54 protein-coding genes and 1 pseudogene (1 of these 55 only partly in view) are annotated in these 55,980 nt (G+C 68.8%); 27 read left to right on the plus strand and 28 right to left on the minus strand.

All coding sequences use genetic code 11. The features are described 5' to 3' along the window. Positions 1-69: 69 nt before the first annotated feature. Positions 70-627 carry an orotate phosphoribosyltransferase gene (gene pyrE / locus HWX58_RS13095; protein ID WP_175988452.1) on the minus strand — a complete coding sequence of 186 codons (558 nt, stop codon included), beginning with the start codon at positions 625-627 and terminating at the stop codon, positions 70-72. A gap of 60 nt (positions 628-687) precedes the next feature. On the opposite strand from pyrE, the gene HWX58_RS13100 reads away from it, so the two are divergent. The 10 genes and pseudogenes from HWX58_RS13100 (at position 688) to HWX58_RS13140 (ending at position 8,969) form a co-directional block, all read left to right on the plus strand. Continuing rightward, positions 688-1,224, plus strand: a complete 537-nt coding sequence (locus HWX58_RS13100; RefSeq protein ID WP_175988454.1) for a YbhB/YbcL family Raf kinase inhibitor-like protein — start codon at positions 688-690, stop codon at positions 1,222-1,224. Between the two features lie 47 nt (positions 1,225-1,271). Beyond that, positions 1,272-2,117, plus strand: a complete 846-nt coding sequence (locus HWX58_RS13105) for an exodeoxyribonuclease III (protein ID WP_175988456.1) — start codon at positions 1,272-1,274, stop codon at positions 2,115-2,117. Positions 2,118-2,207: 90 nt separating this feature from the next. Then, positions 2,208-3,467 carry a sensor histidine kinase gene (locus HWX58_RS15200; RefSeq protein WP_250646248.1) on the plus strand — a complete coding sequence of 420 codons (1,260 nt, stop codon included), beginning with the start codon at positions 2,208-2,210 and terminating at the stop codon, positions 3,465-3,467. After that, positions 3,464-4,136: pseudogene (locus HWX58_RS15205) on the plus strand (response regulator). Before HWX58_RS15200 ends, HWX58_RS15205 begins: the two are co-directional and overlap by 4 nt. 79 nt (positions 4,137-4,215) lie before the next feature. Then, entirely contained in the window at positions 4,216-4,464 is a 249-nt protein-coding gene (locus tag HWX58_RS13115; RefSeq protein WP_175988458.1) for an AbrB/MazE/SpoVT family DNA-binding domain-containing protein, read from the plus strand. 1 nt (position 4,465) lies between these two features. Beyond that, the gene (locus tag HWX58_RS13120; protein WP_175988460.1) at positions 4,466-4,876 is read left to right on the plus strand and encodes a type II toxin-antitoxin system VapC family toxin; all 411 of its coding nucleotides are present in this window, start codon (positions 4,466-4,468) and stop codon (positions 4,874-4,876) included. A 151-nt stretch (positions 4,877-5,027) separates the two neighbouring features. Then, positions 5,028-6,200 carry a benzoate/H(+) symporter BenE family transporter gene (locus HWX58_RS13125; protein WP_175988462.1) on the plus strand — a complete coding sequence of 391 codons (1,173 nt, stop codon included), beginning with the start codon at positions 5,028-5,030 and terminating at the stop codon, positions 6,198-6,200. A 77-nt stretch (positions 6,201-6,277) separates the two neighbouring features. Beyond that, positions 6,278-7,171 carry an ABC transporter ATP-binding protein gene (locus tag HWX58_RS13130; protein ID WP_175988464.1) on the plus strand — a complete coding sequence of 298 codons (894 nt, stop codon included), beginning with the start codon at positions 6,278-6,280 and terminating at the stop codon, positions 7,169-7,171. Then, positions 7,168-8,262, plus strand: coding sequence for an ABC transporter permease (locus HWX58_RS13135; protein ID WP_175988466.1), 1,095 nt, complete (start codon positions 7,168-7,170; stop codon positions 8,260-8,262). Before HWX58_RS13130 ends, HWX58_RS13135 begins: the two co-directional genes overlap by 4 nt. Positions 8,263-8,381: 119 nt before the next feature. Continuing rightward, the gene (locus HWX58_RS13140; RefSeq protein WP_175988468.1) at positions 8,382-8,969 is read left to right on the plus strand and encodes a nitroreductase family protein; all 588 of its coding nucleotides are present in this window, start codon (positions 8,382-8,384) and stop codon (positions 8,967-8,969) included. 110 nt (positions 8,970-9,079) lie between these two features. Here the strand turns inward: HWX58_RS13140 and HWX58_RS13145 are convergent, their stop codons facing one another. Continuing rightward, positions 9,080-9,688: a TetR/AcrR family transcriptional regulator gene (locus HWX58_RS13145; RefSeq protein ID WP_175988560.1), complete on the minus strand. Its 609-nt coding sequence runs from the start codon at positions 9,686-9,688 to the stop codon at positions 9,080-9,082. 119 nt (positions 9,689-9,807) lie between these two features. Between HWX58_RS13145 and HWX58_RS13150 the strand changes: the two genes are divergently transcribed. From HWX58_RS13150 to paaZ, 3 genes are read left to right on the plus strand one after another with little or no spacing between them, the layout of a single operon-like run. Next, complete coding sequence (locus HWX58_RS13150) at positions 9,808-10,566, plus strand: enoyl-CoA hydratase/isomerase family protein (protein WP_175988470.1); 759 nt, start codon at positions 9,808-9,810, stop codon at positions 10,564-10,566. Continuing rightward, positions 10,563-11,402 (plus strand): 3-hydroxyacyl-CoA dehydrogenase family protein, encoded by an 840-nt coding sequence (locus tag HWX58_RS13155; protein WP_284690610.1) that lies wholly within the window; start codon positions 10,563-10,565, stop codon positions 11,400-11,402. Before HWX58_RS13150 ends, HWX58_RS13155 begins: the two co-directional genes overlap by 4 nt. Then, positions 11,387-13,429: a phenylacetic acid degradation bifunctional protein PaaZ gene (gene paaZ, locus HWX58_RS13160; protein WP_175988472.1), complete on the plus strand. Its 2,043-nt coding sequence runs from the start codon at positions 11,387-11,389 to the stop codon at positions 13,427-13,429. Before HWX58_RS13155 ends, paaZ begins: the two co-directional genes overlap by 16 nt. A gap of 288 nt (positions 13,430-13,717) precedes the next feature. On the opposite strand, the gene HWX58_RS13165 is transcribed toward paaZ, so the two are convergent. The 3 genes from HWX58_RS13165 to HWX58_RS13175 all read right to left on the minus strand — a co-directional run bounded on the left by HWX58_RS13165 (position 13,718) and on the right by HWX58_RS13175 (position 16,262). After that, the gene (locus HWX58_RS13165) at positions 13,718-14,125 is read right to left on the minus strand and encodes a GntR family transcriptional regulator (protein WP_175988474.1); all 408 of its coding nucleotides are present in this window, start codon (positions 14,123-14,125) and stop codon (positions 13,718-13,720) included. After that, positions 14,125-15,153 carry a hypothetical protein gene (locus HWX58_RS13170; RefSeq protein WP_175988476.1) on the minus strand — a complete coding sequence of 343 codons (1,029 nt, stop codon included), beginning with the start codon at positions 15,151-15,153 and terminating at the stop codon, positions 14,125-14,127. The genes HWX58_RS13165 and HWX58_RS13170 overlap by 1 nt, the downstream gene beginning before the upstream one ends. Positions 15,154-15,458: 305 nt before the next feature. Beyond that, on the minus strand, positions 15,459-16,262 hold the full coding sequence (locus tag HWX58_RS13175) for a MerR family transcriptional regulator (protein ID WP_175988478.1): 804 nt from the start codon (positions 16,260-16,262) through the stop codon (positions 15,459-15,461). A gap of 714 nt (positions 16,263-16,976) precedes the next feature. Between HWX58_RS13175 and HWX58_RS13180 the strand changes: the two genes are divergently transcribed. The 7 genes from HWX58_RS13180 (at position 16,977) to HWX58_RS13210 (ending at position 23,016) form a co-directional block, all read left to right on the plus strand. After that, positions 16,977-18,437 carry an HNH endonuclease signature motif containing protein gene (locus HWX58_RS13180; RefSeq protein WP_175988480.1) on the plus strand — a complete coding sequence of 487 codons (1,461 nt, stop codon included), beginning with the start codon at positions 16,977-16,979 and terminating at the stop codon, positions 18,435-18,437. Between the two features lie 72 nt (positions 18,438-18,509). Beyond that, positions 18,510-19,496: a 1,2-phenylacetyl-CoA epoxidase subunit PaaA gene (gene paaA, locus HWX58_RS13185; RefSeq protein WP_250646249.1), complete on the plus strand. Its 987-nt coding sequence runs from the start codon at positions 18,510-18,512 to the stop codon at positions 19,494-19,496. Next, positions 19,493-19,780 carry a 1,2-phenylacetyl-CoA epoxidase subunit PaaB gene (gene paaB, locus HWX58_RS13190; RefSeq protein ID WP_147038381.1) on the plus strand — a complete coding sequence of 96 codons (288 nt, stop codon included), beginning with the start codon at positions 19,493-19,495 and terminating at the stop codon, positions 19,778-19,780. Before paaA ends, paaB begins: the two co-directional genes overlap by 4 nt. Then, on the plus strand, positions 19,780-20,619 hold the full coding sequence (gene paaC, locus HWX58_RS13195) for a 1,2-phenylacetyl-CoA epoxidase subunit PaaC (RefSeq protein ID WP_175988481.1): 840 nt from the start codon (positions 19,780-19,782) through the stop codon (positions 20,617-20,619). Before paaB ends, paaC begins: the two co-directional genes overlap by 1 nt. After that, entirely contained in the window at positions 20,613-21,110 is a 498-nt protein-coding gene (gene paaD, locus HWX58_RS13200) for a 1,2-phenylacetyl-CoA epoxidase subunit PaaD (protein ID WP_175988483.1), read from the plus strand. The genes paaC and paaD overlap by 7 nt, the downstream gene beginning before the upstream one ends. Beyond that, complete coding sequence (gene paaE, locus HWX58_RS13205) at positions 21,107-22,225, plus strand: 1,2-phenylacetyl-CoA epoxidase subunit PaaE (protein ID WP_175988485.1); 1,119 nt, start codon at positions 21,107-21,109, stop codon at positions 22,223-22,225. The genes paaD and paaE overlap by 4 nt, the downstream gene beginning before the upstream one ends. Before the next feature lie 20 nt (positions 22,226-22,245). Further along, positions 22,246-23,016, plus strand: a complete 771-nt coding sequence (locus tag HWX58_RS13210; RefSeq protein WP_175988566.1) for an enoyl-CoA hydratase/isomerase family protein — start codon at positions 22,246-22,248, stop codon at positions 23,014-23,016. On the opposite strand, the gene HWX58_RS13215 is transcribed toward HWX58_RS13210, so the two are convergent. From HWX58_RS13215 to coaBC, 5 genes are all read right to left on the minus strand, one after another. Continuing rightward, positions 23,003-23,488: a hypothetical protein gene (locus HWX58_RS13215; protein WP_175988487.1), complete on the minus strand. Its 486-nt coding sequence runs from the start codon at positions 23,486-23,488 to the stop codon at positions 23,003-23,005. The genes HWX58_RS13210 and HWX58_RS13215 overlap by 14 nt on opposite strands. Positions 23,489-23,536: 48 nt before the next feature. Then, entirely contained in the window at positions 23,537-24,949 is a 1,413-nt protein-coding gene (gene pntB / locus HWX58_RS13220) for a Re/Si-specific NAD(P)(+) transhydrogenase subunit beta (RefSeq protein WP_284690611.1), read from the minus strand. Then, positions 24,946-26,496: a Re/Si-specific NAD(P)(+) transhydrogenase subunit alpha gene (locus HWX58_RS13225; protein ID WP_175988489.1), complete on the minus strand. Its 1,551-nt coding sequence runs from the start codon at positions 26,494-26,496 to the stop codon at positions 24,946-24,948. The genes pntB and HWX58_RS13225 overlap by 4 nt, the downstream gene beginning before the upstream one ends. Before the next feature lie 246 nt (positions 26,497-26,742). Next, complete coding sequence (locus tag HWX58_RS13230) at positions 26,743-28,890, minus strand: ATP-dependent Clp protease ATP-binding subunit (RefSeq protein ID WP_175988491.1); 2,148 nt, start codon at positions 28,888-28,890, stop codon at positions 26,743-26,745. 23 nt (positions 28,891-28,913) lie between these two features. Further along, positions 28,914-30,182, minus strand: a complete 1,269-nt coding sequence (gene coaBC, locus HWX58_RS13235) for a bifunctional phosphopantothenoylcysteine decarboxylase/phosphopantothenate--cysteine ligase CoaBC (protein ID WP_508619504.1) — start codon at positions 30,180-30,182, stop codon at positions 28,914-28,916. A 55-nt stretch (positions 30,183-30,237) separates the two neighbouring features. On the opposite strand from coaBC, the gene HWX58_RS13240 reads away from it, so the two are divergent. After that, positions 30,238-30,930 (plus strand): NRDE family protein, encoded by a 693-nt coding sequence (locus HWX58_RS13240; protein ID WP_175988495.1) that lies wholly within the window; start codon positions 30,238-30,240, stop codon positions 30,928-30,930. 81 nt (positions 30,931-31,011) lie between these two features. Continuing rightward, positions 31,012-31,515: a hypothetical protein gene (locus HWX58_RS13245; RefSeq protein WP_175988497.1), complete on the plus strand. Its 504-nt coding sequence runs from the start codon at positions 31,012-31,014 to the stop codon at positions 31,513-31,515. Between the two features lie 60 nt (positions 31,516-31,575). On the opposite strand, the gene HWX58_RS13250 is transcribed toward HWX58_RS13245, so the two are convergent. Genes HWX58_RS13250 through HWX58_RS13260 form a run of 3 tightly spaced genes read right to left on the minus strand, consistent with a single transcriptional unit; the run spans position 31,576 to position 35,100 of the window. Then, positions 31,576-32,718, minus strand: a complete 1,143-nt coding sequence (locus tag HWX58_RS13250) for an AI-2E family transporter (protein ID WP_175988499.1) — start codon at positions 32,716-32,718, stop codon at positions 31,576-31,578. Further along, positions 32,715-33,914, minus strand: coding sequence for a glycosyltransferase family 4 protein (locus tag HWX58_RS13255; RefSeq protein ID WP_175988500.1), 1,200 nt, complete (start codon positions 33,912-33,914; stop codon positions 32,715-32,717). The genes HWX58_RS13250 and HWX58_RS13255 overlap by 4 nt, the downstream gene beginning before the upstream one ends. A 4-nt stretch (positions 33,915-33,918) precedes the next feature. Then, positions 33,919-35,100, minus strand: a complete 1,182-nt coding sequence (locus tag HWX58_RS13260) for a glycosyltransferase (RefSeq protein ID WP_175988502.1) — start codon at positions 35,098-35,100, stop codon at positions 33,919-33,921. Between the two features lie 124 nt (positions 35,101-35,224). Between HWX58_RS13260 and HWX58_RS13265 the strand changes: the two genes are divergently transcribed. Together HWX58_RS13265 and HWX58_RS13270 are read left to right on the plus strand one after the other, a co-directional pair. Beyond that, positions 35,225-35,812 (plus strand): hypothetical protein, encoded by a 588-nt coding sequence (locus HWX58_RS13265; protein WP_175988504.1) that lies wholly within the window; start codon positions 35,225-35,227, stop codon positions 35,810-35,812. Positions 35,813-35,937: 125 nt separating this feature from the next. After that, entirely contained in the window at positions 35,938-36,636 is a 699-nt protein-coding gene (locus HWX58_RS13270; protein WP_250646251.1) for a Pr6Pr family membrane protein, read from the plus strand. Here the strand turns inward: HWX58_RS13270 and HWX58_RS13275 are convergent. Continuing rightward, complete coding sequence (locus HWX58_RS13275) at positions 36,596-37,972, minus strand: flavin monoamine oxidase family protein (protein WP_250646255.1); 1,377 nt, start codon at positions 37,970-37,972, stop codon at positions 36,596-36,598. The genes HWX58_RS13270 and HWX58_RS13275 overlap by 41 nt on opposite strands. A gap of 49 nt (positions 37,973-38,021) precedes the next feature. Next, positions 38,022-38,597 (minus strand): dihydrofolate reductase family protein, encoded by a 576-nt coding sequence (locus HWX58_RS13280; protein ID WP_368356426.1) that lies wholly within the window; start codon positions 38,595-38,597, stop codon positions 38,022-38,024. 69 nt (positions 38,598-38,666) lie between these two features. Here HWX58_RS13280 and HWX58_RS13285 point away from each other — a divergent pair, with 69 nt between their 5' ends. Then, a complete protein-coding gene (locus tag HWX58_RS13285) occupies positions 38,667-39,236 on the plus strand; it encodes a TetR/AcrR family transcriptional regulator (RefSeq protein WP_175988509.1) in 570 nt (189 codons plus the stop codon). 15 nt (positions 39,237-39,251) lie between these two features. Here the strand turns inward: HWX58_RS13285 and HWX58_RS13290 are convergent, their stop codons facing one another. The 7 genes from HWX58_RS13290 to HWX58_RS13320 form a co-directional block, all read right to left on the minus strand. Next, entirely contained in the window at positions 39,252-40,121 is an 870-nt protein-coding gene (locus HWX58_RS13290; protein ID WP_175988511.1) for a dihydrodipicolinate synthase family protein, read from the minus strand. A 30-nt stretch (positions 40,122-40,151) separates the two neighbouring features. Beyond that, positions 40,152-40,886 (minus strand): SDR family oxidoreductase, encoded by a 735-nt coding sequence (locus tag HWX58_RS13295; protein WP_175988513.1) that lies wholly within the window; start codon positions 40,884-40,886, stop codon positions 40,152-40,154. Continuing rightward, positions 40,883-42,592, minus strand: a complete 1,710-nt coding sequence (locus HWX58_RS13300; protein WP_175988515.1) for a dihydroxyacetone kinase family protein — start codon at positions 42,590-42,592, stop codon at positions 40,883-40,885. The genes HWX58_RS13295 and HWX58_RS13300 overlap by 4 nt, the downstream gene beginning before the upstream one ends. A gap of 5 nt (positions 42,593-42,597) precedes the next feature. Continuing rightward, positions 42,598-43,452, minus strand: coding sequence for a carbohydrate ABC transporter permease (locus tag HWX58_RS13305; RefSeq protein ID WP_175988517.1), 855 nt, complete (start codon positions 43,450-43,452; stop codon positions 42,598-42,600). After that, complete coding sequence (locus tag HWX58_RS13310; RefSeq protein ID WP_175988518.1) at positions 43,449-44,384, minus strand: carbohydrate ABC transporter permease; 936 nt, start codon at positions 44,382-44,384, stop codon at positions 43,449-43,451. Before HWX58_RS13310 ends, HWX58_RS13305 begins: the two co-directional genes overlap by 4 nt. A 63-nt stretch (positions 44,385-44,447) precedes the next feature. Beyond that, the gene (locus HWX58_RS13315) at positions 44,448-45,752 is read right to left on the minus strand and encodes an ABC transporter substrate-binding protein (protein WP_175988520.1); all 1,305 of its coding nucleotides are present in this window, start codon (positions 45,750-45,752) and stop codon (positions 44,448-44,450) included. Between the two features lie 32 nt (positions 45,753-45,784). After that, positions 45,785-46,768, minus strand: coding sequence for a phosphoglycerate dehydrogenase (locus tag HWX58_RS13320; protein ID WP_175988522.1), 984 nt, complete (start codon positions 46,766-46,768; stop codon positions 45,785-45,787). Between the two features lie 135 nt (positions 46,769-46,903). Here HWX58_RS13320 and HWX58_RS13325 point away from each other — a divergent pair, with 135 nt between their 5' ends. After that, the gene (locus HWX58_RS13325; RefSeq protein ID WP_175988524.1) at positions 46,904-48,019 is read left to right on the plus strand and encodes a zinc-binding dehydrogenase; all 1,116 of its coding nucleotides are present in this window, start codon (positions 46,904-46,906) and stop codon (positions 48,017-48,019) included. Here HWX58_RS13325 and HWX58_RS13330 read toward each other — a convergent pair. The 4 genes from HWX58_RS13330 to HWX58_RS13345 form a co-directional block, all read right to left on the minus strand. After that, complete coding sequence (locus HWX58_RS13330) at positions 47,952-48,614, minus strand: GntR family transcriptional regulator (RefSeq protein ID WP_175988527.1); 663 nt, start codon at positions 48,612-48,614, stop codon at positions 47,952-47,954. The two genes, HWX58_RS13325 and HWX58_RS13330, sit on opposite strands and share 68 nt — an antisense overlap. A gap of 107 nt (positions 48,615-48,721) precedes the next feature. Further along, positions 48,722-50,353, minus strand: a complete 1,632-nt coding sequence (locus HWX58_RS13335; RefSeq protein WP_175988529.1) for a fucose isomerase — start codon at positions 50,351-50,353, stop codon at positions 48,722-48,724. A gap of 16 nt (positions 50,354-50,369) precedes the next feature. Next, positions 50,370-51,869 (minus strand): FGGY-family carbohydrate kinase, encoded by a 1,500-nt coding sequence (locus HWX58_RS13340; RefSeq protein WP_175988531.1) that lies wholly within the window; start codon positions 51,867-51,869, stop codon positions 50,370-50,372. Between the two features lie 148 nt (positions 51,870-52,017). Next, on the minus strand, positions 52,018-53,031 hold the full coding sequence (locus tag HWX58_RS13345) for a LacI family DNA-binding transcriptional regulator (protein ID WP_250646252.1): 1,014 nt from the start codon (positions 53,029-53,031) through the stop codon (positions 52,018-52,020). 50 nt (positions 53,032-53,081) lie between these two features. Here HWX58_RS13345 and HWX58_RS13350 point away from each other — a divergent pair, with 50 nt between their 5' ends. Next, positions 53,082-54,110 (plus strand): lactonase family protein, encoded by a 1,029-nt coding sequence (locus HWX58_RS13350; RefSeq protein ID WP_175988532.1) that lies wholly within the window; start codon positions 53,082-53,084, stop codon positions 54,108-54,110. 125 nt (positions 54,111-54,235) lie between these two features. Here HWX58_RS13350 and HWX58_RS13355 read toward each other — a convergent pair whose 3' ends face one another. Further along, a complete protein-coding gene (locus HWX58_RS13355) occupies positions 54,236-55,105 on the minus strand; it encodes a dihydrodipicolinate synthase family protein (RefSeq protein ID WP_175988534.1) in 870 nt (289 codons plus the stop codon). After that, on the minus strand, positions 55,102-55,980 hold the 3' portion of the coding sequence (locus tag HWX58_RS13360; protein WP_175988536.1) for a tripartite tricarboxylate transporter permease. Its footprint extends 768 nt past the window's final position; the window shows 879 of its 1,647 coding nt (coding positions 769-1,647); the start codon falls outside the window, past its right edge — the gene reads right to left on this strand; its stop codon occupies positions 55,102-55,104. The genes HWX58_RS13355 and HWX58_RS13360 overlap by 4 nt, the downstream gene beginning before the upstream one ends.

Raw genomic sequence — 55,980 nt, forward strand, 5'->3', positions numbered from 1 at the left:
CAGAGGTGCCGAGAGCGCCTTCAAGCTTCGTGCCGCCGACGTCGATCGCGAGCGCGACCTGCTTCTCGGTCACTGCGGGTCGAGTCCGAGGTCATCGAGGTCGAAGGCGGCCAGCCACTGCAGCCCCTCGGCCTCGATCGCCGCCTGGGCACCGGTCTTGCGATCGACGATGACTGCGACGGCGACCACCTCGGCTCCCTCGCGGCGCAGGGCCTCGACGGCCTTGAGCGCGGACTGCCCGGTCGTCGACGTGTCCTCGAGCACGATGACGCGCTTGCCTGCGACATCCGCGCCCTCGATCTGGCGGCCGCGGCCGTGGTCCTTGGGCTCCTTGCGCACGACGAAGGCGTCGAGGGGGCGGTCGGTCTGCACCGACGCGTGCATGACGGAGTTCGCGATCGGGTCGGCACCGAGGGTGAGACCGCCGACGGCGACGACGTCGAGGTCGCCGATGAGGTCGAGCATGATCCGGCCGATCGCGGGAGCTGCGCGATGGTCGAGGGTGAGCTTGCGCATGTCGACGTAGTACGTCGCCTTCTTGCCGCTCGAGAGGGTGAAGTCGCCGTGGAACACCGCCTCATCCTTGATCAGAGCGAGCAGGGATTGGCGGTCGGCTTCGAGAGTCACGGCATCCAGTGTATGGCGGTGACGCTATCGTGGCGATGGACCCACAACGGGAGGAGATCCATGTTCTCGTACGACCCCTATGCCGAACTGGCCACGCTCCGCGACTTCGCGCCCCTCGAGCTGACCAGCCCCGACTTCGAGGCCGGCGGCCCCTTGCCGTTGTTCGCCTGGTCGGCCGGTCGCGGCGGCGAAGACCGCTCGCCCGGCCTGCAGTGGTCGCAGGCGCCGGAGGGCACCAAGAGCTTCGCCGTGTCGTGCTTCGACCCGGATGCTCCGACCGGATCCGGGTTCTGGCACTGGGCCGCGTTCGATCTGCCGGCCGACACGACCGTGCTGCCCAGCGGCACCGGTGCCGTCGCCGCATTGCCCGCCGGGGCGAAGGTCCTGCCGAACGAGGCCCGCCTGAAGCAGTACATCGGAGCGGCACCGCCGGAGGGCACCGGCGTCCACCGCTACTTCTTCGTCGTCGACGCCCTCGACGTCGACAAGCTCGACCTGGACGGCGATGAGACGCCGGCGACGCTCGGGTTCAACCGCCACTTCCACACGCTCGCGCGCGGCGTGCTGATGGGGACGGCGGATCCCGCGGAGCGCTGAGGCTGGGTGGGCGTCGAACGTCCGACCCCGCCCGTAGGCTGGATGCCATGCGTCTGGCCACCTGGAACATCAACTCGATTCGCACCCGCGTCTCGCGCGCCGTCGACTTCGCCGTCCGCGAAGACATCGACGTGCTCGCACTGCAGGAGATCAAGTGCAAGCCGGAGCAGTTCCCCTATGAGCCGTTCGAGGCGGCCGGGTACCACGTCGAGGCGCACGGTCTGAACCAGTGGAACGGCGTCGCGATCGCCAGCCGCCTGCCGATCACCGATGTCGAAACTTCGTTCGCGGGGATGCCGGGCTTCGCGAAGGGCCACGAGGGCCCGGATGCTCCGCTCGAGGCGCGCGCGCTGGGCGCGACGATCGACGGCATGAAGGTGTGGAGCCTGTACGTGCCCAACGGCCGCTCACTCGACGACCCGCACTACGCGTACAAGCTGCACTGGCTCGACGAGCTGCGCAAGGCAACGGCCGCCGAGTTGCAGGCGAAGCCCGATCTGCCGCTCGCGCTCGTCGGAGACTTCAACATCATCCCCTTCCCGGAGGACAACGGCGACCCCGACATCGTCGAGGGCGTCTCGACGCACGTCTCACCGCAGGAGCGGGAGGCGTTCTTCGCACTGAAGGATGCCGGCGTCACCGATGTCGTCCGCCCCCTCCTGCCCGAGGGATTCACGTACTGGGACTACCAGCGCCTGAAGTTCCCGCGCAACGAGGGCATCCGCATCGACTTCATCCTGGGTTCGCGTGCGCTGGCGGACGCCGTGACCGGAGCATCCATCCATCGCAACGAGCGCAAGGGCGAGCAGCCCAGCGACCACGTCCCGGTGGTCGTCGACCTCGCCTTCGGCGCTGCCGAGGACGACGACGACATGCCGATGATCTTCGCCTGACGCTCAGCTGCCATCGTGCCGGTGCGCACGGGCCGCAGAATCCCTCGCAGGGCGGATGCCGCGGCATCCCCTCCCCCGTACCGTTGAGACATGTCCGCATCATCCCGCGCACTGACGCCGCGCCAGCGTCAGGCCGACGCACTGCTGGCCGTCGTCGTGTTCGTCGCCGGTGTCATCAGCGCAGCCCTGTCGGCGATCTCCGAGATCTACGGCGACGACCAGGCTCCGCTGTGGCAGGCCCTGATCTACCTCGCGGTGGTGTCCGCACCACTGGCATTCCGGCGCGTGTGGCCGGCACCCGTCGCGATCCTCGTCTCCGTGGCGTACTTCGTCTCGGTCACCCTCCATCTGCCAGAGATCTACGCCGGCAACATCGCCGTGTTCATCGCCCTGTACACAGTGGGGGCATGGATGGCGAACCGCCGCGCCGCGATGATCGTGCGCCTCGCGATCATCGTCGGGATGTTCGCGTGGCTCCTGATCACGATGTACCGCGACGCGATCGACACCGCCCGCGAGGAGGACGTGATCGCCGGCGCCATGTCGCCCTACCTCGCGTTCATGCTTCTGAACCTGCTGATCAACGTGCTGTACTTCGCCGGCGCGTACTTCTTCGGCGAGCACGCCTGGCGCTCCGCCATGCAGCGTCAGGCGCTCGAACAACGCACGGCCGACCTGGAGCGCGAGCGGGAGGTGACCGCCGCGCAGGCCGTCGCGCTCGAGCGGGTGCGAATCGCACGCGAGCTGCACGACGTCGTCGCTCACCACGTGTCGGTGATGGGCGTGCAGGCGGGCGCCGCGCGCATGGTCATCGATCAGGACCCGCAGAAGTCGAAGGAGCTGCTCGGCGGCATCGAGACCTCGGCGCGCGAGGCGATCGGCGAGCTGCGGCACCTGCTCGAGACGCTGCGCTCGTCGGATACCGAAGCAGACGACGCCCCGTCGACGGTCGGACTCTCGGACCTGCCCGAGCTCGCCGCGGCATCCTCCGCCGCCGGGCTACCGACCGCGTTCACCACGGTCGGCGAGGAGCGCCCCGTGCCGTCGGTCGTGCAGGTGAGCCTGTACCGGATCGCGCAGGAGTCGCTCACGAACGCGCGCCGCCACGCCGGCCCCGCCGCCACCGCGGATGTGCGCCTGCGTTACACCGAGCGCGAGGTCGAGCTCGAGATCGTCAACACCGGTCGCCGGGTGCTCACACCGCGACCAGGGTTGGGGCAGCTCGGCATGCGCGAGCGCGCCCTCGCCTCCGGCGGCGTGATCGAGTCGGCGCCGCGCGAGCGGGGCGGCTGGCGGGTGCGTGTGCAGGTGCCGCTCACCGCACCGGCTCTGACGGGAGCGATCTCGTGAGCGACCCGATCCGCGTGCTGCTCGTCGACGATCACGCGATGCTGCGGGCCGGGTTCCGGACCATCCTCGACAGCCAGCCGGACATCACGGTGGTCGGCGAGGCCGCGACAGGCGCCGAGGCGGTGGCGCAGGCATCCGCCCTCAGACCTGACGTCGTCAGCATGGATGTGCAGATGCCCGACATGGACGGCATCGAAGCCACCCGCCGCATCGTCGCCGATCCTGAGGTGCACGCGTCGATCGCGATCGTGACGACGTTCGATCGGGACGACTACCTGTTCAGCGCGCTGGACGCCGGCGCAAGCGGTTTCCTGTTGAAGAACAGCAGTCCGGAGGACCTCGTCTCAGCCGTCCGCGTGCTGGCGGCGGGCGACGGGATGCTGGCGCCGGAAGTGACGCGTCGTGTCGTTCAACGCTACGCCTCGTCGCCACGCGAGGGTCAGGCGACGCCGGCATCCGCGCCTGTCGAGCTCGCCGAGCCGTTCACCGATCGTGAGGCCGAGGTGCTCGCGCTCATGGCCGAGGCGATGAGCAACGCCGAGATCGCCGCACGGCTGTTCATCGGCGAGGCGACCGTGAAGACGCACGTCTCGCGCATCCTGCACAAGCTCGGCGCGCGCGAACCGGGTGCAGGCGGTGGTGCTGGCCCTGCGGGGTGGGCTGGCGTAGCCACTTCCTTTCGGATGACTCCCCGGTAAGATCGATTCCGAAACGCAAGGAATCGGAGAAGGCCGTGTCCACTGCAACGATGACGAGCAAGGGGCAGATCACCGTGCCCAAGGACGTGCGAGAAGACCTGGGGCTCGTCCCCGGATCGAAGGTGATGTTCGTGAAGCTGCCGAACGGGCAGTACAACGTGGTACCGCGCACCGGGAAGATCCAGGATCTCTTCGGCATGCTTCACCAGCCCGGCGTGCCGGCCATGACGATCGAAGAGATCAATGACGCGATTGCCGAGGGGGGCGCGGAGAGCGGCATGCGCGGGATGGAGGGCTGAGGTGTTCCCATACGGATCACTGACCGGCATCGATACGAACGTGATCCTGCGGGCGGTGCTGCAGGATCACGATGAGCAGACGCCACTTGCCCAGCAGGCGCTCTCGAGCCTCACCAAGGACTCCCCGGGTTTCATCACGTTCGTCACGTTGGCCGAGGTGTACTGGGTGCTCGCGCGCGGGCGCCGATTCGACAAGCCGGCTTGTCTCGGGGTCATCCGACGTCTGATCGAGAGCGACACCCTCGAGTTCGACGACGGCGAGGGCGTCGTGCGAGCGCTTCACCTCGCCGAGGAGGGCGCGGACTTCGCGGACGCCCTGATCCAGGTCACGATGGAGCAGTTCGGCGCGACCGAGACGGTGACGTTCGACCGCACGGCATCCGAACGTCTGGGCTGGCGACTGCTGGAATGAATGACCCGCGAAGAGAGCTCTGGCGGGTCGTTGAGCGAGCGGAGCGAGACGAAGCGGGGTGAGCGAGCAGCCGGAGGCGACGAGTCGAACCTGTCCCCGGCACTATTCCTCTGGATACGAAGTCCCTGAACCGGCCCGATACGCTCGGCCTATGAGCGAGATGCCCGCACCGGTGTCCCGGCCGATCATGGCCGGGGTCGTCACGGCGCTCGTCGGGTTCACCAGTTCGTTCGCCGTGGTGCTCACCGGGCTCTCCGCGGTCGGCGCATCGCCGGGCGAAGCCGCCAGCGGTCTGCTCGCCCTGAGCATCACGATGGGCCTGTCGTGCATCGCGCTCGCATGGCGGTATCGGATGCCGATCACAGTCGCCTGGTCGACGCCGGGAGCCGCGCTGCTCGCAGCGACGGGTGTCGTCGATGGCGGGTGGCCGGCGGCCATCGGGGCATTCCTGCTGGTAGCCGCCCTCACGATTCTCGCGGGACTATGGCCCGGCTTCGGCCGCCTGATCGCACAGATTCCGGCATCCATAGCCCAGGCGATGCTCGCGGGCGTGCTCCTGCCGCTGTGTCTCGCGCCGATCCTGGGCATCGCGGAGAACCCGTGGGGAGTGCTGCCGGTGCTGCTCACCTGGCTGGTCGTCGCTCGGTTCGCCCCGCGGTGGGCGGTGCCGCTGGCGTTCGTCGCCGCGGCGATCGTCGTGGGAGTCGACACGGTCCGCAGCGGCGCCGCGGTGGACGCCGGTCTGCTCGTGCCGCGCCTGGAGCTGACTGCGCCGACCTTCACGATCGGGGCTGTCGTGGGGATCGCCCTGCCGCTGTTCGTGGTCACGATGGCGTCGCAGAACGTGCCGGGCGTCGCGATCATGCGCAGCTTCGGATACGAGGTGCCGTGGCGGCCGGCGATGTTCGTGACCGGCATCGGCACGGCTCTGGGCGCCCCGGCGGGCGGCCACGGCATCAACCTCGCCGCGATCAGTGCGGCGCTCGCCGCAGCTCCCGACGCCGACCCCGATCCGAAGCGCCGCTGGGTGGCCGGGGTGTCGACGGGTGTCTCGTACCTCGTACTGGGCCCGTGCGCTGCGGCGTTCGCGGCGCTGGTCGCACTCGCGCCCGCCGCCGTGATCCCCGCCGTCGCCGGAGTGGCGCTGTTCGCCGCGCTCGGCTCCGCGGTGCACCAGGCCGTCGCCGACCCGAGCGAGCGGATGCCGGCGATCGTCGCCTTCCTCATCGCGGCATCCGGAGTGTCCTTCGCCGGCATCAGCGCAGCGTTCTGGGCCCTCGTCGCCGGACTCGCCGTGCGCGCGGTGCTGACCTTCCGACGCTGAGTCCGCCCCTGGGGTGACCTGCGATATCCGCCGCAGGGGGGATGCCGCCACGGCGGTCCGGTCCCTAGCGTGGAGGCATGACAGGAACCCTCCAGCTGCAGGGCGTCACGAAGAGCTACGGCTCACGGCGCGTGCTCGACGACATCTCCTTCCCCGTACGCGCCGGCCAGCTCACCGGCTTCGTCGGCGGCAACGGCGCCGGCAAGACGACGACGATGCGGATCATCCTCGGCCTGCTCGTCGCGGACGGCGGCAGCGTCACCCTCGGCGGCTCGGAGCTCACCGGCGACATCCGCCGCCAGTTCGGCTACATGCCCGAGGAGCGCGGCCTGTACCCGAAGATGAAGGTGCTCGAGCAGATCGTGTACTTCGCGCGGCTGCACGGACTCTCCAAGGCGGATGCCACCGCCAAGGCGACCGCCCTGCTCGGCGAGCTCGGGCTCGAGGAGCGGCTGAACGACAACATCGAGACGTTGTCGCTGGGCAACCAGCAGCGCGCCCAGATCGCGGCATCCCTCGTCCACGAACCGGAGGTGCTCATCCTCGACGAGCCGTTCTCGGGTCTGGACCCGATCGCCGTCGAGACCGTCGCGGGGGTGCTGCAGGAGCGCGCGTCGCGCGGGGTGTCGGTGCTGTTCTCGTCGCACCAGCTCGACGTCGTCGAGCGGCTGTGCGACGACCTCGTCATCATCGCCGGCGGCACGATCCGTGCGGCCGGCGCCCGCGACGAGCTGCGCGAGCAGTTCGCAGCTCCCCGATGGGAGCTCAGCGGCACGGGCGACGTCGGCTGGCTGCGCGATGAGCCCGGCGTCAGCGTCGTCGACTTCGAGGGCGGCAGCGCCGTGTTCGACGCCGAGCACCCCGCGATCGCGCAGCGCGTTCTGCGCCGGGCCATGCAGGACGGCGACGTCAGCCGGTTCGGCCCGCAGCATCCCACCCTCGCCCAGATCTTCAAGGAGGTCATCCAGTGAACGCGTCTCCTGCCGCCGTCTCCAGCGCCCAGGGCATCTGGCTCGTCGCCGAGCGCGAGCTGAGCACGAAGCTGCGCAGCAAGGCCTATCTCATCTCCACCGGCATTCTGCTGCTGATCGTCCTGGCGGGCGTGATCTGGGCGGGCGTCTCGTCGGCCAATCCGTCGTCGACGCCGGTCGCGGCCACGGCCGGGGCGGCATCCGCCCTGGAGGATCTCGGCGGGTACGACGTGACCGAGGTCGGCGATCGGGATGCCGCGGCGGCCCTCGTCGAGTCCGGCGAGGTCGATGCGGCCGTCGTCGACGACGCGTCGTCTGCGACCGGGATCGTCATCATCGCCGACGAGGAGGCTCCGCAGGAACTTCTGATGGCGCTGTCGGTGACGCCCGAGGTCGAACTGCTCAGCCCCGATGCCGCTCCCGGCCCGCTGCGCTATCTGCTCGGCATCGCCTTCGGGCTGGTGTTCATGATGGCCGCGATGATGTTCGGGACTCCGATCGCGACGAGCGTCGTGGAGGAGAAGCAGACCCGCGTCATCGAGATCCTGCTCTCGAGCATCCCCGCACGGGTGCTGCTGGCCGGAAAGGTGATCGGCAACACGATCCTCGCGATCTCGCAGATCCTGCTGCTCGTAGCGGTCGGAACGGTCGGGCTCATCGTCACCGGGCAGACCGAGATCCTCGCCGGCCTCGGCGGCCCGGTCGTCTGGTTCGCCGTGTTCTTCCTGTTCGGGTTCATCCTGCTCGCGGCGATGTTCGCGGCGGCGGGGTCGATGGTGTCGCGCCAGGAGGACGTCGGCGCCACGATGACCCCGGTGATGTATCTGACGATGATCCCGTACTTCCTCGTGATCTTCTTCGGCGACAATCCGGTCGTGATGACGGTGCTCTCGTACGTGCCGTTCTCGGCGCCGGTCGGGATGCCGATCCGCCTGTTCTTCAACGAGGCCGAGTGGTGGGAGCCGCTGCTGTCGCTGGTGATCATGCTCGTCGCGTGCGTCGTCGTCATCGCGCTCGGCGCCAAGATCTATGAGAACTCGCTGCTGAAGATGGGGGCGCGGGTGAAGTTCCGCGAGGCGCTGCGCGGCTGAGGGATGCGAGGACGATCATGTCGCCGCATGACAGGGAAATATGTGCCCGCATAGATGCGTTCTAGACTGCTGAACGCGGACGACGGGGTCGGCACAGGCTTCGACCCCGAAAGGCACCCATGAGCACGTCCACTCTCGAGCGCACCGCATCCACCTCCGTCCCCGTCCTCGACGTCCTCGCCGCGCGGTGGAGTCCGCGCGCGTTCGACCCGTCGTCGCCGATCGACGAGGACAAGCTGATGGCCGCTCTCGAGGCGGCACGGTGGGCGCCGTCGGCCAGCAACACGCAGCCGTGGCGGTTCGTCGTCGCTCGACGCGGCACCGATCTGCACGCCGCGATCGAGGGTGCTCTCATGGGCTTCAACCGCGAGTGGGCGGGCGCTGCGCAGGTGCTGATCGCCGCTTTCGCCGAGGAAGCGGATGCCGACGGCAACCCGCACCCGTGGGCGCAGTACGACCTGGGCCAGGCCGTCGCACACCTCTCGGTGCAGGCGCACGCCGATGGTCTGTTCGTGCATCAGATGGGCGGTGTCGAGCGCGATGCGCTGCAGGCCCTGCCCGGTGTCGAGGACCGCTTCACCCCGGTCTCGGTGATCGCCCTCGGCGAGCTCGGCGATGCCACGGCACTGTCGGAGAAGCTTCAGCAGCGTGAGGCTGCGCCTCGCGTCCGCCGTCCGCTGGCCGAGACGGTCATCGCCTCGGCGTAAGGCTCGCATCCCGGTCCGAGATCAGGAGAACACCCCCGCATCAGGACGATTCTGCAGATTCCTCCTGATCTCGGACGCAGGTCCTGATTCCGGGAGGGCGGATCGGCTCCTTACCGGGCCCTCAACCCGTCCAACGCCACCGCGAGCACGTCGCTTGCCAACTCCGCGCCACCCTCGCCGCCGCTCGGCCGGTACCACTCGACGATCGAGTTGACCATGCCGAACAGCAGTCGGGTGGCGACCGAGGGATCGATGTCGCTGCGCACCGTCCCCTCGTCCTGCGCTGCGCGCACGAGCGCCGTGACGCGACGGTCGAAGGCGCGCCTGCGCTCCAGCGCCGCGCGCTCGACCTCGCTGTTGCCCCGCACCCGCAGCAGCAGCGTCACGTAGGCGATCTTGTCGACGAGAACGAGCACGGCGCCGTGCAGCACGTGCTCGAGCCGCTCGCGGGCGGATCCGCCTTCGGCATCCGCCAGCACGCCTTCGAGACCGCCGAGCGCCTCGTCCAGCGCGACCTCGAGCAGCTCCTCCTTCGAGGAGAAGTGGTGGTACAACGCCGACTTCGACAGCCCGAGCCGCTCGGCCAGCGACGCCACCGATGTCGCGTCGTAGCCCTGCTCGATGAACACCTGGACCGCGATCTCGAGCATTCGGTCCCGGTCGTAGCCGGGGCGGCCTCGGCGGACCGGTGTCTGATCGGGGGCTGGCACGGCATCCATCCTGGCACGCGCGTCGGCGTCGGCATCCTGATTGCCGCGGTGGGCGTCCATGTCATACCCTATTACTGAACGAACGGTCAGAAAATACCGACGAGCCGACGACGACGTCAGGAGGTCCGATGGACCAGGTCCCGCCCACCGGCGACCCCCTGCTCATCGAACACCGCACTGACCGCGTCGTCGCGCGTTTGAACCGTCCCGACAAGCGCAACGCGATCGACCGCGAGATGATCGACGCGCTGCACGTGCTGTGCGCCGAACTCGAGGCAGCCCCGCGCACCCTGATCCTCACGGGAGCCGGCGAAGACTTCGCCGCAGGAGCCGACATCGCCCAGCTGCGAGCCCGGCGCGCGGAGGATGCGCATCGCGGCATCAACGCCATGGCGTTCATCCGCATCCACGACCTGCCCATGCCCGTGATCGCCGCCCTCGACGGCTACGCCCTCGGCGGCGGCGCCGAACTCGCGTACGCGGCCGACATCCGGATCGCCACGACGCGTCTGCGGATCGGAAATCCCGAGCCGAACCTCGGAATCATGGCGGCGGCCGGCGCCACCTGGCGCCTGCGCGAGATCGTCGGCGAGGGACTCGCTTCCGAGATGCTGCTGACGGGTCGCTCGCTCGACGCGGACGAGGCACGCGCTGCAGGCCTCATCTCGAGCATCCACTCCCCGGAGGAGCTGATGGATGCCGCGCACGCGATCGCCGACCGCATCGCCGCTGCCGACCCCCTCGCCGTCCGGCACACGAAGACCGCACTGCATGCGCCGCGCGACGCGCACCCCGCGATCGACGGCGACCTGCAGGCCGAGTTGTTCGAGAGCCCGGAGAAGATGCGGCGCATGACCGAGTTCCTCGAGCGGAAGGGGCGCCGGTGAAGGTCGGGGTCCTCGGCGGTGGACGGATGGGCGCCGGCATCGCGCACGCCTTCCTCCTCGCCGGATGCGACGTCGTCGTCGTCGAGCGCGATGACGCGTCAGCGGATGCTGCGACCGCCCGCATCCGCGACAGCATCGCGCGTTCGGTCGAGCGCGGGGCGACGTCCGCGAATGCGCGGGTGTTGGAGAGCGCCCTCGCGGTCGGCATCGACCTCGCCGCATTCGCCGGATGCGAGCTCGCGATCGAAGCCGTGCCGGAGGACCGTGCGCTCAAGACAGATGCTCTTCGGCGCATGGAGGCGGTGGCGCCCGAGGCCGTGCTGGCGTCGAACACGTCATCGATCTCGATCGATGCACTGGCTTCCGCTCTCACCAGCCCCGAGCGGTTCCTCGGCCTGCACTTCTTCAATCCGGTCCCGGCGTCGGCACTCGTCGAGATCGTGGTCGGGTCGGCGGCAGATCCCTCACTCGTGGATGCGGGCCGCGGGTGGATAGAGATGATCGGCAAGACGCCGATCGTCGTCCGCGACTCCCCCGGTTTCGCGTCGAGCCGGCTCGGCGTCGCGCTCGCGCTCGAGGCGATCAGGATGCTGGAGGCCGGCGTCGCGTCGGCGGAGGACATCGACCGCGCGATGGAGCTCGGCTACCGGCATCCGATGGGTCCGCTGCGCACGACCGACATCGTCGGGCTCGACGTGCGGCTCGGCATCGCCGAGGAGCTGCAGGCCGAGCTGGGCGACCGCTTCGCTCCTCCGGATCTGCTGCGGCGCCTCGTCGCCGAGGGAAAGCTCGGCCGCAAGAGCGGCGAAGGATTCTACGAATGGGAGACACCATGACCGTGGCGACGGAGACCGCGATCCTGCCGAGTTACGTGCGCGATGCGTGGTGGCAGCCTTCGGCGGACGCGCAGGCGACGGTCGTGCGGGATGCTTCGACGGGCGAGGAGATCGTGCGGGTGAGCACCGCCGGGCTCGACCTCGCTGCGGCTGTCGAGCACGCGCGCACCGTCGGTCAGCCGTCGCTCGGCGAACTGACGTTCCATCAGCGGGCACTGCTGCTGAAGCAGTTCGCGATCGCGCTGACAGAGCGCAAGGACGAGCTGTACGCGCTGTCTGCGCGCACCGGTGCGACCAAGGCGGACTCGTGGGTCGACATCGACGGCGGCATCGGCGTGCTCTTCGCGTACTCCGGCAAGGGCCGCCGTGAACTGCCGAACGCGCACGTGTACGTCGACGGACCGGTCGAGCCGCTGTCGAAGGACGGCAGCTTCCTCGGTCGTCACGTGTACACGCGTCTGCGGGGCGTCGCGGTGCAGATCAACGCCTTCAACTTCCCCGTCTGGGGTCCGCTCGAGAAGTTCGCGCCGGCGTTCCTCGCCGGGATGCCGTCGCTGATCAAGCCGGCGACGCCGACCGGGTATCTCACCGAGGCGATGGTGCGGATCCTCGTCGAGTCGGGCCTGCTCCCGGCAGGTTCGCTGCAACTCGTCAGCGGGAGCGTGCCTTCTTTGTTCGACGAGCTGCGTCTGGGCGACGTCGTCGGATTCACCGGAAGCGCATCGACCGCCGCCTCGCTGCGCGAGCGCACGCCGGCCGGCGTGCGCTTCACAGCCGAGACCGACTCGATCAACGCCTCGGTCCTGGGGCCGGACGCGGTCGCGGGCACACCGGAGTTCGACGCGTACGTCCGCCAGCTCGTCGTCGAGATGATGACGAAGGCCGGGCAGAAGTGCACGGCGATCCGCCGGGCGATCGTCCCGACCGGTCAGGCGGATGCCGTGATCGAAGCGGTGCGGGCGCGTCTCGATGAGAAAACGGTCGTGGGCGATCCGCGCGAGGAGGGCGTGACGATGGGTCCGCTCGTGTCGCTGGAGCAGCGCGATGAGGTGCTGCGACAGGTGCAGGCGCTTGTCGCAGGCGGAGGGCGAATCGTGATCGGTTCGTCTGACGCACCGGTGGGCGACGGAGCGTTCGTCGACCCGGTGCTGCTGCGCTTCGACGACGCGGACGGCGACGCCGTCCACACGGTGGAGGCATTCGGCCCGGTGTCGTCGCTGATCACGTACGACACTGTGGCAGAGGCATCCGACATCGTCGCCCGCGGCGGCGGCTCGCTCGTGACGAGCGTCGCGACCCACGACCCGGCGTTCGCCACCGCGATCATGGCCGGGGTGGCGCCGTGGAACGGGCGCGTGCTCTTCCTCGATCGCGACGACGCGCGCTCGTCGACCGGGCACGGTTCGCCGATGCCGGGTCTCGTGCACGGCGGACCTGGCCGCGCCGGCGGCGGCGAGGAGCTCGGCGGCATCCGGGCTGTGCTGCATCACATGCAGAGGACGGCCGTGCAGGGCTCGCCCGAGATGCTGACGGCGATCACCGGCCAGTGGCATGCAGGTGCTGGGGCGCGTGAGGACGGCATCCACCCGTTCCGGAAGTCGCTCGCGCAGCTGCGGATCGGCGATCGGATCGCATCGCGCACCCGCGAGGTGACGCTCGAGGACATCGAGACGTTCGCGCACTTCACCGGCGACACGTTCTACGCGCACATGGACGAGGAGGCATCTGCCGCGAACCCGGTCTTCCCCGGACGGGTCGCGCACGGCTACCTGCTCGTGTCGTGGGCGGCGGGGCTCTTCGTCGACCCGGAACCCGGCCCGGTGCTTGCGAACTACGGGCTCGAGAACCTGCGCTTCATCACTCCGGTGTCGCCGGGAGACAGCATCCGGGTCGAACTGACGGCCAAGCAGATCACGCCCCGCGAGACGGACGAGTACGGGGAGGTGCGGTGGGATGCCGTGATCCGCAACCAGGACGACGAAACGGTTGCCACGTACGACGTGCTGACGCTGGTCGCGAAGGAGTAGGCGACGTCCTGCCGAATACGTAGCACACACGTTTCGGTGCGATTCGGTTTCGGCAGGGGGTTTCGGCGGATCATTTCTCGGCGTGTCGCGCACCTGCTCGTCGACGTCGACGAGGCTGCCGGAAACGATCGTTTTCGGCAGACTCATGGCGTCAAGGTCAAGAATCTGCGGACGAAAGCACAGGAGCTTGCTGGGCTTCGGGCTGTTGGAGCGCAGACAACGGGATATCGACGCGAAATGTCGGTGGCAGCGAGAGCGCTGCGGGATGAACGCCCTCGTACCGCCGGTTCATGGCGCTTCCGTTCTGGGGGCTGTCGCATGGTCGGCGGTGCCGCTGTATGTCTGCCAGGTGACACGAAAGACATCTATGACGTCGTTGACCTGAGCGCCCGATGATTGCGCCGCGGTAACGAGATCACGGATGTGCCGGATCACCGCTTGAGGTAACTGCGCTGCAGCGTCGGCGACGCGGGTGCCGGCAGCGGTGCGTGTGACGACGAGTCCGTCACTTTCAAGCATCTTGTAGGCCTTGGCTGCGGTTCCGGGGGCTACTCCGAAGTCGCTGGCGGTTTGCCTCACCGTCGGCAGACGCTCGCTAGCGCCGAGTTGTCCCGAGACGATGAGGCCTCGGAACTGACGGTAGATATCAAGGGTCGGGCTGCCCTCGTCGGCGGACGCCGGGACTGTGTTCGCCATCACAGCGCCGATGCGTCGGTCGTCGTGAGTTCGTCTTGGCTTCCGGAAGGCTCGCCCTTCGGCCTGCGGAAGACGCGGACAGCGAGCACAATCAACAGGGCGAACGCGATGATCTCGAGAATGGGTGCGATCCACCCGCCCGCAGCAGCGAGTTCCGCATACCGCCAGGTCATGTCGTAGGGTTCCCCGTCGTTCTGGCCATTGATGATGAGCTGGGATCCGGAGCCTGCCCGGGCGATGAAACGCCACGCGCCCGCGAGGGCGATCAGCATCCCGGCCAATGCAACGTTCACGGCACCCGCGGCGATCTCGCGACGTGCGCTCTTCTCGTCGATGACCGTTTCCGGCCGGACATAGGGGCGCGAAGCGTTGTAATGCAGCACGGTCCAGGTCGCTGCTCCAAGCAACGCCAAGCAGATGAGCACGGGCACTCCATATGCCCACCCATAGAACCAGTGACGAACCGGATCGATGTCCGCCTCGTTCGGCACCGGGACCACAAGCCAGATGTATCGGCCGCGATCATCCGGCGATGACGCCAGCCCCGCCGAGACGGTTGTGGCTACAAGCGCCGCGAGGGTGACGCACGCCGCGACGATGCCCCTCTGCGGACCGAACGTCGTCCACGTCCGACGCGCGTTCGCGACAGGAACCTCGGGCAGCGCCTTCCCGCGGGTTACCACGAGCACGAGGAGCACGATGATTCCAATGGCCGCGCAGAACAATGGGAACGCGAATCGCCACCATGAGACAACGTCCGCCGTGTTGAAAACGTAGCCGCGAACAACACTCTCAACAACAAAGAGGATCACAACAGCGATCGCTGTCGCCCCGAGCGTTCGACGTTCGGGCGCGTAACGAGATCGGGTCGCAGTATCCGCGTGTCCCGCAGCCGCTTTGCCTGCGCGTCCGTCCCTAGACATTGCAAGGCTGAGACCAGCGATGAGAAAGGCTATGGCCAACGAGACCAGCGGCGTCGAGAACACCGCGCCAATGAGCTCGGCAGGGCTTAGGGAAAGAATGCTCACCCGTGACATGTCGCCTCCATCAGAAGTTGTGCCACATGTCTATCACAAGTTGTGCCATGCAGGTAGCACAAGACCGACCAGCCGAGGTTGGCGTCATCGCCTACACGAGTGCGTACTCACGCCACGGCTGACGTGGCGTGAGTCAGCCGGAACTCCCTGCCGAATCGTGGTTCTGGGGAACGTTTGTGGCGACCGACCCGGCATGATGCACGTGGCCCCACCGGAAACGATCGTTTTCGGCGAGCGAACATGACCCGCCCTGATGAGAACAGCCAGAGGGAATGCGGGTTCGTCATAGACGGTCTTCAGCTGCGACGAACAGGCTGCTGCAACTCCGTCACCCAATCGGATTGGTTTTCCGAGACCGCCCGGACATAGAGTTCCCGACACGGCCCTGCGTGAACAAGCCCTCGAGCAAATACCTCAGCGTGGATCGCTTGCCAGCTCTCGGCGATGTGATCCATGGAACCGAGATGGATGCCACAGACGGCTACTTCAGCGGCGGGCAGGTCGACAACTTCGAAGCCGTCGCGGACGGGTCCGTTGTAGGCGTAGCCGGCGATGACCTGCAGACCGTCTTCGATCGTCTCGTACTGTGCGATCGGCGTCGTCAGAGACCCGCACTCATCGCCGATGATCTCGGAAACGGCATCGAACGCGGGACCCACCACGCTTGCGACCTCAGGTTGATCTGCGACGACTACCCGGCGGGCGGCCAGGCGGACAGCGGGCAGCGACTTCTCAACGATCTCTATCTGGGACATGTGGTTCTCTTTCTCGATGAGTTGGAGCCGCCGTTCCACGTCAACGAGTCGGTCAGCAGCGATGCGGTGTTCCTGCTCGACCTCAGCGCGACGGATACGCAACAGAGCGGCGATGCGGTTCGCGTCGACTCCGCGCTCAAGAATCGACGAGATGTCGTCGAGACCGAAGCCGAGTTGCCGCAGTGCAACGATCCGATGCAGGCGTTCAAGTTGCGAGGGATCGTAGGAACGGTAGCCGCTGTACTCGTCCACGTGAGCTGGTACGAGCAGACCAGCGGTGTCCCAATGCCGCAGCATCCGGTGGGTCACCTGGCCGACCTGCGCGAAGGCTCCTATGGATAACATGTCTCAGTTCTCTCGCCTTCCACAGTGTCAGAGTCAAGTATCGTCCTGGATTCCCGCGTCATGTCTGCCCTCTGGATACACGAGACGTCACATCGACGCCACCTGGTGCGTAGCGCCAGCCGAACCGCGACGGGCGTCGCGTAGCCCGTGGCCGCTGCGCCGCGCCCAGCAGTGAGTCGGCGCTCGTTCGGGGCGAGATTGGTCGCTAGGCGATTCCCTATGGCCGTCGCGTCGTTGTGCACATCTGCCGAAAACCGCCTCCAGGTGTGGGCAATCAGCCGAAACCCTCTGCCGATTGGGACTTACGACCGACGTTACCGGCAGGGCCGACGACGTGGCGAGTGCTGTCGCGCCAAAAGGATCGTTTTCGGCGAGTGTAGATGGCCACGGCTCCACGCCGTCATGGACGCTGGCGCATCAGGCGTCAACGCGGGTGATTCCAGCTGACCAAAGGGGAATCGGCATGTCCGAGGCAGGGATCGAAGTTCTGCGTCGCGTTCGCGCGCACCCACCTCAAGGAGCGCAGCGATCGCGCGCTCGCTGTGCAGAAGCCGACTGGCCCGTCACGCAATCGGGCGTGCGCGCCCAGTCGGCGCCCCACGATTCGGGGCAGCGTCTGCCCGGTCGCCAGCGCGAAGGACGGGATCGGGAAAAGTCCTCTGATCGGCCAGTCTTTCAGGCTGGAATGTCGGTGGCCCCCTGTTGAATAGGGGTATGCACAGCATCGTCGCTCGCCTCGAAGACCTGGACAGGTCTCTCGCCGAGGCGAGCCGCGAGGCGTTCGACCGGGAAGAGATTCCCGACCTCTTCGACGCGGAGATCGCGGCGCTTCTCGAGGCGAGCGGGCGTCTTCAGAAGCGACTCGAGGCGCTCCAGGTCGAGGCGTCGGTGCAGGTGCTGGAGCGCTCGGCGCCGATGCGGGATGACAAGATCACCGCGAAGTACGGATGGCACCGGCCCGTCGACCTCGTTCGGGCGCTGACCCGCACCGAGACGCGTGATGCGAACCGTGTCGTGAAGGCCGCTCGGCTGACGAGCCGGATCCGCGGCATGTCGAGCGGCGAGTTCGTACCAGCCCGGTACCCCGAACTGCGTGCGGCGATGGTGTCGGGAGCAATCGGCACCGCCGGGCTCCTGGCTGCGATCGAGCCCCTCGAGCAGTCCCGCGACCGGATGTTCGACGACGACCGGCTCGAGGCCGACCGGCAGCTCGCAGACCTCGCCCGCGGGACCATCCGCGACGACGAGGGCCGAGCCGTCGCTTCCGGTCCGCTGCCCGCGCCCGAGGATCTCAGGCTCCTGTCCAGCGTCCTCGTCGCGTACCTCGACCCCGACGGCGCCGAGCCGTCCGACAGTGCCGGGGCGAGAGCCCGCAGCTTCATCATCGGACGCGAGCGCGACGGCAGCGTTCCGATCCGGGGCAATATCCTTCCCGAAGTCGCCGGGCAACTGCAGTTGCTGCAGGACAGCATCCTCAACCCGCGCGTCGACGGACCGGACGATCCGACCACCGGCGTGCGCTTCGAAGACAGCGCCGACGATGTCGTTACGCCCGGCGGCTATGTACTCACCGTGGCCGAGATCGATCGACGCACGCGCGCCCAGAAACAGCACGACGCGTTCGCGATGATCGTGAACGCTGCCGCACGTGCAGGAGAGTTCCCCGACCTCGGCGGCGCCGCGCCCACCCTTGTCGTCACGGTGAGCGCCGAGGACTACGCATCAGGTCGTGGATGGGCGACCGTATTGAACACCGGCGACCGCATCCCGTCCCGCATCGCCGCGCAGACCGGATGCGCGGGCGGGATCCAACGGGTCATGTTCGACGAGAACGGCCGTATCGCAGCCCTCGGCACCACAGCCCGCATCTTCAACGCCCTGCAGCGCCGGGCGATCACTCTTCGTGACGGAGGCTGCGTCATTCCGGGGTGCACCGTCCCGGCGTCCTGGTGCGAGATCCATCACGTCACCGAGTACGCCGACGGCGGCCCGACCCACACCGACAACGGTGTTCTGCTGTGCTGGTGGCACCACCGGAACCTTCACCTGTCCGAATGGCGGATCCGCATTCGCGACGGCGTCCCCGAGATCCGGGGGCCGGCATGGTGGGACAGCAAGCAACACTGGCGTCCAGCTGGAGTCCCGCGCCCCCGCGTACGAGAACGGGCCGGGTAGGCGACGATGCGCGACTCCCTCGGATGTGAGAGAATTACTGAACGCACGGTCAGTAAAGACGAGGGAGTCGCCGTGACCGAGGAAGAGATCGGCACCGAAGAGATCACCGCCGAGCAGCGCCGCTTCGACGAGATCATCGCCGCGGACTCGCGCATCGAGCCGCGCGACTGGATGCCGGATGCCTACCGCAAGACCCTCATCCGTCAGGTCAGCCAGCACGCGCACTCCGAGATCATCGGCATGCAGCCCGAGGGCAATTGGATCACCCGCGCCCCGAGCCTCAAGCGCAAGGCGATCCTCATGGCGAAGGTGCAGGACGAAGCGGGCCACGGTCTTTACCTCTACTCCGCCGCGCAGACGCTCGGCATCACCCGCGACGAGATGACGGACCAGCTCATCACCGGCCGGGCGAAGTACTCGTCGATCTTCAACTACCCCACCCCGACGTGGGCGGACATGGGCGCGATCGGCTGGCTCGTCGACGGCGCCGCGATCTGCAACCAGGTGCCGCTGTGCCGAGCATCCTATGGCCCCTACGGCCGCGCCATGGTGCGGGTCTGCAAGGAGGAGTCCTTCCACCAGCGGCAGGGTTTCGAGATCCTGCTGACTCTCATGCAGGGCACGGTCGCGCAGCGCCAGATGGCACAGGATGCCGTGAACCGCTGGTACTGGCCGTCGCTCATGATGTTCGGACCGCCCGACGGCGACTCCCCGAACTCGGCGCAGTCGATGGCCTGGAACATCAAGCGCTTCTCGAACGACGAGCTGCGTCAGCGCTTCATCGGGATGCTCGTGCCCCAGGCGGAGGTGCTCGGCGTCACCCTGCCCGACCCCGAGCTGCGCTTCGATGAGGAGGCGCAGCAGTACGTCGGCGGCGAGATCGACTGGACCGAGTTCTTCGAGGTGCTCGCCGGACGCGGACCGATGAACGCCGAGCGCGTTCGTGCGCGGCGCGAGGCGCACGAAGACGGCGCCTGGGTGCGCGAGGCCGCGGCCGAGTACGCGCGCAAGACGACCCTTCGACAGGCTCAGGGATCGGAAACCGGGGTGGCCGCATGAGTGAGGAGACCTGGCCGCTGTGGGAGGTGTTCGTCCGCGCCAACCGCGGCATGAGCCATGTGCACGCGGGTTCGCTGCACGCTCCGGATGCAGAGCTCGCCGTCCGCAACGCCCGCGACCTGTACACGCGCCGAGGCGAAGGCACGTCGATCTGGGTCGTCCCGTCGGATGCCATCACCGCCAGCGACCCCGACGCGAAGGGCTCGTTCTTCGAGAGCCCCGCCGGCAAGAACTACCGTCACGCCGTGTACTACACCGCCTCCGAGGGGGTGCCGCACCTGTGATGACCCTTCGACAGGCTCAGGGACCGGACCCGCACGGCGCCGTCACGGTCGACGAGCTCGACCTCAGCGCCGAACTCGCCGGCAGCGAAGACGCGGTCGCAACCGCCGATGTGGCCGAGTACGCGCTCTGGCTCGGCGACGATGCGCTGATCCTGTCGCAGCAGCTCGGCATGTGGATCGCGCGCGCTCCCGAGCTCGAAGAGGACGTCGCGCTCGCGAACATCGCCCTCGACCTCCTCGGCCACGCCCGCTCGCTGCTCCGCTACGCGGGGACCGCCGACGGGCGCAGTGAGGACGACCTGGCGTACTTCCGCGACGAACCCGACTTCCGCAGCGCCTGGCTGTTCGAGCAGCCGAACGGCGACTTCGCCCAGACGATCGCGCGGCAGCTCGCGGCATCCGCCTATCTCTTCGAGCTGTACTCGGCACTGCGCCGCTCGACCGACGCGACCCTCGCCGCGATCGCCGAGAAGGCGCTCAAAGAGGTCGACTACCACCGCGATCACGCGGTGCAGTGGACGTTGCGCCTCGCCGGCGGCACCGACGAATCGCGAAGACGCATGATCCGCGCCGTCACCGACGTGTGGCCGTACGTCGAGGAGCTGTTCCGCGACGAACCGCTGATCGACCGGCTGGGCGCCATCGCCGCGCGTCCGTCATCGCTTCGCGCAGCCTTCGACGCCGCGATCGACGCCGTCTTCGCCGAAGCGGATCTCGTGGTCCCCGACGTGAATCCGTCGATGGCCGGCGGGCGCCGCGGCAGCCACTTCCCCGCGCTCGCGCGCATCCTCGCCGAGATGCAGGTGCTCGCCCGGCAGCATCCGGGGGCGACATGGTGACGACGGCGACTCGGCGCGAGGCGGCCTGGGCCGTCGCTGCGACCGTGACCGACCCCGAGGTGCCCGTGCTCACGATCGAGGACCTCGGCGTGCTCCGCGACGTGACCGTCGACGGCGAGCGCGTGACCGTCACGCTCACGCCGACCTACAGCGGATGCCCCGCCCTCGACACCATGCGCGACGACGTGATCCTCGCTCTCACGGCGGCCGGCTTCGACGACGTCGAGGTGCGCACCACCTTGTCGCCGGCGTGGACGACGGACTGGATGACGGATGCCGGAAAGCGCAAGCTCACCGAGTTCGGCATCGCTCCCCCGTCGGGACGCGCGGCGCTGGCTCAGGGGCCGGTCCGGCTGCGCCTTGCCGTCAAGTGCCCGCGCTGCGGGTCGATCGACACCCGCGAGGTCTCCCGCTTCGGCTCGACATCGTGCAAGGCCCTCTACGAGTGCCGCGCGTGCCTCGAGCCCTTCGACCACTTCAAAACGATATGACGACGAGGACGCGCCGCCGCGGGCGGTTCCACGAACTCGAGATCGCCGAGGTCCGGCCGCTGACCACTGAGAGCATCGAGGTGACCTTCGCGGTCCCTCCCGAGTTGGAAGGCGACTACGACTACCTGCCGGGGCAGTACGTGGCGCTGCGCGCGCACGTCGACGGTCATGAGGTGCGCCGCAGCTACTCGATCTGCCGGCCGCCGGCCCCTTCGACAGGCTCAGGGAACGGGCGCATCTCGGTCGGCATCAAGCGCGACCTCGGTGGACTGTTCTCGGTCTGGGCGCACGAGAACCTCAGGCCCGGCGACCGCATCGACGTCATGAGCCCCGAGGGCACGTTCACCACGACCCTCCCCGACCTCGATCACGCGCACATCGCGGGCATCGCCGCGGGGTCGGGTGTGACGCCGATGATGGCGCTGGCCGCTCACGTGCTGGCATCCTCGCCGACCGCGCAGTTCAGCCTCGTCTACACGAACCGCGCCACGCAGGACGTCATGTTCCTCGACGACCTCGCCGACCTCAAGGACCGCTACCCGTCGCGCCTCGCGCTGCACCACGTGCTCTCGCGCGAGCAGCGCACGGCACCGCTGCTGTCGGGGCGCATCGACGCCGAGAAGCTCGACGCGATCCTCGACGGGCTGCTCCCACCTGCACGTGTGACCGAGTGGTTCCTGTGCGGGCCCTTCGAGCTCGTGGCGCTCTGCCGCGAGATGCTCGAACGGCGCGGCGTTCCAGCCGGCAGCATCCGCTTCGAACTCTTCACGAGCGACGCCGACGGACAGCGGGTCGATCGCGGCCGCCCCGTCGTGATCGACAAGGGCGACGAGGTGCGGACGATCGAGTTCACGCTCGACGGCCTCTCATCGACGGTCGAGTCGCCGGTCCCGGCGAACGAGGCGATCCTGGATGCCGCGCTTCGCGTCCGCGGCGACGTGCCGTTCGCATGCGCGGGAGGGGTCTGCGGCACCTGCCGCGCCCGCCTCCTCGAAGGCGAGGTGCGGATGACCGAGAACTACGCACTCGAGCCCGATGAGCTCGAACGCGGCTACGTGCTCACGTGCCAGTCCCATCCGACCACCGAGAGAGTCGTCGTCGACTACGACGCCTGATGCAGCAGACCGGAGCGACCATGATCGACCTGACCATCAGCGACGGCATCGCCCGCGTCGTGCTGAATGCCCCCGAGAAGCGCAATGCGCTCGATGCGCAGGCGCTCGCCGATCTCAGTGCCGCGTACGACGATGCTTCGACTGCCCGCGTGCGCGCACTCGTGTTGCGCGGCGAGGGACCTGGCTTCTGCGCGGGCCGCGACATCGCCGGCGTCGATCCCGCCACGGATGACGTCACAGGTTTCCTCGGCGGCCTCGTGACTCCGCTGCTGCAGAAGATGTCTGCGTTCCCCGTCCCCACGTTCGCCGCCGCGCACGGCGCGTGCCTCGGCGTCGGCCTCGGCCTCCTGATCGCCACTGACGTCGTCTACGTCGCCGACACCGCGAAGATCGGTTCACCGTTCGCGGCCCTCGGCGCGACGCTCGACTCCGGCGGGCATGCGCTGTTCTACGAGCGGCTCGGCGCCCACAAGGCCCTCGACCTCATCTACACGGGCCGGCTCATGAGCGGTTCCGAGGCCGTGCAGTCCGGGCTGTTCTCGCAGGTGCTGCCGGCGGACGAGGTTCGGCAGGCGACCGAGGATGCGGCATCCCGCGCCGCCGCCGGCGCGACGCAGGCGTTCCTCGCGAGCAAGCGCCTCGTGGCCCGATTGCGCGACGAGCGCCTCGCGCTGTGGGATGCGGTCGCCACCGAGAACGCGAACCAGGCGGCCCTGCGCGACACCGCCGACTACCGCGAGGGCTTCGCGGCGTTCCAGAAGAAGCGGCGGCCGGAGTTCACCGGGGACTGACACTCGTGGTGGAGATGCGCCCTCCCTGGCGGGAGTCGACGACCCCGATGATCGCGGTGACGATCGTCCCGACCCAGCCGAGGAACGCGATGATCAGCGCGACGGCGAAGATGTTCGACGATGCCTCGCTGCTCATCCAGCCCCACGTGGAGAGCACCGAGCCGAACGGCGGCGCATCCCCGCCGTCTTCGAGCGTGAACATCATCACCAGCAGCGCCGCCCAGGTCACCCAGCTGGCGATGTCGTAGAACAGCCGGGTGCTGCGCGCCGCTCTCGCGTCGCGGTCGAAGACGACCACGATCGGCGCGATGTACATCGCGAGGATCACGAACGGACCGACGAACAGGCCGATCAGCGCCATCCACCCCATCGGTGCGCCGAAGAAGCCGCGCCCGAACACGACGAGGAACGTCAGCAGCACCGGCGCGATCCAGTGGAACACGCGCACGAACCGATTGCCCGAGAAGTTCATGGCCCCGAGCGTAGCTTCCCCGCGCCGGGCGCGGCGGGACGCGCCCGGCTACAGCGCCCGCAGGATGTCGTCGACGCGCTCCTTGGCGTCGCCGAACAGCATCTGCGCGTTCTCGCGGAAGAACAGCGGGTTCTGCACGCCGGCGTATCCGGAGGCCATCGACCGCTTGAACACGATGACGTTCTCGGCCTCCCAGACGCGCAGCACCGGCATGCCGGCGATGGGGCTGCCGGGGTCCTCGGCGGCCGCCGGGTTGACGGTGTCGTTCGCGCCGATCACGAGGACGACGGCGGTGGATGCCAGGTCGTCGTTGATCTCGTCCATCTCGAGCACGACGTCGTACGGCACCTTGGCCTCGGCGAGCAGCACGTTCATATGCCCGGGCAGGCGCCCGGCGACAGGGTGGATGCCGAAGCGCACGTCCACTCCCCGATCGCGCAGCTTCTGCGTCAGCTCCGCGACGGGGTACTGCGCCTGCGCGACCGCCATGCCGTAGCCGGGGGTGATGACGACGGTCGACGCGTTCGCGAGCATGTCGGCAGCGGTCGCGGCATCCACTTCGCGGTGCTCGCCGTGATCGACATCATCAGAAGCGGGTGCGGCGATGCCGAACCCGCCGGCGATCACCGAGATGAACGACCGGTTCATCGCCTTGCACATGATGTACGACAGGTAGGCACCCGACGATCCGACCAGCGCACCGGTGACGATGAGCAGGTCGTTGTTGAGCAGGAAGCCGGCCGCGGCGGCGGCCCAACCCGAGTAGCTGTTGAGCATCGAGACGACGACGGGCATGTCGCCGCCGCCGATGGACGCCACGAGGTGCCAGCCGAGGGCGAGCGAGAGCGCCGTGACGACGATGAGCAGCACGAGCGAGGGCGTGATGACGTACCAGACGGTCAGCGCGATGAACACCACGATCGCGCCGAGGTTCAGCACGTTCTTGCCGGGCAGCATGAGGGGCTTGGACGAGATCCGCCCGGACAGCTTCAGGAACGCGACGATGGAACCGGTGAAGGTCACACCGCCGATGAAGATGCCGATGAAGACCTCGGCGTGGTGGATGTCGGCCAGCGCACCGGTGAGGCCCGGGCTGTGCAGGTGCCCGTTCCACCCGACGAGGACGGCGGCGAGACCTACGAAGCTGTGCAGCAGGGCGATGAGCTCGGGCATCCCGGTCATCTCGACCTTCTTCGCCCGCCACAGTCCGATCACCGCTCCGACGAGCATCGCGACGAGGAGCAGTACGAGACCGGCGGCGGCCTGCGGCTGACCCCACGCTCCCTGCAGTGTGACCCAGATGGTCGCGACGAGGGCGATGGCCATGCCGACCATGCCGTAGGCGACGCCGGCGCGCGAGGACTCGTGCCTGTTGAGCCCTGCCAGGCTCATGATGAACAGCAGCGCGGCGACGATGTACGCGGCGCCCGCGACAGACGCGGAGATCTCCAGGGCGCTCAACGCTCGGCTCCCTTCGAGAACATCTTGAGCATTCGGCGGGTGACCGCGAACCCTCCGAAGATGTTGATGGATGCCACGAGCACGGCGATCGCGGACAGGATCTGCACCACCACGCTCGGCGTCGTGATCTGCACGATCGCACCGACGACGATGATGCCGCTGATGGCGTTCGTGACGCTCATGAGCGGAGTGTGCAGCGCATGCGAGACCTTGCCGATCACGTAGAAGCCGACGACGACCGACAGCATGAGCACGGTGAAGTGCTGCGGCAGCGGCGCGGGCGCGAACGCGTTCACGAGGAACAGCCCGGCGATGCCGGCGGCGACGAGGCCGACCTTCGCACCGGCCGACAGGCCCTTCTGCTGCTCGGCAACAGCGGGCGCGGCATCCGCGGCCTTGGCGACGGGCGCCGCCGAGACATGAACCGGAGGCGGCGGCCACGTCTCCTCGCCGTCGCGCACGACGGTGACAGCTCGCTGCACGACATCTTCGAAGTCGAGGACGAGCCGGCCGTCCTTCTCGGGCGTGAGCAGCTTCAGCAGGTTGACGAGGTTCGTGCCGTACAGCTGCGATGCCTGGGTGGGCAGCCGCCCGGCAAGGTCGGTGTACCCGAGGATGATCACGCCGTTCTCGGTGACGACCCGCTCGCGGGCGACAGAGCCCTCGACGTTGCCGCCCGTCCCGGCGGCCATGTCGACGATGACGCTGCCCGAGCGCATGCTCGCCACGTCGGCCGCCGTGATCAGCCGCGGTGCGGCCCGGCCCGGAATCTGCGCGGTCGTGATGATGATGTCGACGTCGGCGGCCTGTTCGCTGTACAGCTCGGCCGCGCGGCGGTCGTAGGCCTCACTGGTGGCCTTGGCGTAGCCGTCGCTCGAGACCTCCTTCTGCTCGTCGGGGACGATGACCTCGAGGTACTCGCCGCCGATCGACTTCACCTGGTCGGCGACCTCCGGTCGCGGGTCCGTCGCGCGGACGATCGCGCCGAGGCTGGATGCCGCTCCGATCGCCGCCAGCCCCGCGACACCGGCGCCCGCGACGAGAACCTTGGCAGGAGGCACCTTGCCGGCCGCCGTGACCTGTCCGGTGAAGAATCGGCCGAACTCATGCGCGGCCTCGACGACAGCGCGGTACCCGGCGATGTTCGCCATCGAGCTCAGCACATCCATCGACTGCGCACGCGAGATGCGCGGCACGGCATCCAGAGCAAGCGCCGTGATGCCGCGCGTGGCGAGCGCCTGCCGCAGCTCAGGACGCAGGTTCGGGCTGAGCTGCGCGATGAGCGTGGCGCCGTCCGCGATCCTCGCGATCTCGGCATCCGTCGGGGCGTTCACCTTGAGCAGGATCGGCGCCGCCCACGCCTCATCCGCGGTGACGATCGCCGCACCCGCAGCCGCGTAGGCGTCGTCCGGATAGGCGGATGCCGCACCCGCTCCGGTCTCGACGGCGACCTCGTACCCGAGCCCTCGCAGTGCGCCGACGGTCTGGGGAGTCGCGGCGACCCGCGTCTCACCCGGTTGCTCACGCACGATGCCGATACGCGTCATCCACTGCTCCTGTCTCTCGTCGATGGGGCAGACCTCACGGTCGGCCGTCGACACGGATGAGACGAGACTCTATCGACGCGTGCTGGTGCGCAAGAGATTGTTTCCCCTGTGCGATCCGGAAAGTTCTGGAGTTCTTGCCGGATGGGAAACGCCGAGGCCCCTCCTGATCGTCTGCGCCCCTCCTGATTCGCGTGTTTCAGGAGGGGCGTCGACGACCAGAGGGGGCCTCGGCGCAGGTTGGAGGATTCAGCGCTCCGCGGTCAACACAAGACCCGAGCCGTCGGCTGCGCCGTCAACCCGAACCGTGTCGCCGTCGTGCACGCCGCCCGACAGCAGCGCGGTGGCGAGCCGGTTCTGCACCTCGGTCTGGATGAGCCGCCGCAGCGGACGCGCCCCGAACACCGGGTCGTACCCGCGCTCGGCCAGCCACGAGCGGGCATCCGGCGTGACGGCGAGCGACAGACGCCGCTCGTGCAGCCGGCGCTGCAGCTGATCGATCGACAGCTCCACGATCTGCGCGAGGTCGTCCTCCGACAGCGCCTGGAACATCACGATGTCGTCGAGTCGGTTCAGGAACTCCGGTCGGAACGACTGACGGACCAGCGCCATCACGGCTTCGCGCTTCTCCTCCACCGGCATCACCGGGTCGATGAGGATCGGCGAGCCGATGTTGCTGGTGAGGATCAGGATGACGTTCGAGAAGTCGACCGTACGGCCCTGGCCGTCGGTGAGGCGGCCGTCGTCGAGCACCTGCAACAGCACGTCGAACACCTCGGGGTGCGCCTTCTCGACCTCGTCGAGCAGCACGACGCTGTACGGGCGACGCCTGACCGCCTCGGTCAGCTGTCCGCCCTGCTCGTAACCGACGTATCCGGGAGGGGCGCCGACCAGACGCGACACCGAGTGCTTCTCGCCGTACTCCGACATGTCGATGCGCACCATGGCGTGCTCGTCGTCGAACAGGAACTCGGCGAGCGCCTTGGCGAGCTCGGTCTTGCCGACACCCGTCGGACCGAGGAACAGGAACGAACCGGTCGGGCGCCCGGGGTCGTTGATGCCCGCACGCGAACGCCGCACGGCATCCGACACGGCGCGCACGGCGTCCTTCTGACCGATCAGCCGACGGCCGAGCTCGCTCTCCAGGTTCAGCAGCTTCTCGCTCTCGCCCTGCAGGAGCCGGCCGACGGGAATGCCGGTCCACGCCGCGATGACGGCGGCGATGTCCTCGTCGGTGACCTGCTCGTTGACCATACGGCCCTCCGACGAAACCGAAGCCTCGGCACTCTCGGCCTCGGCGATCTCGCGCTCCAAGCGCTTGATCGTCTCGTACTCGAGCTTGGACGCCTTGGTGTAATCGGCGTTGCGCATGGCGAGGTCGCGCTGGGTGATCGCGTCGTCGAGCTGCTTCTTCAACTCACCGACGCGGTTCAGGTCCGAGCGCTCGCGCGACCAGCGCTCCTCCAGACCGGCGAGTTCCTTCTCCATCTCCGCGAGCTGCTCGCGAAGGGTGCCGAGACGCTCCTTGGATGCGGCGTCCTTCTCGCGCTTCAGGGCGAGCTCCTCGAGCTTCATCCGGTCGATCTGGCGCTTGAGCTGATCGATCTCGACCGGCGAGGAGTCGATCTCCATCTTCAGCCGCGACATGGCCTCGTCGATGAGGTCGATGGCCTTGTCGGGCAGCTGCCGACTGGGCAGGTAGCGGTGCGAGAGCGCGGCCGCGGCGACGAGCGCACTGTCGGAGATCGTGACCCCGTGGTGCGCCTCGTATCGGCCCTTCAGCCCGCGCAGGATGGCGATGGTGTCCTCGACGGACGGCTCTCCCACGTACACCTGCTGGAAGCGCCGCTCGAGTGCGGCATCCTTCTCGATGTACTCGCGGTACTCGTTGAGGGTCGTCGCGCCGATGAGGTGCAGCTCGCCGCGGGCGAGCATCGGCTTGAGCATGTTGGATGCCGCGACCGACCCCTCTCCGCCGCCGGCGCCCATGAGCGTGTGCAGCTCGTCGATGAAGGTGATGATCTTTCCCTCGGACTCGGTGATCTCCTTGAGCACGCTCTTGAGGCGCTCCTCGAACTGCCCGCGGTACATCGCACCGGCGACGAGAGCCGAGATGTCGAGCGAGATGAGCTCCTTGTCCTTCAGCGATTCCGCGACGTCGCCCTCGACGATGCGCTGGGCGAGGCCCTCGACCACGGCGGTCTTGCCGACGCCGGGCTCACCGATGAGCACGGGGTTGTTCTTCGTGCGGCGGGTGAGCACCTGGCTGACGCGACGGATCTCGTTGTCGCGGCCGATCACCGGGTCGAGCTTGCCCTGGCGGGCGCGGTCGGTGAGGTTGATGCCGAACTGCTCGAGCGGGGACTGCTGTTCTTCCTGCTGTGCGGGGTTTGTCATCTGCGCCCTCCCAGACGTGATCCTTATAAAGTTGAGCGTTGTTGACTCAAGTTTAACACAGCGTCCCAGATCAGGGAAGCGACATCGCGTTTGGATCCCGACCCTTCCGCGACGATCGAACCGCCGTCCCCGACGACCTCGACCGCGTTGTGGGCGTTCTCGAAACCGTGCTCGGCGTCGGCACGGTTGACGACCAGCAGGTCGACGCCCTTGCGGTCGCGCTTGCGCCGGGCACGCTCGCGGCGCGCATCCGGATCGGCCAGGGTCTCGGCTGCGAACGCGACGACGATCTGGTCGGGGCGGCGTGCGGCGGCGAGGCCCGCGACGACGTCCTCGTTCTCGACGAGGTCGATGCGGTCGAGAACTCCGTCCTCTTTGGTCAGCTTCTGATCCGACACGGCGGCCGGTCGGTAGTCGGCGACGGCGGCGGCCATGATGACGACATCGGCGGATGCTGCGGCATCCCGCATCGCCTCGGCGAGCTCCGCGGCCGTGCCGACCGGCCGGACCTCGACCTGCGGATGCCGCGCGACGACGAGCACGTCGGCGGAGATGTTCGCGGCGACGAGCACGACCTGCGCTCCGCGAGCCGCCGCCTCTGCCGCGAGCGCGGCACCCTGCCGGCCACTGGAGCGGTTGCCGAGGAAGCGCACCGGGTCGATCGGCTCGCGGGTGCCGCCGGCCGAGACGACGACCGTCCGGCCGGTGAGGTCCTGCGGCGCGAGGAGGGCGAGGGCGTGCTCGAAGATCTCCTCGGGTTCGAGCATCCGCCCCGGCCCCGAGTCGCCGCCGGTGAGCTCGCCGTCCGCGGGTCCGAGGATGTGGACCCCGCGATCGCGCAGCGTGGCGATGTTCGCCTGCGTGGACGGGTGCCGCCACATCTCGGTGTGCATGGCCGGGGCGATCGTCACCCGAGCGGTCGTTGCGAGCAGGGTCGTGCCCAGGAGGTCGTCGGCGAGGCCCGCGGCCATCTTGGCGATCGTGTTGGCCGTGGCGGGAGCCACGATCACGAGGTCGGCGGCCTGACCGAGAGCGACATGCCGCACGCGCTCGACGTCGTCGTGGACACTGGTGGTGACGGTGTTGCGGCTGATCGCCTCCCAGGTCGGAAGCCCGACGAAGCGCAGAGCGTCCTCGGTGGGAATGACCGTCACCTCGTGCCCCGCCTTGATCAGCAGCCGCACGAGCTGCACCGTCTTGTACGCGGCGATGCCGCCCGTGACTCCGACGACGATGTTCATGGCTTCGATTCTGCCCTCCTGTCGACCCTCAAGTAACGCAAATGACCGCATCCGCAGTTCGGATAGGGCCATTTGCGTTACCTGAACGGTGAGTAGGCTGAACTGCGTGTGCACGGTCGTGATCGATGTCGCCGAACCCGGCGGCTCCCGTCTGCTCGCCGTGCGGGACGAGGACCCGGAGCGCGAATGGGACTCGCTCGGCCCGTGGTGGCCGCAGCAGTATCCCGGCGTCATCGGCATCCGTGATCGTCGAGCCGGCGGCGCATGGCTCGCGATCGACCGGGACGCCCATCGGCTGGCCGTCCTGCTCAATCGCGCCGACGTGCTCGATCTGCCGGAGGGCGGGGTGCGCAGCCGCGGCAGTCTCGCTCTGGAATCCGTGGCCGGCCGCTCGCCCGAGGCACCGCTGCCGATGCACGGATTCAACCTGCTCGAGGTCGGGCCGGATGCCGCGCGCGTGCTGTCGTGGGATGGGCAGACCCTCACCGAGACTCCCGTGCCTACCGGCGTGCACATGATCGCGCATGACGAGCTCGACGACCCAGCCACCGCCCGGATCGCCCGGTGGCTGCCCGAGTTCCGTCAGCGCCCCGCCCGCACCGACGGGTGGCAGGAGCGCTGGACCGCCCTGCTGGCGGCATCCGCCGAACTCGACCCCACCGACGACGCCGCGATCATCCGCGACAACCGCCCCCACGGCTACCCGACGCAGTCGCTCCTGTACTGCGTCGCCGACATCGGACACCATGGCGTCGAGATCGAGGAGTCGAACCTCACCGCGCCCGGCCACTGGGGCTGAAGCCGAGCACGGTCGCGCAGGGCAGTCCTGCCCGCTCCCGCACCTACCGCAGGGCACACGCCCGCGGATAGGCTCGGCCCCATGAGCGATCCCCAGCAGCCGCAGGTTCCGCCGTACGTTCCGCAGATGCAGCAGCAGAGCTTCCCCGATCAGCCGCACCACCCGGCGCAGCCGCCGTCCGCGCAGCACGCCGCGCCACGGCAACCCGCAACAGGGTACGTGCTGAACGGACAGAGCATGCAGAGCGCCCCATCGGGTGCGAACGCGAACCCCGCGGGGCGCACCGGCCTCATCCTCGGCTTCGTCGCGCTGGCGATCTCGCTGGTCACCAGCATCCTGGTGCAGGTGCTCATCCGGACGGCCGACTACAGCATGTTCGGCGCCTACAGCATCGCGAACGGGATCGGGTCCCTGCTCGCGCTCGGTGCGGCGGTGGCCGCGCTGATCCTCGGGCTCATCGGGATCCGCCGCGTCGATGCCCCGCACGCCGCCGCGGGGATCGCCGTCGGGATCGGCATCGCCCAGATCATCAGCATCCTGTTCGGCTGGCTCTCGACCGTCGTCGGGTCGTTCCTCTACTTCTGAGAGTCTCTACTTCTGAGAGCCGGCTGACCCGGCACCGCCGGCATCAGCCCATCCTCGACGTCAGCGCTCCCAGATCCATCGGCGCCGCCGGCGGCGCACGAGAACCGGCTCGGGTTCGGGCGGAGGCGGCACGGCCGTCCGGTCGCCGCTCACCCACCGCAGCCACAGCGCATCGGGGTTGCCTTCGAGCACGAGGGCGCGGACGAGGAGCGTCAGCGGGATCGAGAGGATGGCCCCGAGCGGACCGATCACGAAGGTCCAGAAGATCACCGAGAAGAAGCTCAGCGTGAGGCTCAGGTCCACGGCGTCGCTGACGAACTTCGGCTGCACCAGCACCTGCAGCACCACGTTGGCGACGCAGTACACGGCGATCACGCCGAGCAGGAGCGGCCAGTCGCCGACCGCATAGGCGAGGATCGCCGGCGGGACGAGCCCGAGGAGGAACCCGATGTTCGGGATGAAGTTCGTCACGAACGCGAGGATCGCCCACACGATCGGGGCGGGGACGCCCATCCACCACAGCGCCAGCCCGTCGATGATCGCCACGATCGCTCCGAACGCGGCGTTGACGACGTAGTAGCGCCGGATGCCGCGGTTGAGGACGGTGATCCGGCCGATCACGTGGCTCCGCGTCGCGCCGAAGACCGCGGGCGCGTGGCGGTAGCGGGCGGCGTCCACCGCCATGAAGATGATGTACGCGAACACGAAGAACAGGGCTGTCGCCACGGCGATCACGGTACCGCCGACGCTCTGCCCCACCCGCAGAAGGTTGGCGGGGGCGAGCAGCGAGGTGACGGCATCCGTCGCCTCCTGCCCGAACCCGACGTCGTCGAGCCAGGTGACGAAGACGTCGAGCTGGCGGGCGACCTGCCCGTCAGAGGTGAGATCGACGACCAGTCGGGCGAACTGATTGCCCGCGAACCAGAGCAGCGCGCCCATCGCCAGCAGGATCACGTAGGCCAGCGCGATCACGACCGTCGACCCCAGCCACGACGGCATCCCCCGGCGCATCAGCGGCATCCGCACGGGCTCGCAGATCACGACGATCACGATCGCCAGCGCGATCGGCCCGACGACCTCGCGCGCGAAGGAGAGCCCGGCGATCACGATCACCGCCGCCGCGAGCGTCAGGAGCACGCGCAGACTCGAGGAGAGTCCGCGGTCGGAGGACGGCTCGGGGCGGACCTGCGAGTCGGAGCTCATCGGCTCAGCGTATCGTCGGCGGCCAGCACGCGTTCGTAGATCTCGATCATCGCGGCGGTCCGCGACGACTGCCGGAAGGCCGCGGCGACCTCGCGGTCGGGAATCGGTGCGGTGCCGGAGCGGATGTCGGAGGCTGCGCGGTTCAGCGTGTCGGCGAGCGCGGCCACCGACGCGTCGGGCACCGACCACAGTCCGCCGCGCAGCTCGGCGGCGATGTCGGGGTCGCTGACGACGGTGGGCGTGCCGAGAGTCGCGGCTTCGAAGGGCGTCATGCCCTGCGTCTCGAATCCGATCGAGGTCTGCACCACGGCATCCGTCGCCGCCATCCGCGCGAGCGTCTCGGCGTAGGGCAGGCGACCGGCGAAGCGGATGCCGGAATGACCGCGGGCGATGCGCTGCGCGGCGCGCAGTTGACCGCCGCCGCCGATGACCTCGATCTCGGCATCCACTCGCGACTCGACGACCGCCTCGAGGAACGGCAGGAGGCGCTTCTCCGGGCTCATGCGCCCGAGCCATACGAAGCGGGGGCGACCCGGGGCGCGACCCTCGGGCACGGCGGCGAGCACCTCGGTGCGCAGATCGTCGTCGATCCCGTTCCAGACGACATCGACCCGCGGGAACACCTCGTGCTGCTCGAGGCGACGCGCGAAATGCCCCGACGGGGCGGTGACGGCGCTCGATTCCTGGGCGATGCCGCGCAGGAACGCCCAGCCGTCCCGTCCCGTGACGGGCGTCCCGATGCCGCGCATGGTCCGCCGCCGCCAGAGGTTGAGCACCGCGAGCACCTGGCGGTGCAGCGGCGTGACCGCGGCCATGCCGACGTCGACTCGGTTGTGCATGGTGTGGACGACGGGGATGCCGTGACGATGCGCGAATCGGTGGCCGATGAACGCGCCCCAGAAGTCGGCCTGCACGTGCACGAGGTCGACGGGCGGCCGCGACGCCAGCGCACGACCGAGGAAGCGGTCGGTGCGGCGGCCCGGCCACGACATCGAGTACTCGCGGTCGCCGGTGATCGGGACGGAGGGCAGGTCGACGTAATCGTGGTCGGACGGACGGCCTGTGCCGTGCATCCGGGGGGCCACCGCGGTCACGGTGTGGCCGGCGCGCTCGAGGTACTGCTTCTGCAGCCGCATCGACACCTGCGCGCCGCCGAGGGATGCGAGGTGCTGATCGCCGAAGAAGACGATGTGCATGCGGCTACTTCGGCAGCGGCTGGTCGCGGTACAGCGCCTCGAACGTGTCGAGGGTGCGGTTGATGTCGTGCACGATCACGCCGTCGAGGGATACCTGCTGCATCCGCTCGTACTCCGCGGGCTCGGCCGTGAACACATCGGTCAGCCGCGCGGCGAGCTCGTCAGCGTTGCCCGGTTCGAACAGGTACCCGTTCTCACCGTGGTGGACCAGGTGCGGCAGGGCGACGGCGTCGGCGGCGACGATCGGGAGACCGGATGCCATCGCCTCCATGGTCGCGATGGACTGCAGCTCGGCGATCGAGGCGATCACGAACAGGCTCGCGCGGGTGAGGAGCGCGCGCAGCTGCTCGTCGGTGGTGCGACCGTGGAAGGTTACGCGATCCGCGAGACCGAGTTCGCCGGTGAGACGCTCGAGGCTCTTGCGCTGATCGCCGCCGCCGACGATGTCGAAGCTGACGTCGAGAGCCGGATCGAGCTTGGTCATGGCATCGAGGATGACCTCGACCTGCTTCTCGGCGGTGAGGCGCCCCACGAAGACCATCCGGTTCTTCTCGCGGGGTCCCTTGACCGCGGTGTACTGGGTGCGGTCGATGCCGCAGCTGACCGGGATGACGTCCTTCACCTCGACCGTGCGCTCGAGGAAGTCGGCGGCGCGGCGGGTCGGCGTCGTGATCGCACGGGTCAGGTCGAACGTGCGCTTCGCGTCAGCCCAGGCGAGCTTCAGCACGATGTCGTCGATGAACTTCGGCATCGTGGTGTGATCGAGGATGTTCTCGGCCATCACGTGGTTGGTGGCGATGACCGGGATGCCGCGCTGGTGCGCGATGCGCGACAGGCCGCGGCCGATCACGATGTGCGACTGGATGTGCACGACGTCGGGCTTCACACGGTCGAGCACCTTGCGGGCGTAGTGCTTGGAGCGCCACGGCCACACGAAGCGCAGCCAGTCGTGCGGAGCCCAGCGCACGGACGGCAGGCGGTGCAGCGTCATCGGCTCGCCCTCGATGACCTCGGTCGCAGGGGCCGTGCGACGGTACTTCTGGTTCGGGGCGACGACGTGCACGTCGTGCCCTCGTTGCACGAGGCCGGCAGCCAGGCGCTCAGCGAACCGTGCGGCCCCGTTGATGTCGGGAGCGAAGGTGTCGCAGCCGATGAGGATCTTCAGCGGGGCGTCAGGGGAGGTCACGAATATGCAGCCTTCGGTTACGCGGGAGCCCGGATCAGGGCGCTGGCCACTCTACCCGAGGGGTCTGAGCAGGCCCGGCTCCCCCGCCGGGCCCGCCCACAGCCGGCGCAGGTACCGTGTGAGCATGCGCCTCACCAGCTCCGCAGACCCGCAGCTCTGGATCCCCGTCACCGACTCGTTCGGCTGGAAGGGGCGACGCCACCGCAAGGCCGCGATCAAGATGCTGATGGGCCAGGCCCTGCAGCGCGGCCAGACTCCTCTCCCCCGCGCCGCCGGCGCCGGAGCGTGGCTGATCAGCCAGTTCGCGCCCGCGATGATGAAGCGGGCGGACGGCCGTGTGCTCGTCTGGACGTGGAAGGCCGACCCCGAGCTCGTCGTGGCGATGGCGAACACGCAGGAGCTCACGAATGACGTGCGCCGAGCCCGCGCCATGATGCCGATCGAGTACGACGACACCGAGACCTTCACCACACCGCTCGGCGCCGGCGAGAAGCTCGTCATGTCGTTCCCGACGCAGCCCGGTCAGCCGCCGTTCGCGACGTACACGTGGGATACGGGCAGCCACCTGATCACACTCACGGCCGTCGGTGGGGATCGCGAGCGGTTCGGGACCCTCATCCCCGCCCTCGACGACCTCGCGCGCAGCATCCGGATCGCCGACGACCTCACCGGCGGCGAGAGCCCCGACGTCCTGCGCCTGCCGCCCGCCTGAGGCGCGAGACGAGGTCCGTCCGCGCTGTCACCGGCCGAGCCGACCGTCGCGTTCGCCGCCCTTCGGCCCACTCCGTAGACTCGCGGGATGACGTTCCCACGCGTCGGGAAGGAGTGCGCGAGGCGGTGAGATCACGGGTCGCATTCGGCGTGCTGCGCCTACTGACGGCTACTGTCTGCCTGATCGCACTGGTGCAGCGACTGTTCTGGGGCCTGAGCTCGCAGACCATCGCCGGGCGCAACTTCCTCGCCTACCTGACCGTGGAATCGAACATCGCCCTCGTCGTCGTGCTGGTCTTCGGGGGTGTGCTGGCGCTGCGCCGGGCGAACGATCCGCGCTGGTTCAGCGTCGCGCTCTCTCTGGTGCTGACCTGGACCATCACCGCCGGGATCGCGTTCGCGCTGATCGTCTGGCAGGCGGGGCTGCGCGGCATCCGGGTGGATGTGCCGTGGTCGGATCAGGTGCTGCACTTCTGGCTGCCGGCGTTGACGGCGATCGTCTGGACTCTCACGCCCGGTCATCGGGCGGTCACGTGGTGGATCGTGCCGGGCTGCCTGCTGTTCCCGCTGGCGTGGGGCGGGGTGACGATGTGGCGCGGTCCGCAGATCGGCTGGTACCCGTACTACTTCCTGGATCTCCGCCAGGTGAGCGGTTTCGGGGAGTTCGCCGTGACCAGCGGTCTCGCCCTGGCGATGTTCGCCCTCATCGCGACCGTGCTCGCGCTGATCAGCAGGATCAGCCCGGCGAAGGTCGATCGTGCAACGCCGCGGCGCGAGGGGAAGCTCAGTCGGTCTCGGAAGGCAGGAACGGCGACAGCGACGTGAGGGCCGAGACGAGCGCGTCGCGTTCGTCGAGCTCGGCGAACTTTTCAGCGGCGGTTCCGCCGAGGATGCCGACGAGGATGCTGTCGCCGGTGACGGGCTGCAGGTTGATCCAGGTGCGTACTGGCTGGTCGTCATCACCCCCGGCCAGATGCCAGAGCGTGGCCTCGGTATCCCAGAACGGCTCGTCGTAGCGCAGCCAGATGCTCTCGATGTGCCCCATGCCGAGCGCGTTGATCGCGCCGCGGTGCGCGAACGGCAACGGCGGGGAGAACTCGATCCGCTCGTTCTGCAGGACCCCGAGCGGGACGGTGACGACGACGCGGTCGAATGAGGTGGATTCGCCGGTGCCCAGCCTCAGGCTGACGCCGGCGTCGTCGTAGGCGATGCGCGTCACGGGGCTCGACAGCGTGAGCTGGGCGTCCGAGAGCTGCTCCCGGATCAGCTCCTCGAAGTCGCCGATCACGGCACGGCGCGCAGCGGACGGCAGGGCGGGCGGGAACCAGGAGGAGAGGGCGTCGGCATCCGCACCCGCGGTCGTCGCGAGATAGGTGAGGAGAGCCGCGAGGCTCGGATCCTCGAGGTCGGCACCGGCGGCGGTGAGCGCCTCGGCGAGGGAGACATCGGTCGGTCCGGTGGCGGCGGCGGTGATGGCGGCGGCGAGCGGGGCGTCGTCGACGGCCTCGAGGTCGGTTTCGGGGGTGCGCCACAGGGCGGATGGCAGGTCTGCCGTCTCGGGCAGGTCGAGCTCTTCGCGCGCGGGGTCCTCGCCCTCGGCGAGCACGGGCAGCAACCAGCCACCGAGCTGAACCGGCATCCCCCAGGCGTCGTCGGAGCGCGACGGCGTTCGCCCGCCGACGGTGTCGCGGGCTTCGAAGACGGTGACCTCGAGGTCGGCATCCTTGAGTTTCGCGGCAACGGCGGCTCCGGCGAGGCCGGCGCCGATCACGGCGATCCGCTCACCCCGTTCGGCCGCTGCGCGCACGCGCATCGCGACGCTCCCCCCGGAACGGATCGCCCCGAGGATCGTGCCCGGGGCGTCGACATCCGTCGCCTCGCCGGCGAAGAACACGCGATCCTCGACCGGTGCGGCCAGTTGGTCGCGCACGCCGCCCTGCACGCCGATGCGCGTGTAGCTGACGGCGCCGCGGGAGAACGGGTCGCTCGCCCATGAGCTGCGCAGACTCGCCGCCGGTGCGGGAACGGCGGTGGTGGGCAACGGGGACGGCGTGCGCGTCGTCGTGGGCGTCGGCGTCGGGGCGGGCTCCGGGAAGCACGACACGAGCAGCACGCCGAGCGCTCCGGCACCGGCGCCGACCAGCAGTTCGCGACGCGTCATCCTCACCCGCGCCAGACTACCTGCTCGCGTCGATGTGCTCCGTGCGCTCTCAGCCCCGGGCGTACTCGGCGAGCACGACCCCCGAGTCGAACGCGGTCACGGCTGTCGGGCGGAACGCCTCGGGTGCGTACGAGCTGCGAGCGAAGAGCGGGATGCCGTCACCGAACACGACCGGGTTCCGCTTGAGCGCCAGCCGGTCGATCTCGTCGCGCAGAACCGCGGCGAGAGCACCCCCTCCGCACAGCCAGATGCCAGAGCCCTCCTCGGCCTTGAGCTCACGCACGACCTCGACGGGGTCGCGATCGGTGAACTCGACATCCTCCGCCCCGGCCGGCGCCTCGTGCCCGCGCGTGAAGACGATCTGCCGAAGATGCTGGTACGGGCTCGGGAGCTGCGGCAGGCCGACGGCGTAGGTGTTCCAGCCCATGAGGACCGTGTCGAAGGGGCCGCCCTCGACCGGGAGACCGGCGGCTTCGGCCAGCGCGGTCGGAGCCGTGCCGCCGTACCGCGCCCAGATGGGCGCAGCATGATCACCTTCGACCAGGAAGCGGTCGAACTCGCCGTCGGGCCCCGCGATGTAGCCGTCGATGCTGACGGCCACGTAGTAAGTGAGTTCTCGCATCATCTTCCAATCACGACAGGTGCAGTGATTGAGAGACTACAACAGGTGCAGTGGTTGCGCTAGGGTCAAGGTATGGCGAAGAACGAGGCGCGGCGGAACCTGCTCGCGGACGTCGGCATCGCCGTGCTCGCCGCCGAGGGCTCGCGCGGCCTGACGCATCGCGCGATCGACGCTGCGGCGGGAGTGCCGATCGGCACGACATCCAACTACTTCCGCAGCCGCGAGAAGCTCATCTCCGGGATCTTCGAACGGATCGGCACGCGGCTCGCGCCCACCGACGAGGACCTCGCCGCGCGGGCATCCGCTCCCCCGACGCGGGAGCTGTTCGCCGACTACGTCCGCGACATCGTCCGACGGCTTCTCGAGCAGCGCGAGGTGACGCTCGCGCTGCTCGAGCTCCGTCTCGAGGCGGCGCGGCATCCTGAACTCGCGGCATCCCTCAGCGCCTGGCAGCGCGAGGGCTTCGACGCGGACGTCGCGTTCAACGAAGGGGCCGGGCTCCCGGGCAGCCGCCGAGAGATCGCCCTGTTCCACTACGCGATCGACGGGCTGATCCTCGATCGGCTGACGCGACCGATCGACCCTGACACGACGACGGACGAGATCGTGGATGCGCTGGTGGCGGGCCTGCTGCCGTCCTGAACCCGGCGCACGGGATCAGGCGAAAGCGTGGACTGCCCGCCGGATCGTGTCGATCGCTCCCTGGTCCGGCGCGTCGATCGCCATGCGGACGGAACCCGCCGGAACACCCAGCTGGGCATACGTCTCCTTCATCCGCGCCATGTCGCCCTGGACGGCCTCGACCACGGAATCGACGTCAGCCTGCGCCTGAGCGATGCGCTCGGAGTCTCCCGACTCGGCGGCCACCCGAAGCGCCCGGAACGGCTTCGGGAACACCGAGCTGATTCCCGACACCACGCCCTGAGCGCCGAAGTCGGCGGCCTGAGCCAGCGCACTGTCCTGCCCGGTGTACAGGATGAAGGAATCCGGCACGACAGCCCGATACGCCGCGACCTGGTCGAGCGCTTCGCCGCTGATCTTCGCTCCGACGATGTTCGGAAGCTCCGCAAGGTTCGCCATCAGGTCGGTCGAGACGAAGTTGCCGGTGCGATCGCGGAACACGTAGACGTAGACGTCCAGCCCGTCGGATGCCGCCGACACCGCGCGATAGAAGTCGAGCAGACCCTCGTCCGACGCACTGAGGTAGAACGGCGTGATGACAGCGATCTCAGTGGCCCCTGCCTCCCGGCTCGCTGCGATGAGGCGGCGGACCTCGTACAGGCTGGATGCTCCGACGTGCACGATCACGCGCATGACCGAGGCCAGCTCCTCGAGCCCGGCCTTCGTCACCGCGACGCGCTCATCGAACGACAGCGCGGGGAACTCCCCCGTCGTCCCGAGCAGGAAGGCCCCCTCATTGCCGGAAGCGGCGACGAAGCGCAGGATCGCGCGCGTCCCCTCGAGATCCAGCTCGCCGTCGGACGAGAAGGCGACGGGTACTGCGGTGATGATGTCACGACGGGTCATGATGCTCCGATGCTCTGTGATGCGGATGGTCTACGCGTAGGAGGTGTTGGCTGTAGGGGTGAACACGATCTCGTTCACGCAGACGCGCGACGGCAGGTCGGCGATCCATCGAAGCGCCTCCCCGACGTCCTCGGCCGTGAGCATGAGTTCGCGCTCGGCGGCGCTCGGCGGATCGGGCCGGGTGTCGAGGATCTCGGTCGCCACCTCTCCCGGGCAGAAGTGCGTTGCGCGAACGCCTGCCGACCGCTCCTGGGCGTTGATCGTCTCGGCGAGCGCGCCCAGCGCGGTCTTGCTGGTGGAGTAGCCGGCGCCGACCCCCGGCGCGAACCGCCACCCCGCCCACGACGAGACGAGGACCACGAGTCCGTCGCGGGCGTCGCGCATGCCGGGGAGCACCGCATGGACCGCACGCATCGCTCCCGTGAGATTGATGTCGAGCACGCGCGAATAGTCCTCAGGGGTCGTGTCGGCCCAGAAGCGGTTCTTCACGTTCGTGCCCGCACTGTAGACGAGCGTTCTGACGGCCCCGTGCTCGCGCTCGATGCCCTGCGCCACCGCGATCACCGCGTCGGCATCGCTCACGTCGAGGGGGATGCTATTCGCCTTCCCTCCGGCACGGCGCACTGCCGCGACGGTCTCCTCGAGCTCCGCGCGGCGCCGCCCCGACACGATGACGACGTCTGCTGAGGCGGCGAGCGCCGCTGCAGCGCCGCGTCCGATGCCCGAGCCGCCGCCGAGGATCCAGGTGACCCCTGCGCAGGTCATGCCTCGCCACCCCGCGAACGCTCCACGGCGTCGAGCAGTCGGGCGTATGCCGTCGCTCCCGGGTCGGCGTGGCCCGCACCGCGCTCGCCGATCCAGGCCGCGCGACCCCGCTGCGAGACCGCACCGGCTGTGGCGCGGACGCCGTCCCAGGCGGCCGCCCGCATCGCCTCGATGGCCTGCGGCGCGCTCTCGGACAGCTCGAGCGCCTCGATCGACGGGATCAGGGCATCCAGCACGGTCTTGTCGCCGCGTACGGCTCCTCCGCGCTCGCCTATGCGGTCCGCCATCGCGCGCAGCGCCCGGGCCGCAGCGCTCCGTGTGAGCTCCGGATCCTGCCGCAGAGCATCCGCGGCGGCGAGCAGCCCGCCGCCGAACAGGGCGGCGAACGTCGACGGGTTCGCCGTGGCGAATGCGCCTCCGGCGGTCTGCAGGACTGCGGTGAGCGAATCCGCCTCGTCGGCGGAGAGCGCCCGACGGATCGCGGCGGATCCGGACGCGACGGTCACACCGAGATCGCCGTCGCCGAGCACGGCGTCCAGATCCCTGAGCTCGTCCGCGTACTCGGCCCACAGCGTCGCCACCTGGGCGATGTCGCGGGCGAATGCGCCTGCCTGTGCACTCGGCACGGCCGAGGCGACCGTCGCGGGGGCGCTTGCGACGGCGGCGGCCTCCCGCGCCGGAAGCGCCTCGCGGGAGGCGGGCGCCGGCCCTCGCTGGGTGAAGAACGGTGAGGCGGCAGGGGCGTCGAGCAGCTCCTGGAGCTCGTCGTCCAGATCGACGATGCTGATGGATGCTCCGGCCATCTCGAGGCTCGTCGCGTATTCGCCCACGTAGGTGCGATGGATCACGATCCCGCGCTCGTCGAGAAGCTGGTGCGCGCGGCGCGAGAGGACGTACAGCTCCTCGAGCGGAGTCGCCCCCATGCCGTTCACGAGCAGCGCGACGCGATGCCCCTCAGCGATCGCGCGGTCCTCCAGGATCTCCGCGACGATCGTGTCGACGATCTCGTCCGCCTGTGCGAGCGGGCCGTTCCCGCGCCCCGTCTCGCCATGGATGCCGATGCCGATCTCCATCTCGCCGTCGGCGAGGTCGAAGGAGGGCCGCCCGGTCGTGGGGAGGATCGTCGGCGAGAGATCGACGCCCATGGTCCCCGTCCGCACCGCGGCCCGTGCGGCGACCGTCGCGACCGCGTCGAGATCGTCACCGCGAGCGGCGGATGCCCCGGCGATCTTGTACGCGAAGAAGATCCCGGCGACGCCCCGGCGCGTGTCCGCGCGGTCAGCGGGCGCGCTCGCCACATCATCGGCTCCGAGCACGGTCGACGTGCGGATTCCGCGTGCCGCGGCGAGATCGCCGGCGAGGTCGAAGTTGAAGACGTCGCCGCCGTAGTTGCCGTACAGGTAGAGGACGCCCGCACCGGCGTCGGAGGCGACCGTCGCGGCGAGGATCTGCTCGGAGGACGGCGAGGAGAACACGTTCCCGACCGCCACCCCCGAGCACAGGCCCTCACCGAGGTACCCGAGGAACAGCGGCAGATGCCCGGAGCCGCCGCCGGTGGCGATGCCGACGGGCCCGTCGGCATCCGGGACCCGGACGATCGCCCGGCGGTCCTCCGATGCCGGACGCAACTGGTCGGGGTGCGCGCGGAGGATCCCGTCGAGGAACTCGTCGACGAAGGCATCCGGAGCATTGATGAGCTTCTTCATCTTCGTCATCCCTTCGTCGCCCCTGCCGTCAGACCGCTGACGACGTAGCGCTGCGCGAGCAGCGCGATGATCATGACCGGGACCGTGATCACGACCGCGGCCGCCATCAGACCGCCCCAGTCGACGGCCGCGTAGCTGGTGAAGTTGACGATCGCGACCGGCAGCGTGCGCGTGTACTGGTTGGACAGCACGAGCGCGAACAGGAAGTTGTTCCAGCTGAAGATGAACGACAGGATCGTCGCGGTGGCGATGCCGGGCACCGAGAGCGGCAGCACGACGCGGATGAACGCGCCGATCCTGCTCGATCCGTCGATCTGCGCCGCCTCCTCCAGTTCCTCGGGGATGCCCTCGAAGAAGCTCGACATGATCGCGACGACCAGCGGCATGGTCACGAAGATGTGCGTGAGGATCAGCACCGTGTACGTGCCGACCAGTTGCAGCTGGGAGAACAGGAAGTACCACGGGATGAGCAGGCTCACACCCGGGATGATGCGCGCCATGAGCAGGAAGGCGGTGGTGCTCTTCACGCGGTAGCGTGCGATTCCGTATGCCGCGGGAACCCCGATGAGCAGGGCTACGAGGGTGGAGCCGACGCCGACGATGATGCTGTTGCCGATGATGGGCCCGAACGCCTGCGTGCCGAACACCGTCTCGAAGTTCTTCAGCGTGGGCGTGAACGAGAAGGTCTTGCTCGGGTCGATGATCTCGAGGTTCGTCTTCAGGCTCGCCAGCAGCATCCAGATGAGGGGTGCGATGAAGGCGAGGACGACGAGCAGGATGCCGATCGCCCGCGCCCATCCGCCGACGATCTGGGACGGTCGGCGGCGCCGACGGCTCGGGGTGGTGGCGGAGGCGCTCACAGCTTCTCCCCTCTCTTGCGAAGAATGGCCAGGGCGACCAGGACGATGATGATGAGCATGAAGAAGAGCATCAGCAGGGCGGACGCTCGCCCGTATCGCGAGTACTCGAAGGCGTCGCTGTAGGCGAGGATGTTCAGGGTCTCGGCCTCATGGCTCGACCCTCCACCGCGCCCCTTCGTCGCATAGATGATGTCGAACGTCTTCAGGGCGTCGATCGATCGGAGGATGGCCGCCGCAGCGATCACCGGCGACAGCAGCGGAAGGGTGATGTGGATGAACCGCTGCCAGGCGTTCGCGCCGTCGACGCGGGCGGCTTCGTCCGGCTCTTCCGGGAGGGTGGAGAGCCCGGCGAGCAGGATGAGGATGACCATCGGCGTCCACTGCCAGACGTCGATGAAGATCAGGGTGTTGAGCGCCGAGTCCTTGTCGGAGAGCCATCCCTGACGCGGCAGGTTGAGGAAGTCCATCAGAACGTTCGCGAAGCCGATGGACGGTTCGAAGATGACCAGCCACATCATGCCGACGGCGACCGGTGTGGCCACCAGCGGCAGCAGGATGAAGACGCGGACGAGCCCCTGACCGCGGAAGGTCTTGCGCAGCAGGAGCGCGATCGCCAGGCCGATGACGAGTTCGAGCACGAGCGCCATACCAGTGAAGTACGCCGTGCGCCCGACCGCAGGCCAGAAGCGGTCGGTGTCGCCGAGCCAGTGCGCGTAGTTCGCGAACCCGACGAAGTCGAAGGGCCGGGTGACCGCACCCTGCGCATTGGTCAGCGAGAGGAAGATCGTGTACCCGATGGGGAACGCGATCAGAGCGGTCACGAACACGATCGATGGGACGATCAGGATCCACTTCAGGTTCGCGTCGACCCAGTCGATCGGCTTGCGTCGGTGGCGCGCGGGTCGATCGTGCTCGAGCGTGGTGCGGAACATCGGGCCCTCCTCGGCCGGGGGTCCCGGAGGAGGCGGGCGGCCTCCCCCGGGACTCGGGTGCTGCTACTGCTTCTCGGAATCCAGAAGGTCCTGGAACTCCGCGTTGGCGGAGGTCGCCGCCTCTTCGACGTCGCCGCCCTCGATCGCCACGATGGCGGGGCCGCCCACGATCTCGCGGGCTGCGGCGACCTGCTCGAGCTGCGGGCGGTCGTGGCCGACGGCGCCGTCACCGAGATCGCGGACGATGTCGACGAGCCCCGCGGGGAAGCTCTCGGTGGACGCGTCATCGTCCCACGCGGACTGACGCGCGACGGGCACGGTCTCCTCGGCGAGCAGCCACTTCGAGTTCTCCTCATTAGAGACCCACTTGATGAACTCCCATGCCGCCTCCTTCTTCTGCGAGAAGGCGTTGATCCCGATGGTCTGCGGGACGATGTTGTAGAAGTTCGCGCCGGCCGGCCCCTCGGGGAAGCGGGCGAAGGCGACGGTGTCGACGACCGCGGAGTTCGATTCGTCGAGGAACGTGTACGCCTGGCTGTCGGCATCCAGATAGAAGGCGGCGTTCCCCTGAGCGAAGATCGCGGATGCCTCGACCCAGCCCATGTTCGTCGCACCGGGAGGGCCGTCCTCGCGCAGCAGGTCGCCGTAGAACTCGTACGCCTCGATCGCCTCCGGGCTGTCGATGGTCGCGTTGCCGTCCTCGTCCTGGAAGTCGCCGCCGAAGCTGTAGACGAACGAGGAGAGTTGGGTGACCATCGGGACGCGCGCTCCGCGCATCGCGATGCCGTAGAAACCGTTGTCCGGATCGTTGAGCTCGTCCGATGCGGCCTTGAGCTCATCGAGGGTCTGGGGCACCTCGATGCCCGCCTCCTCGAGGATGTCGGAGCGGTAGTACATGATGTGACGCTCGGTCATCACGGGCACGCCGTACACGACGCCGTCGAGCTCGACGGCATCCCGTGCGGCCTGCTGGAAGTCGTCCCAGGCCCATTCCGGATCCGAGGCGACGTCCTCGGTCATGTCGGTGAGCCAGCCGTTGCGCGAGAACTCGCGCATGACGTCCTGCACCTGGAAGCCCATGATGTCGAAGTCCGAGGACTGCGCGTTGAGCTTGACCTTGAGCGTGTCGTTGAGCTGCTCGTTGCCGTACGCCTCGAGGTTGACCTTGATCCCGGTCTCCTCCTCGTACTTTCCGGCGAGGGTCTTCAAACCCTCCGTCCACGGGCTGTTCGCCGCGATGACGGTGAGTTCGGTGACCTCGCCTCCTTCGGCTCCGGCCGTGCCGCCGCATGCGGCGAGACCGAGAACCATGGCGCCGACCACGGGCGTGATGAGGGCGAGTCGCCTCGCGCGATTCCTGCTGAACATCGTCGTCCTATCTCTGGTGTGGGTGTTGCGGGTCAATTGGCGACGTTCACCGGCACCCGGCCGGAGAAGACGTCGACGATCGCCTGGGCCGTGGCCCAGCCGATCCGGTCGTAGGCCTCGAGCGTGTCGGCGCCCGCGTGCGGAGCCGTGATGACCGAGGGGTGCGAGAAGAGCGGATTCTTCGGGTCGACGGGTTCGACCTCGAACACGTCGAGGCCTGCGCCGGCGATCCGGCCGGACTCCAGCCCGCGCACGAGGGCTGCCTCGTCGACCAGGCCGCCGCGGCTGGTGTTGATCAGGAGCGTCCCCGGACGCATGCGGGCGATCAGCTCGTCGTCGACCAGATGATGCGTCGCGGGCAGATGGGGCACGTGCACGCTGACGATATCGGCGTCGGCGACCGCCTGCGCCAGCGACACCAGCTCGACTCCGAGCTCTTCCGCCTTCACCGGATCGCCGTACGGGTCGTAGGCAGTGATCGTGAGATCGAACCCGCTGAGCCGGCGGGCGAGGAGCTGCGCGATGGCGCCGAAGCCGAGCAGGCCGACGGACTTGCCAGCGAGCTCGCGCCCGACGTAGCGGTCCCACCGGCCGGCGCGTGCGGCGTCGTCCATCTGCGGGAGCTGTCGGAGAAGTCCGAGAACGAACCCGAGAGCGAGCTCGGCGACCGCCGCGGCGTTTCCACCGGGGACGTTCACGACTTCGACGCCGCGGGCACGGGCCGCGGGCAGATCGACGTTGTCGAGCCCGACGCCGAGTCGGGAGATGATGCGCAGGCTCGGCGCCTGGCCGAGCGCTTCGGCGTCGAAGACCTCGACCCCGGCGACGGCGGCATCGGCGGTGCCGATCAGGCTGTGGAGCTCGGCGGCATCCCACGGAACGGTCCTCTCGTTCTCGACCAGCGTGAATCCGTGGTCGAGAAGAAGCTGGCGGCCTCGCCCGCACAGCTCCGCGTAACGCACTGCGCCGACGATCACGGTGCGACCCGACCCGATCAGGTCCGTCGTGTTGCCCATCCTGCTGCCTCTCTCGACGGCGCAGGAGCGATTCCCTGTCCTCGTCGACATGATCTGTGTTTTGTTAACAATCAACATATGCCAGACTGACGGCACGGTCAAGCGCCAATGACACCGACGTCTCAGGAGGTCCCGATGCGGGCTGCAGTACTCAACGGAATCCGGTCGCTCACGCTCGACGAGAGACCGGAGCCGGCGCTCTCGGCCCACGACGTGCGCGTCCGCGTCGACGTCGTCGGGCTGTGCGGCTCGGACCTCAGCTATTTCGCCCGAGGAGCCAACGGCGACTTCGTCGTGCAGGAGCCGCTCGTGCTCGGGCACGAGATCATCGGCACCGTGACCGAGCGCGGAGCACTCGCAGACGCCGCGATCCGCGTCGGCGACCGCGTCGCCGTGCATCCGGCTTGGCCGTCGCCACGCGCCGGCGCATCCACGATCGACGACGACCTCGCGTCCGAGCCGAGCTCGTTCCTCGGGTCCGCGTCGACATCCCCGCACACGGACGGCGGACTGCAGGAGCAGCTGGTCCTGCGACCGGAACGACTGCGCAGGGTCCCCGAGTCCCTGGACTCCCGCACCGCTGTGCTCGCCGAGCCGATGGCCGTCGTCCTCCACGCACTGGCGAATGCAGGCGACGCCATCCGTGGCGCCGACGTCACCGTCTGCGGCGCAGGGCCGATCGGCCTGCTCTCGATCGTCGCGATCAGGCAGGCGGGGGCGGCGTCGATCACCGTCACGGACGTCCGCGCGGAGGCTCTCGCCCTGGCTCAGCGGCTCGGCGCCGATCAGACCGTCGACGTATCCGTCGACCGTGCGATCGAGGCGAGCGCATCGGTCGTGGTCGAGGCGAGCGGGGTTCCGGCATCGCTGGAGGCGGCCGTGCGCATCGCCCGCACGGGTGGCGTGATCATCCAGCTCGGGATGCTCCCGCGCGATGCGCGGCCCATGACCCTGTCCGGCCTCGTCGTGAAAGCGCTCACCCTGGCCGGCTCCCACCGCTTCGGCGGCGAGCTCGATGCGTCCCTTGTCGCGCTCGAGCGAGCACCGGAATGCGCGGAGATCGTGACCGCATTCGTGCCGCTGGCCTCGGCGGCCGACGCGTTCGACGCCGTCGCGGACCCCGCGATCGCCGGGAAGGTCGTGGTCGACGTCAGCGGGATGCTCACGCGCTGTCGATCTCGCGTCAGTCGGCGTCGCCAGCGGCCCGGCCATCGCGGAGCACGCCGCGGACATGCCCCTTGGCGAGGGTGAGGTGCAGGTGCAGCCGCTTGACCGCGGCATCCGCGTCTCCGGTCCGGACGATGTCGAGGAATCCCTGATGGTCGTCGGTGGCGGCCGGGATGTCGGGGGTGTCGCTCATCTCGAAGAGGATCGCGAAGGTGCGCTGATACGGCTTCCATGCCTCGAGGAGGCGACGGTTGCGCGAGTAGATGTAGAACGCCGTGTGGAACTCCATGTCCGCATCGGCGAACATCTGCACATCCTCCGCTTCGCCGGCGGCGCGCATCCGGTCGACGACCTCCTGGAGCGCGTCCCACTCCTTGGCGCTGGCGTTCTCGATCGCGAGGCGGATCGCGAGCGACTCCAGGGCCTGTCGGAGCGCGTAGAGCTCTTCGACCCCGTCCATCCCGAGTGCGCGCGCGTAGAGTCGCTTGCGCCGCGCCTCGAGCAGCCCCTCGGTCTCGAGCTGCCGCAGCGCGTCACGGACCGGTCCCCGGCTGACGTCGAAGCGCGTGGCGAGGGCATCCTCGGCGAGATGCGTGCCGTCCGCGATCGCGCCCGTGATGATCTCGAGGCGCAGCTGATGCGCGATCTGCTCCCCCATGGCGAGTGGGCGAAGATCCACCGCGACCCCCGATTTGTCTGACAGTTAACAGTTGTTGCCTAGTCAGAGTGTCGCACAACTGCGCGACGCGTCAAGTCGCGGGGCCGCGGTGGAGCGCTGTCCGCGCGTCAGATGCTGACGTCACCGATCAGGTTGACCTTGATGCCCATGCCGTCGAACATCGCGGCCTTGGCGATCAGGGCCTTGTCAGCGGTCTCGGCATCCGGGGCGTAGACGAGCTGCGCGTGGTTCGCCTTGTGACGAGCCATGAACTGGTCGCGCGAGACGCCGTGGAGCACGACGTGCGCGATCGGCCATTCCGGGTTGGTCGCCTCGTGGCGGCGCTGGGTCTCCTCCTCGGGCAGTTCGACGACCGAGGCGCGGAAGATGTCCGCCTGCAGGATGCCGTCGGCGATGAAGACGCGCGAGAGCACGACCTCGCCGGGCTTGGAGACGCCGTTGATCGTGGCACCGCCGGCCGGGAAGAACACGTGCCCCTGGCGCCAGCCCTCGGCCTTGTCCCAGCCGCCGAGGTGCGAGGCGGGAACGGAGCCCGAGATCTCGTACGCCCACACGAACCGGCCGTCGTAGTCCTCGCCCCAGCGCACATCGTGCAGCGTGTTGTCGGGCACGAGACCCATCGCACGCCAGACGCGGTCGGTGACGAGCGCGTCGACCGCGACACCCTCATCCGCTTCGTTGAAGTGCGGGAACGCGCGGCCCTCGTGCAGGATGCGCGAGCCGTCGCGCGAGGTCACCGGAGGACGCTCGGTCGAGTTCAGGATGCCTTCGGCGAGGTCGGATGCCGGCACGAGATCCTTGAGACCCTGCTGGTACTGGATTCCGACGGCGTCCAGCCCGAAGTCGTCGGCGATGCGCAGGGCTGCGATGTACATCTTCATCTGCCACTGCACCTGCTCGCGGGTGAGTTCGGTGGCGCCGTCCTCGCCGTACTTGAACGTCATGCCGTGATCGATCAGCCAGTCGTAGGCGGCGTCGGCCTCGTCCTCGGTGACGTTCAGCATCTCGGCGTACAGGGCCGACTGCGACAGGCGCTCCTTGTAGATGCCGGTGTGGTTGAGCAGCTCGTCGTCGAAGATCGCGTTGTACATGCCCATGCAGCCCTCGTCGAAGACGCCGATGATGGCCTTCTCATCGCGCAGCTGGGCGGCGAGCGCCTCGCCGAGCTCCTTCTCGGGAGAGTCCGGCAGCACGGGCAGCTCGCGGACGTGCGAGTAGTCGTGCGTGATGGTGCCGGACTCTGTCCACTCCTTGATGCCGTCCGTGAACCAGTCGTCGGTGAAGTCGACCGACCAGGTCGTCGAGTACGGCTTGTCCATCTTGGTCAGTCCCGCGTTGAGCCCGAGGAGTCCGACGAGACCCGGCCAGTCGCCGGCGAAGTTCGCGACGGTGAGGATCGGCCCTTCGTGCGTGCGCAGGCCCGCGAGCACGTGGTGCGAGTACTGCCAGTTCGCGATCGCGACGATGAGCGGCGCGTCCACCGGGATGTTCTTGAACACCTCCATGCCCATGCGCTGGCTCGAGATGAAGCCGTGGCCGGTCTCGGGGTCGACGTCGAAGGCACGGATGACGCTCCAGCCGAGGTCTTCGAAGACGCCGGTGACCCCGGCCTCAAGGGCCTGCTGGGTCGGCCAGCCGGCCGTGTTCGCCGACTCGCGCAGGTCGCCGGACGTGATGAGATACGCGGTCTTGGGTGCGGATGCCGGGCGGGTCGCCGGGGTGGGAAGGGTGTAGGTCATGGTTCCTCCGTGGGGGTCAGTCGCGCTGCTGCGCAGCCAGTTCGTGGACGACGTCCTTCGATGCCTCGTACAGCCGCACGTAGCGGTCGAAGAGAGCGTCGTAGAAGTCGGCGAGGTCGGGGTCGGGTTTGATGGTCTCGGCGATCGGGTTCCAGTCGGTGATGACGGGCGCCTCGCCGTCCGCGGCGATGGCGGATGCCGCGAGGAACGCCGCGCCGTAGCTGGCACCGATCGTCGTCGCCGGGACCTCCTGGACGAGCCCGGTGACGTCGGAGACGACCTGCATCCACAGCCGCCCCTGCGTGCCGCCGCCGACCGCGACGATCCGGCGGATGTCCGCACCGGCGGCGCGCATCGTCTCGACGTTGTGGCGCACGCCGAGCGCCGTCGCCTCGAGGGCGGCGCGGTAGAGGTCGCCGCGCGTGTGCTGCAGGGTGAGCCCGGCGACGACGCCGCGGGCGTCCGGGTCCTGGATGGGCGTGCGCTCCCCCGCGAAGTACGGCAGCATGAGCAGCCCGCGAGCACCGGGACCGGATGCCTCGGCCTCGGCGAGCAGTTGCGGGTAGTCGGCGTCGGTGAGGTCTTTCAACCAGGCCGTGAGCGCGCCCGACGTCGACAGGCCGCCTGCGAGGTTGCGAGTGCCGGGGAACGCGCCCGCGGTCGTCCACATCGACGGGGTGCGGAGCGTCTCCTCCCCCGTGGCCACTGCGTCCGTGAAAACCATGAACATGGTGGTGCCGTACATCAGCATGAGGTCAGAGGCCTCGTGGGCGCCGACGCTGACAGCCTCGGTCCACGCGTCGATCGTGCCGGTGATGACGGGCGTGCCTGCCGGGATGCCGGTCACGTCGGCCGCCGCGGCCGTCACCTCACCCGCGATCTCGCCCGCCCAGGTGAGGCGCGGCTGCTCGATCGATGAGGCGTAGCGCTGCCACCAGGGCTCGTACCAGCGCTCGTTCTCGATGTCGTAGAGCGGTGTGGTCTGGCTGGCGGACTGATGGTCGAGCACATAGGCGCCGGTGAGCCTGCGGGCGAGCCAGGATGCCGGCATGAACAGGCGCACGGCTGCGGCGTAGGCATCCGGCTCCTCGTCGGCGACCCACGCGATCTTCGCGCCGGCGGCCTGGGAGGTGAGGGCCGAGCCGCCGATGCGGGTGATCTCGTCCAGGCCGAGCTCGTCGTTCATGCGCGCGATCTGGGCGCCGGAGCGGGTGTCGACGCCGTAGAGGATCGCGGGGCGGACCGGCCGGTCGTCGGCATCCGCGAGCAGCACGCACGGCCCCATGCCGCTGACGCCGACCGCCGCGATCTCGGCATCCGGCATCGCGGAGACGAGCTCCTGCGCGATCGAGACGAACTCGTCCCACCAGACGTCGGCATCCATCTCGACCCAGCCGGAGCGGGGCCGGACGACGTCGTGCGCACGGGTCGCGGATGCCACGATCGTCCCATCGTCAGCGACCAGGACGCCCTTCGTGCTCGACGTGCCGACGTCGAAGCCCAGAGTGCAGCGCATGGCGGTCCTCCTCGATCGCGAGTTGTGATGACAGACTACGCGAAATCGATTTCACGCCGCAAGCGGGACCGCGTCCAGGTCACGGAGAACGTCGTCATCCGACGCTCATGGCGACGTATTGCGACCCCGACGTCAGCCGGGCGTGCGTTCAGCGCGGGATGCTGGCCGACCGCAGCTCGCCGCGCAGCACGACCGTGCGCGCGGGCTGATCGTCGCCGCGGATGCGTTCGAGCAGCATCCGCGCCGCCGTCACACCCATGTGCCGGGCGGGCAGTCGCACCACGGTCACCGCGTTCGGCGACAGCGTCGTGAACGGCAGGGAGCCGATGACGGCGACCCCGACAGCAGGTGGCGTGAGTCCGCGCTCGGTGAGCACCTGGATGGCTCCGACTCCGATGAGGTTGTTGCCGGCGACGACGGCGTCCGGCGGCTCCGGAACAGCCAGCAGCTCCGCCATCACCTCGCGTCCGCCCTCCACGCCGAAGGTGCTGAAGCGCTGGAGCTCCGGATCGATAGCGCGACCTGCCGCCGTGAGCGCGTCCTGCCAGCCGGCGGCGCGCTCAGCCGCCGTGTCGATGTGGGACGGTCCTCCGATGTACGCGATCCGGCGGTACCCGGCGCGGATGAGCTCCTGAGCGGCGGCGGCTCCGGCGGCCCGGTTCGACATCACGACGCCGTCGACGTCGTAGGACGTGCCGCGGTCGACGGCCACGACCGGGCGTCCGGTCGCGAGGATCGGGTCGAGGTCGGAGGTCTCGGATGCCGTGGCGATGATGACTCCGGACATGTTCTCGGCGATCGCGATCCGCAGGTACGTCGACTCCTTGTCGACCTGGGCGTCCGAATTGCACAGGACGACGGAGTACCCGGCCTCCGAGGCGACGTCCTCGACGCCGCGGGCCATCTCGGTGAAGTACGGGTTCTCGATGTCGGGGATGACGAGCGCGATGACCTCGGAGCTCTGTCGGCGCAGCGTGCGGGCGGCCCGGTTCGGGGTGAAGTCGAGCTTCTCGGCGGCGGCTCGCACCGCCGCGATCTTCTCCGGAGACACGTTGGTCCCGTTGAACACGCGCGACACGGTCGCCGGAGACACCCGCGCCAGCTCCGCGACGTCGTAGATCGTGGCCATGTGCTTCTCCTGCCCGGTGCGACCAGCCGTCATGAAACAATATCTGAAACCGATTCCGCCAGTGCCGGCCCTACGATCGAGGCATGACAGACTCGCCGCTCGTCCTCGTCGCCGCCTCCGGTGACGGCGCCATCGTCACGTTCCGCCTCGACGGCGATCGCCTCGAGCGCCTCGCCGTCGCGGAGGGGCTCGACGGGTGCTCCACGTTCGTCGTCGATTCCGCCCGCGACCTCGTCTACGCCGGTGTGAAGGGCTCCCCTGCCGGCATCCGGACGCTGTCCCTCGATCGTGCGACCGGTCGCCTGACGCCGCAGTCCCGTCTCGATCTGCCCGACGGCGGCATGAACTATCTCGCGCTCACCGCCGACGGCACGCGGCTCCTCGGCGCGTCATACGGCGGCGGGTACGGCATCAGCTGCACGGTAAGCGACGGTGTCGTCAGCAGCCCGGTCGCACGAGTGGACTTCCCGAACCTGCACTCGGTGCTGCCCAGCAGCGACGGACGGTTCGCGTACTTCGTCTCACTCGGGGCCGATCTGAGCGCGCAGTACGCGCTCGGCGGCGACGGGGGCTTGCAGCCGCTGTCGCCCGAGACGGTTCCGGCACCCGCGGGGAGCGGGCCACGGCACCTCGTGCTGAACCGTGCCGAGGACGCCGTCTACGTGCTCACCGAGTTCTCCGGCGAAGTGCTGCACTACGCACGCGACACCGCCGCGGGCTGGCTCGAGTTCCGGGGGGCGGCCACGGCCTTTGACACCACGAAGGGCCTCGCCCGCAGCGAGTTCGGCGCCGACCCGATGGAAAACCATTACATCTGGGGCGCGGACCTGCACTTCGGCGCGGGAGAGCGCCACCTGTGGGCATCCGAACGGACGGAGAGCACGCTCGGCGCGTTGCCCGTGGCACCCGACGGGTCGGTGTCGGCGCCGGCACGCTTCACGGTCACCGAACCGCAACCGCGGGGCTTCGCACTGAACGCCGGCGGCACCCGCCTCGTCGCCGCCGGAGAGCGATCGACGACGGTGTCGCTGTACGCCGTCGACGGCGACCGCCTCGAGCTTCAGGACCGCGCGGAGGTCGGCCGCAAGGCGAACTGGGTCCGCTTCGTCTGAGGCGCGGCATCCCGAACGACGAAACGGGGTTTGCGGCATGAGACCCGAGCCAGCAGCCCTCGTTTCATGCAGCAAACCCCGTCTCGAGAGGAACAGCGAGGAACTCGAGAGCAACAGCTCCGGCCTCAGCGGTGCCGCGCCACGACCTGCGCGACGGCCTCGCGCTCGGCATCCGTCGGCTCGGCGATCGCCATGCGGCAATGCGCGTCCGTGACGCCGAGCACCCGGTACGCCTCCTTCATGCGCGCCATGTCGCCGCCGATGAGCGAGACGACGTCGTCGACGTCCGCCTGCGCCGCGGCGATCGCCGATGCGTCGCCGGATCGACCGGCATCCGCCAGCGCACGGAACGGCTTCGGCGTGACGGACGAGACACCGGACACCACGCCTTGCGCGCCGACCTCGACAGCGGCGATGAGCTCGCGGTCGGCGCCGGTGTAGAGGTCGAAGTCGGCGGGGACCACCGCGCGGTACGTCGCGATGTCGTCCAGCGACAGCTCGCTGATCTTCGCGCCGACCACGTTGGGGAGCTCCGCCAGGCGGGCAAGCAGCTCGGGCGTCACGGGGTTGCCGCTGCGCGCCGGGTAGATGTAGACGTAGAGGCGGCCGTCGCCGACGGCATCCGACACCGCCTGGAAGTAGTCGAACACCGCGTCATCGGCCGAGCGCAGGTAGTAGGGGGTGAGGGCCGCGAACTCGCGCGCACCCAGTCCGCGGGCGATCTCGACGAGGCGCACGGCCTCGAACGCGCTGGGCTGCCCGACGTGCACGATGACGCGCATCTTGTCGGCGAGCTCGTCCATGGCTGCGCCGACGAGGGCGGTGAACTCCGCGACATCCACCGAGGGGAACTCCCCCGTCGTGCCCAGGACGAATGCTCCCTCGTTGCCCGACTCCCCCACGAACCGGAAGATCGCGCGCGACCCGTCCACGTCCAGGCTCCCATCGCGGTGGAACGCCGTGGGGATCGCGGTGAGGATGTCGTAGCGGGTCACTTCTTCTTCTCCTTGGAGCTCTTCTTCTCGGCGATGTTCTTCTTGCCGATGCTGCGCACCGTCGAGGTGAGCAGGTCGGGGTTCGCGGCGAGCTCGTCGTGCGCCTTCGAGATCTGCGTGATGCTGTCCGTGTCGAGCACGGAGTCGGCGAACGATGCCCGCTCGGCGCGGGGCTTGCGTGCGGCTCGGATCGCCGGCATGACGATCGAGAGCACCGCGAGCACGAGCAGGACGATGGCGATGGGGCTGACGACCTCGAAGAACGGCCGCGTCGGCAGGATCGCGAGCGTGCGAGCGAGGTTCTCCTCCGCGAGCGGACCCAGCAGGAGGCCGAGCACGACCGGGCCCGCCGGAACCTGCATGCGCTTGAGCAGCACGCCGATGACTCCGAAGACGAGCATGGTGACGACCGTCGAGAGGCTGTTCGAGGTCGCATACGTGCCGATGATGCAGAAGATCAGGATGCCGCTCCACAGGTACGGCTGCGGCACGTCGAGCAGCCTCACCATGCCGCGCATGCGGACCAGGCTCAACGCCAGCGAGAGGAGCGTCGCGACGAGCATGATGCCCACGATCGAGACGACGAGGTCGGGGCGCTCCGTGAAGAGCGTCGGCCCGGGGGTGATGCCCCAGATGATCATCGAGCCGATCATCACGGCCATGACCGAGTCGCCAGGGATGCCGAGCGCCATCGTGGTCGTGAGCGATCCGCCGAGCGTCGCGCTGGATGCCGTGTCGGATGCCGCGACGCCCTCGATCGAGCCCTTGCCGAACTGCTCGGGGGTCTTCGAGGCCTTGCGGGCGCGCTCCCATCCGATGAGGCCGGCGATGTCGCCACCGGCGGCGGGGATGAGCCCCACGCCGAGTCCGACCGC

The sequence above is a fragment of the Microbacterium tenebrionis genome (assembly GCF_903645325.1).
GTDB lineage: Bacteria > Actinomycetota > Actinomycetes > Actinomycetales > Microbacteriaceae > Microbacterium > Microbacterium tenebrionis.

What these genes read in the sequence shown, in the direction of transcription:
- HWX58_RS13225 (WP_175988489.1), bottom strand. Translation starts at nt 26,496, where the DNA reads ATGACGCGTATCGGCATCGTGCGTGAGCAACCGGGTGAGACGCGGGTC.
- HWX58_RS13275 (WP_250646255.1), bottom strand. Translation starts at nt 37,972, where the DNA reads ATGACGCGTCGCGAACTGCTGGTCGGCGCCGGTGCCGGAGCGCTCGGC.
- HWX58_RS13125 (WP_175988462.1), top strand. Translation starts at nt 5,028, where the DNA reads ATGAGCGAGATGCCCGCACCGGTGTCCCGGCCGATCATGGCCGGGGTC.
- HWX58_RS13320 (WP_175988522.1), bottom strand. Translation starts at nt 46,768, where the DNA reads ATGGGCAACACGACGGACCTGATCGGGTCGGGTCGCACCGTGATCGTC.
- HWX58_RS13130 (WP_175988464.1), top strand. Translation starts at nt 6,278, where the DNA reads ATGACAGGAACCCTCCAGCTGCAGGGCGTCACGAAGAGCTACGGCTCA.
- HWX58_RS13165 (WP_175988474.1), bottom strand. Translation starts at nt 14,125, where the DNA reads ATGGCGAACACAGTCCCGGCGTCCGCCGACGAGGGCAGCCCGACCCTT.
- paaC (WP_175988481.1), top strand. Translation starts at nt 19,780, where the DNA reads ATGACCCTTCGACAGGCTCAGGGACCGGACCCGCACGGCGCCGTCACG.
- HWX58_RS13295 (WP_175988513.1), bottom strand. Translation starts at nt 40,886, where the DNA reads ATGACCTGCGCAGGGGTCACCTGGATCCTCGGCGGCGGCTCGGGCATC.
- coaBC (WP_508619504.1), bottom strand. Translation starts at nt 30,182, where the DNA reads ATGCGGTCATTTGCGTTACTTGAGGGTCGACAGGAGGGCAGAATCGAA.
- HWX58_RS13175 (WP_175988478.1), bottom strand. Translation starts at nt 16,262, where the DNA reads ATGTTATCCATAGGAGCCTTCGCGCAGGTCGGCCAGGTGACCCACCGG.
- paaB (WP_147038381.1), top strand. Translation starts at nt 19,493, where the DNA reads ATGAGTGAGGAGACCTGGCCGCTGTGGGAGGTGTTCGTCCGCGCCAAC.
- paaD (WP_175988483.1), top strand. Translation starts at nt 20,613, where the DNA reads ATGGTGACGACGGCGACTCGGCGCGAGGCGGCCTGGGCCGTCGCTGCG.
- HWX58_RS15200 (WP_250646248.1), top strand. Translation starts at nt 2,208, where the DNA reads ATGTCCGCATCATCCCGCGCACTGACGCCGCGCCAGCGTCAGGCCGAC.
- HWX58_RS13280 (WP_368356426.1), bottom strand. Translation starts at nt 38,597, where the DNA reads ATGATGCGAGAACTCACTTACTACGTGGCCGTCAGCATCGACGGCTAC.
- HWX58_RS13250 (WP_175988499.1), bottom strand. Translation starts at nt 32,718, where the DNA reads ATGAGCTCCGACTCGCAGGTCCGCCCCGAGCCGTCCTCCGACCGCGGA.
- HWX58_RS13105 (WP_175988456.1), top strand. Translation starts at nt 1,272, where the DNA reads ATGCGTCTGGCCACCTGGAACATCAACTCGATTCGCACCCGCGTCTCG.
- HWX58_RS13245 (WP_175988497.1), top strand. Translation starts at nt 31,012, where the DNA reads ATGAGCGATCCCCAGCAGCCGCAGGTTCCGCCGTACGTTCCGCAGATG.
- HWX58_RS13115 (WP_175988458.1), top strand. Translation starts at nt 4,216, where the DNA reads ATGACGAGCAAGGGGCAGATCACCGTGCCCAAGGACGTGCGAGAAGAC.
- HWX58_RS13345 (WP_250646252.1), bottom strand. Translation starts at nt 53,031, where the DNA reads ATGACGGCTGGTCGCACCGGGCAGGAGAAGCACATGGCCACGATCTAC.
- HWX58_RS13150 (WP_175988470.1), top strand. Translation starts at nt 9,808, where the DNA reads ATGGACCAGGTCCCGCCCACCGGCGACCCCCTGCTCATCGAACACCGC.
- HWX58_RS13340 (WP_175988531.1), bottom strand. Translation starts at nt 51,869, where the DNA reads ATGCGCTGCACTCTGGGCTTCGACGTCGGCACGTCGAGCACGAAGGGC.
- HWX58_RS13350 (WP_175988532.1), top strand. Translation starts at nt 53,082, where the DNA reads ATGACAGACTCGCCGCTCGTCCTCGTCGCCGCCTCCGGTGACGGCGCC.
- HWX58_RS13310 (WP_175988518.1), bottom strand. Translation starts at nt 44,384, where the DNA reads ATGTTCCGCACCACGCTCGAGCACGATCGACCCGCGCGCCACCGACGC.
- HWX58_RS13180 (WP_175988480.1), top strand. Translation starts at nt 16,977, where the DNA reads ATGCACAGCATCGTCGCTCGCCTCGAAGACCTGGACAGGTCTCTCGCC.
- HWX58_RS13285 (WP_175988509.1), top strand. Translation starts at nt 38,667, where the DNA reads ATGGCGAAGAACGAGGCGCGGCGGAACCTGCTCGCGGACGTCGGCATC.
- HWX58_RS13230 (WP_175988491.1), bottom strand. Translation starts at nt 28,890, where the DNA reads ATGACAAACCCCGCACAGCAGGAAGAACAGCAGTCCCCGCTCGAGCAG.
- HWX58_RS13335 (WP_175988529.1), bottom strand. Translation starts at nt 50,353, where the DNA reads ATGACCTACACCCTTCCCACCCCGGCGACCCGCCCGGCATCCGCACCC.
- paaZ (WP_175988472.1), top strand. Translation starts at nt 11,387, where the DNA reads ATGGGAGACACCATGACCGTGGCGACGGAGACCGCGATCCTGCCGAGT.
- HWX58_RS13140 (WP_175988468.1), top strand. Translation starts at nt 8,382, where the DNA reads ATGAGCACGTCCACTCTCGAGCGCACCGCATCCACCTCCGTCCCCGTC.
- HWX58_RS13145 (WP_175988560.1), bottom strand. Translation starts at nt 9,688, where the DNA reads ATGGATGCCGTGCCAGCCCCCGATCAGACACCGGTCCGCCGAGGCCGC.
- HWX58_RS13210 (WP_175988566.1), top strand. Translation starts at nt 22,246, where the DNA reads ATGATCGACCTGACCATCAGCGACGGCATCGCCCGCGTCGTGCTGAAT.
- HWX58_RS13300 (WP_175988515.1), bottom strand. Translation starts at nt 42,592, where the DNA reads ATGAAGAAGCTCATCAATGCTCCGGATGCCTTCGTCGACGAGTTCCTC.
- HWX58_RS13255 (WP_175988500.1), bottom strand. Translation starts at nt 33,914, where the DNA reads ATGCACATCGTCTTCTTCGGCGATCAGCACCTCGCATCCCTCGGCGGC.
- HWX58_RS13315 (WP_175988520.1), bottom strand. Translation starts at nt 45,752, where the DNA reads ATGTTCAGCAGGAATCGCGCGAGGCGACTCGCCCTCATCACGCCCGTG.
- HWX58_RS13290 (WP_175988511.1), bottom strand. Translation starts at nt 40,121, where the DNA reads ATGACCCGTCGTGACATCATCACCGCAGTACCCGTCGCCTTCTCGTCC.
- paaE (WP_175988485.1), top strand. Translation starts at nt 21,107, where the DNA reads ATGACGACGAGGACGCGCCGCCGCGGGCGGTTCCACGAACTCGAGATC.
- HWX58_RS13215 (WP_175988487.1), bottom strand. Translation starts at nt 23,488, where the DNA reads ATGAACTTCTCGGGCAATCGGTTCGTGCGCGTGTTCCACTGGATCGCG.
- HWX58_RS13100 (WP_175988454.1), top strand. Translation starts at nt 688, where the DNA reads ATGTTCTCGTACGACCCCTATGCCGAACTGGCCACGCTCCGCGACTTC.
- HWX58_RS13265 (WP_175988504.1), top strand. Translation starts at nt 35,225, where the DNA reads ATGCGCCTCACCAGCTCCGCAGACCCGCAGCTCTGGATCCCCGTCACC.
- HWX58_RS13325 (WP_175988524.1), top strand. Translation starts at nt 46,904, where the DNA reads ATGCGGGCTGCAGTACTCAACGGAATCCGGTCGCTCACGCTCGACGAG.